The organism is uncultured Oscillibacter sp. (assembly GCF_950073225.1).
In the GTDB taxonomy this organism is placed as follows: domain Bacteria; phylum Bacillota; class Clostridia; order Oscillospirales; family Oscillospiraceae; genus Oscillibacter.
This window is the reverse complement of record NZ_CATMPS010000017.1, coordinates 1-54,109: the sequence shown is the minus strand read 5'-3', so window position 1 is coordinate 54,109 and position 54,109 is coordinate 1. Positions and strand designations below refer to the sequence as shown.

The 54,109-nt window shown below is 62.7% G+C and carries 61 protein-coding genes, 1 pseudogene and 1 riboswitch; of the genes and pseudogenes, 38 read left to right on the top strand and 24 right to left on the bottom strand.

Annotated elements, in window-relative coordinates; genetic code table 11:
- Positions 1–194: 194 nt before the first annotated feature.
- On the bottom strand, positions 195–794 hold the full coding sequence (locus Q1M04_RS09830) for a DUF4368 domain-containing protein (protein WP_300447563.1): 600 nt from the start codon (positions 792–794) through the stop codon (positions 195–197).
- Between the two features lie 4 nt (positions 795–798).
- Between Q1M04_RS09830 and Q1M04_RS09825 the strand changes: the two genes are divergently transcribed.
- Both Q1M04_RS09825 and Q1M04_RS09820 read left to right on the top strand, forming a co-directional pair.
- Entirely contained in the window at positions 799–1,491 is a 693-nt protein-coding gene (locus Q1M04_RS09825; protein ID WP_366132217.1) for a DNA cytosine methyltransferase, read from the top strand.
- 75 nt (positions 1,492–1,566) lie between these two features.
- Positions 1,567–1,815, top strand: coding sequence for a DUF6017 domain-containing protein (locus Q1M04_RS09820; RefSeq protein WP_366140821.1), 249 nt, complete (start codon positions 1,567–1,569; stop codon positions 1,813–1,815).
- Here Q1M04_RS09820 and Q1M04_RS09815 read toward each other — a convergent pair.
- Positions 1,797–2,108: pseudogene (locus tag Q1M04_RS09815) on the bottom strand (DNA topoisomerase); the annotation flags it as partial. The gene Q1M04_RS09820 and the pseudogene Q1M04_RS09815 overlap by 19 nt on opposite strands.
- 15 nt (positions 2,109–2,123) lie before the next feature.
- Here Q1M04_RS09815 and Q1M04_RS09810 point away from each other — a divergent pair.
- From Q1M04_RS09810 to Q1M04_RS09780, 7 genes are all read left to right on the top strand, one after another.
- A complete protein-coding gene (locus tag Q1M04_RS09810; protein WP_297999640.1) occupies positions 2,124–2,366 on the top strand; it encodes an ATP-binding cassette domain-containing protein in 243 nt (80 codons plus the stop codon).
- 3 nt (positions 2,367–2,369) lie between these two features.
- The gene (locus tag Q1M04_RS09805; protein ID WP_297999643.1) at positions 2,370–2,804 is read left to right on the top strand and encodes a hypothetical protein; all 435 of its coding nucleotides are present in this window, start codon (positions 2,370–2,372) and stop codon (positions 2,802–2,804) included.
- Complete coding sequence (locus Q1M04_RS09800) at positions 2,801–3,727, top strand: hypothetical protein (protein ID WP_297999645.1); 927 nt, start codon at positions 2,801–2,803, stop codon at positions 3,725–3,727. Before Q1M04_RS09805 ends, Q1M04_RS09800 begins: the two co-directional genes overlap by 4 nt.
- Before the next feature lie 225 nt (positions 3,728–3,952).
- Positions 3,953–4,093, top strand: coding sequence for a hypothetical protein (locus Q1M04_RS09795; RefSeq protein WP_297999647.1), 141 nt, complete (start codon positions 3,953–3,955; stop codon positions 4,091–4,093).
- A 48-nt stretch (positions 4,094–4,141) separates the two neighbouring features.
- Complete coding sequence (locus Q1M04_RS09790; protein WP_297999649.1) at positions 4,142–4,531, top strand: XRE family transcriptional regulator; 390 nt, start codon at positions 4,142–4,144, stop codon at positions 4,529–4,531.
- A 148-nt stretch (positions 4,532–4,679) separates the two neighbouring features.
- On the top strand, positions 4,680–6,518 hold the full coding sequence (locus Q1M04_RS09785; protein WP_297301058.1) for an NAD(P)-binding protein: 1,839 nt from the start codon (positions 4,680–4,682) through the stop codon (positions 6,516–6,518).
- On the top strand, positions 6,512–8,272 hold the full coding sequence (locus Q1M04_RS09780; protein WP_297999651.1) for an NADH-dependent [FeFe] hydrogenase, group A6: 1,761 nt from the start codon (positions 6,512–6,514) through the stop codon (positions 8,270–8,272). The genes Q1M04_RS09785 and Q1M04_RS09780 overlap by 7 nt, the downstream gene beginning before the upstream one ends.
- 100 nt (positions 8,273–8,372) lie before the next feature.
- Here Q1M04_RS09780 and Q1M04_RS09775 read toward each other — a convergent pair whose 3' ends face one another.
- The 5 genes from Q1M04_RS09775 to megL all read right to left on the bottom strand — a co-directional run bounded on the left by Q1M04_RS09775 (position 8,373) and on the right by megL (position 12,725).
- Complete coding sequence (locus Q1M04_RS09775; protein ID WP_297999652.1) at positions 8,373–9,305, bottom strand: thiamine pyrophosphate-dependent enzyme; 933 nt, start codon at positions 9,303–9,305, stop codon at positions 8,373–8,375.
- A 16-nt stretch (positions 9,306–9,321) separates the two neighbouring features.
- The gene (gene porA, locus Q1M04_RS09770; protein WP_297999653.1) at positions 9,322–10,500 is read right to left on the bottom strand and encodes a pyruvate ferredoxin oxidoreductase; all 1,179 of its coding nucleotides are present in this window, start codon (positions 10,498–10,500) and stop codon (positions 9,322–9,324) included.
- A gap of 17 nt (positions 10,501–10,517) precedes the next feature.
- Positions 10,518–10,826 (bottom strand): 4Fe-4S binding protein, encoded by a 309-nt coding sequence (locus tag Q1M04_RS09765; protein WP_297999654.1) that lies wholly within the window; start codon positions 10,824–10,826, stop codon positions 10,518–10,520.
- On the bottom strand, positions 10,823–11,401 hold the full coding sequence (locus tag Q1M04_RS09760; RefSeq protein ID WP_297999656.1) for a 2-oxoacid:acceptor oxidoreductase family protein: 579 nt from the start codon (positions 11,399–11,401) through the stop codon (positions 10,823–10,825). Before Q1M04_RS09760 ends, Q1M04_RS09765 begins: the two co-directional genes overlap by 4 nt.
- A gap of 130 nt (positions 11,402–11,531) precedes the next feature.
- On the bottom strand, positions 11,532–12,725 hold the full coding sequence (gene megL / locus Q1M04_RS09755) for a methionine gamma-lyase (protein ID WP_297999657.1): 1,194 nt from the start codon (positions 12,723–12,725) through the stop codon (positions 11,532–11,534).
- A 350-nt stretch (positions 12,726–13,075) separates the two neighbouring features.
- On the opposite strand from megL, the gene Q1M04_RS09750 reads away from it, so the two are divergent.
- Positions 13,076–14,041 (top strand): LysR family transcriptional regulator, encoded by a 966-nt coding sequence (locus Q1M04_RS09750; RefSeq protein WP_297999658.1) that lies wholly within the window; start codon positions 13,076–13,078, stop codon positions 14,039–14,041.
- 81 nt (positions 14,042–14,122) lie between these two features.
- Here the strand turns inward: Q1M04_RS09750 and Q1M04_RS09745 are convergent, their stop codons facing one another.
- The 3 genes from Q1M04_RS09745 to Q1M04_RS09735 form a co-directional block, all read right to left on the bottom strand.
- The gene (locus tag Q1M04_RS09745) at positions 14,123–15,610 is read right to left on the bottom strand and encodes a Na+/H+ antiporter NhaC family protein (RefSeq protein WP_297999659.1); all 1,488 of its coding nucleotides are present in this window, start codon (positions 15,608–15,610) and stop codon (positions 14,123–14,125) included.
- A 205-nt stretch (positions 15,611–15,815) separates the two neighbouring features.
- Complete coding sequence (locus Q1M04_RS09740) at positions 15,816–16,259, bottom strand: zinc ribbon domain-containing protein (protein ID WP_293280946.1); 444 nt, start codon at positions 16,257–16,259, stop codon at positions 15,816–15,818.
- Positions 16,260–16,330: 71 nt separating this feature from the next.
- Positions 16,331–18,367 carry a glycogen-debranching protein gene (locus Q1M04_RS09735; RefSeq protein ID WP_300346431.1) on the bottom strand — a complete coding sequence of 679 codons (2,037 nt, stop codon included), beginning with the start codon at positions 18,365–18,367 and terminating at the stop codon, positions 16,331–16,333.
- 300 nt (positions 18,368–18,667) lie between these two features.
- On the opposite strand from Q1M04_RS09735, the gene Q1M04_RS09730 reads away from it, so the two are divergent.
- On the top strand, positions 18,668–19,150 hold the full coding sequence (locus Q1M04_RS09730) for an RNA polymerase sigma factor (RefSeq protein ID WP_204789604.1): 483 nt from the start codon (positions 18,668–18,670) through the stop codon (positions 19,148–19,150).
- Positions 19,147–20,049: a hypothetical protein gene (locus tag Q1M04_RS09725; RefSeq protein WP_297998854.1), complete on the top strand. Its 903-nt coding sequence runs from the start codon at positions 19,147–19,149 to the stop codon at positions 20,047–20,049. The genes Q1M04_RS09730 and Q1M04_RS09725 overlap by 4 nt, the downstream gene beginning before the upstream one ends.
- Positions 20,050–20,107: 58 nt before the next feature.
- Here the strand turns inward: Q1M04_RS09725 and asnA are convergent, their stop codons facing one another.
- Both asnA and gltX read right to left on the bottom strand, forming a co-directional pair.
- Complete coding sequence (asnA, locus tag Q1M04_RS09720) at positions 20,108–21,115, bottom strand: aspartate--ammonia ligase (RefSeq protein WP_297998852.1); 1,008 nt, start codon at positions 21,113–21,115, stop codon at positions 20,108–20,110.
- Positions 21,116–21,158: 43 nt separating this feature from the next.
- The gene (gene gltX, locus Q1M04_RS09715) at positions 21,159–22,643 is read right to left on the bottom strand and encodes a glutamate--tRNA ligase (RefSeq protein WP_297998850.1); all 1,485 of its coding nucleotides are present in this window, start codon (positions 22,641–22,643) and stop codon (positions 21,159–21,161) included.
- Positions 22,644–22,924: 281 nt separating this feature from the next.
- Between gltX and Q1M04_RS09710 the strand changes: the two genes are divergently transcribed.
- The gene (locus tag Q1M04_RS09710; protein ID WP_295757959.1) at positions 22,925–23,587 is read left to right on the top strand and encodes an HAD family hydrolase; all 663 of its coding nucleotides are present in this window, start codon (positions 22,925–22,927) and stop codon (positions 23,585–23,587) included.
- On the top strand, positions 23,578–23,967 hold the full coding sequence (locus tag Q1M04_RS09705) for a metallopeptidase family protein (protein WP_297293860.1): 390 nt from the start codon (positions 23,578–23,580) through the stop codon (positions 23,965–23,967). The genes Q1M04_RS09710 and Q1M04_RS09705 overlap by 10 nt, the downstream gene beginning before the upstream one ends.
- Before the next feature lie 38 nt (positions 23,968–24,005).
- Here the strand turns inward: Q1M04_RS09705 and Q1M04_RS09700 are convergent, their stop codons facing one another.
- Genes Q1M04_RS09700 through yedF form a run of 5 tightly spaced genes read right to left on the bottom strand, consistent with a single transcriptional unit; the run spans position 24,006 to position 26,717 of the window.
- Positions 24,006–24,524 carry an NUDIX domain-containing protein gene (locus Q1M04_RS09700; RefSeq protein ID WP_297998848.1) on the bottom strand — a complete coding sequence of 173 codons (519 nt, stop codon included), beginning with the start codon at positions 24,522–24,524 and terminating at the stop codon, positions 24,006–24,008.
- Between the two features lie 11 nt (positions 24,525–24,535).
- Positions 24,536–24,715: a DUF6472 family protein gene (locus Q1M04_RS09695; protein ID WP_204789610.1), complete on the bottom strand. Its 180-nt coding sequence runs from the start codon at positions 24,713–24,715 to the stop codon at positions 24,536–24,538.
- A 6-nt stretch (positions 24,716–24,721) separates the two neighbouring features.
- A complete protein-coding gene (locus Q1M04_RS09690; protein WP_297998847.1) occupies positions 24,722–24,958 on the bottom strand; it encodes a DUF3343 domain-containing protein in 237 nt (78 codons plus the stop codon).
- Complete coding sequence (locus Q1M04_RS09685; RefSeq protein WP_297998845.1) at positions 24,955–26,103, bottom strand: aminotransferase class V-fold PLP-dependent enzyme; 1,149 nt, start codon at positions 26,101–26,103, stop codon at positions 24,955–24,957. The genes Q1M04_RS09690 and Q1M04_RS09685 overlap by 4 nt, the downstream gene beginning before the upstream one ends.
- Positions 26,100–26,717 carry a sulfurtransferase-like selenium metabolism protein YedF gene (gene yedF, locus Q1M04_RS09680; protein ID WP_293280001.1) on the bottom strand — a complete coding sequence of 206 codons (618 nt, stop codon included), beginning with the start codon at positions 26,715–26,717 and terminating at the stop codon, positions 26,100–26,102. Before yedF ends, Q1M04_RS09685 begins: the two co-directional genes overlap by 4 nt.
- A gap of 171 nt (positions 26,718–26,888) precedes the next feature.
- On the opposite strand from yedF, the gene Q1M04_RS09675 reads away from it, so the two are divergent.
- Positions 26,889–28,148, top strand: a complete 1,260-nt coding sequence (locus Q1M04_RS09675; protein WP_297998843.1) for a diaminopimelate decarboxylase — start codon at positions 26,889–26,891, stop codon at positions 28,146–28,148.
- Positions 28,149–28,192: 44 nt separating this feature from the next.
- Here Q1M04_RS09675 and dapD read toward each other — a convergent pair whose 3' ends face one another.
- The 3 genes from dapD to dapA all read right to left on the bottom strand — a co-directional run bounded on the left by dapD (position 28,193) and on the right by dapA (position 30,601).
- Positions 28,193–28,888: a 2,3,4,5-tetrahydropyridine-2,6-dicarboxylate N-acetyltransferase gene (gene dapD, locus Q1M04_RS09670; protein WP_297998841.1), complete on the bottom strand. Its 696-nt coding sequence runs from the start codon at positions 28,886–28,888 to the stop codon at positions 28,193–28,195.
- A 109-nt stretch (positions 28,889–28,997) separates the two neighbouring features.
- Positions 28,998–29,717 carry a 4-hydroxy-tetrahydrodipicolinate reductase gene (gene dapB, locus Q1M04_RS09665; RefSeq protein WP_297998839.1) on the bottom strand — a complete coding sequence of 240 codons (720 nt, stop codon included), beginning with the start codon at positions 29,715–29,717 and terminating at the stop codon, positions 28,998–29,000.
- Positions 29,714–30,601 carry a 4-hydroxy-tetrahydrodipicolinate synthase gene (gene dapA / locus Q1M04_RS09660; protein WP_297998837.1) on the bottom strand — a complete coding sequence of 296 codons (888 nt, stop codon included), beginning with the start codon at positions 30,599–30,601 and terminating at the stop codon, positions 29,714–29,716. Before dapA ends, dapB begins: the two co-directional genes overlap by 4 nt.
- 108 nt (positions 30,602–30,709) lie before the next feature.
- Positions 30,710–30,878: riboswitch (Lysine riboswitch) on the bottom strand.
- Positions 30,879–31,030: 152 nt separating this feature from the next.
- Here dapA and Q1M04_RS09655 point away from each other — a divergent pair.
- The 4 genes from Q1M04_RS09655 (at position 31,031) to Q1M04_RS09640 (ending at position 34,432) form a co-directional block, all read left to right on the top strand.
- Positions 31,031–32,134, top strand: coding sequence for a M20 family metallopeptidase (locus Q1M04_RS09655; RefSeq protein ID WP_297998835.1), 1,104 nt, complete (start codon positions 31,031–31,033; stop codon positions 32,132–32,134).
- A gap of 76 nt (positions 32,135–32,210) precedes the next feature.
- Positions 32,211–33,530 (top strand): TrkH family potassium uptake protein, encoded by a 1,320-nt coding sequence (locus Q1M04_RS09650; RefSeq protein ID WP_297998833.1) that lies wholly within the window; start codon positions 32,211–32,213, stop codon positions 33,528–33,530.
- 15 nt (positions 33,531–33,545) lie between these two features.
- Positions 33,546–34,196 (top strand): TrkA family potassium uptake protein, encoded by a 651-nt coding sequence (locus tag Q1M04_RS09645; RefSeq protein WP_293280008.1) that lies wholly within the window; start codon positions 33,546–33,548, stop codon positions 34,194–34,196.
- A gap of 74 nt (positions 34,197–34,270) precedes the next feature.
- Entirely contained in the window at positions 34,271–34,432 is a 162-nt protein-coding gene (locus Q1M04_RS09640) for a hypothetical protein (protein WP_243413885.1), read from the top strand.
- 52 nt (positions 34,433–34,484) lie between these two features.
- Here the strand turns inward: Q1M04_RS09640 and Q1M04_RS09635 are convergent, their stop codons facing one another.
- A complete protein-coding gene (locus Q1M04_RS09635) occupies positions 34,485–35,501 on the bottom strand; it encodes a low specificity L-threonine aldolase (protein WP_297998830.1) in 1,017 nt (338 codons plus the stop codon).
- Positions 35,502–35,657: 156 nt separating this feature from the next.
- Here Q1M04_RS09635 and Q1M04_RS09630 point away from each other — a divergent pair, with 156 nt between their 5' ends.
- From Q1M04_RS09630 to Q1M04_RS09560, 15 genes are all read left to right on the top strand, one after another.
- Positions 35,658–36,155 (top strand): DUF4358 domain-containing protein, encoded by a 498-nt coding sequence (locus tag Q1M04_RS09630; RefSeq protein WP_297998828.1) that lies wholly within the window; start codon positions 35,658–35,660, stop codon positions 36,153–36,155.
- Between the two features lie 3 nt (positions 36,156–36,158).
- Positions 36,159–37,553: an MBOAT family protein gene (locus tag Q1M04_RS09625; protein WP_297998826.1), complete on the top strand. Its 1,395-nt coding sequence runs from the start codon at positions 36,159–36,161 to the stop codon at positions 37,551–37,553.
- Between the two features lie 12 nt (positions 37,554–37,565).
- Positions 37,566–38,702, top strand: a complete 1,137-nt coding sequence (locus Q1M04_RS09620; protein ID WP_297998824.1) for a DHHW family protein — start codon at positions 37,566–37,568, stop codon at positions 38,700–38,702.
- A gap of 92 nt (positions 38,703–38,794) precedes the next feature.
- Positions 38,795–40,159: a class II fumarate hydratase gene (fumC, locus tag Q1M04_RS09615; protein WP_297998822.1), complete on the top strand. Its 1,365-nt coding sequence runs from the start codon at positions 38,795–38,797 to the stop codon at positions 40,157–40,159.
- Positions 40,160–40,296: 137 nt separating this feature from the next.
- The gene (gene hisG, locus Q1M04_RS09610) at positions 40,297–41,868 is read left to right on the top strand and encodes an ATP phosphoribosyltransferase (RefSeq protein WP_297998820.1); all 1,572 of its coding nucleotides are present in this window, start codon (positions 40,297–40,299) and stop codon (positions 41,866–41,868) included.
- On the top strand, positions 41,865–43,145 hold the full coding sequence (gene hisD / locus Q1M04_RS09605) for a histidinol dehydrogenase (RefSeq protein ID WP_297998818.1): 1,281 nt from the start codon (positions 41,865–41,867) through the stop codon (positions 43,143–43,145). The genes hisG and hisD overlap by 4 nt, the downstream gene beginning before the upstream one ends.
- Positions 43,146–43,158: 13 nt before the next feature.
- Positions 43,159–44,223, top strand: coding sequence for a histidinol-phosphate transaminase (hisC, locus tag Q1M04_RS09600; protein WP_297998816.1), 1,065 nt, complete (start codon positions 43,159–43,161; stop codon positions 44,221–44,223).
- A gap of 13 nt (positions 44,224–44,236) precedes the next feature.
- A complete protein-coding gene (hisB, locus tag Q1M04_RS09595; protein ID WP_297998814.1) occupies positions 44,237–44,824 on the top strand; it encodes an imidazoleglycerol-phosphate dehydratase HisB in 588 nt (195 codons plus the stop codon).
- Complete coding sequence (gene hisH, locus Q1M04_RS09590; RefSeq protein ID WP_297998812.1) at positions 44,824–45,435, top strand: imidazole glycerol phosphate synthase subunit HisH; 612 nt, start codon at positions 44,824–44,826, stop codon at positions 45,433–45,435. Before hisB ends, hisH begins: the two co-directional genes overlap by 1 nt.
- Positions 45,436–45,449: 14 nt before the next feature.
- Positions 45,450–45,920 carry a pyridoxamine 5'-phosphate oxidase family protein gene (locus Q1M04_RS09585; RefSeq protein WP_204789625.1) on the top strand — a complete coding sequence of 157 codons (471 nt, stop codon included), beginning with the start codon at positions 45,450–45,452 and terminating at the stop codon, positions 45,918–45,920.
- Between the two features lie 15 nt (positions 45,921–45,935).
- A complete protein-coding gene (hisA, locus tag Q1M04_RS09580) occupies positions 45,936–46,655 on the top strand; it encodes a 1-(5-phosphoribosyl)-5-[(5-phosphoribosylamino)methylideneamino]imidazole-4-carboxamide isomerase (protein ID WP_204789624.1) in 720 nt (239 codons plus the stop codon).
- Positions 46,649–47,404, top strand: coding sequence for an imidazole glycerol phosphate synthase subunit HisF (gene hisF, locus Q1M04_RS09575; protein WP_297998810.1), 756 nt, complete (start codon positions 46,649–46,651; stop codon positions 47,402–47,404). The genes hisA and hisF overlap by 7 nt, the downstream gene beginning before the upstream one ends.
- 25 nt (positions 47,405–47,429) lie before the next feature.
- Positions 47,430–47,873, top strand: a complete 444-nt coding sequence (locus Q1M04_RS09570; RefSeq protein ID WP_204789622.1) for a hypothetical protein — start codon at positions 47,430–47,432, stop codon at positions 47,871–47,873.
- A 1-nt stretch (position 47,874) separates the two neighbouring features.
- On the top strand, positions 47,875–48,510 hold the full coding sequence (gene hisIE, locus Q1M04_RS09565) for a bifunctional phosphoribosyl-AMP cyclohydrolase/phosphoribosyl-ATP diphosphatase HisIE (protein ID WP_295758005.1): 636 nt from the start codon (positions 47,875–47,877) through the stop codon (positions 48,508–48,510).
- Complete coding sequence (locus Q1M04_RS09560; protein ID WP_297998808.1) at positions 48,507–49,334, top strand: histidinol-phosphatase HisJ family protein; 828 nt, start codon at positions 48,507–48,509, stop codon at positions 49,332–49,334. The genes hisIE and Q1M04_RS09560 overlap by 4 nt, the downstream gene beginning before the upstream one ends.
- Before the next feature lie 214 nt (positions 49,335–49,548).
- Here Q1M04_RS09560 and Q1M04_RS09555 read toward each other — a convergent pair whose 3' ends face one another.
- Positions 49,549–49,800, bottom strand: coding sequence for an AbrB/MazE/SpoVT family DNA-binding domain-containing protein (locus Q1M04_RS09555; RefSeq protein ID WP_204789619.1), 252 nt, complete (start codon positions 49,798–49,800; stop codon positions 49,549–49,551).
- Positions 49,801–49,948: 148 nt separating this feature from the next.
- On the opposite strand from Q1M04_RS09555, the gene Q1M04_RS09550 reads away from it, so the two are divergent.
- Positions 49,949–50,530, top strand: coding sequence for a spore maturation protein A (locus Q1M04_RS09550; protein WP_204789618.1), 582 nt, complete (start codon positions 49,949–49,951; stop codon positions 50,528–50,530).
- Positions 50,527–51,048 carry a spore maturation protein gene (locus Q1M04_RS09545; protein WP_293280146.1) on the top strand — a complete coding sequence of 174 codons (522 nt, stop codon included), beginning with the start codon at positions 50,527–50,529 and terminating at the stop codon, positions 51,046–51,048. The genes Q1M04_RS09550 and Q1M04_RS09545 overlap by 4 nt, the downstream gene beginning before the upstream one ends.
- A gap of 110 nt (positions 51,049–51,158) precedes the next feature.
- Here Q1M04_RS09545 and Q1M04_RS09540 read toward each other — a convergent pair whose 3' ends face one another.
- Positions 51,159–52,055, bottom strand: a complete 897-nt coding sequence (locus Q1M04_RS09540; protein ID WP_297998805.1) for a hypothetical protein — start codon at positions 52,053–52,055, stop codon at positions 51,159–51,161.
- A gap of 105 nt (positions 52,056–52,160) precedes the next feature.
- Here Q1M04_RS09540 and Q1M04_RS09535 point away from each other — a divergent pair, with 105 nt between their 5' ends.
- Entirely contained in the window at positions 52,161–52,472 is a 312-nt protein-coding gene (locus tag Q1M04_RS09535; protein WP_297998803.1) for a hypothetical protein, read from the top strand.
- A gap of 279 nt (positions 52,473–52,751) precedes the next feature.
- Here the strand turns inward: Q1M04_RS09535 and Q1M04_RS09530 are convergent, their stop codons facing one another.
- Entirely contained in the window at positions 52,752–53,117 is a 366-nt protein-coding gene (locus tag Q1M04_RS09530; RefSeq protein ID WP_297998801.1) for a MerR family transcriptional regulator, read from the bottom strand.
- Positions 53,118–53,354: 237 nt separating this feature from the next.
- Here Q1M04_RS09530 and Q1M04_RS09525 point away from each other — a divergent pair, with 237 nt between their 5' ends.
- Positions 53,355–53,948, top strand: coding sequence for a peptidase dimerization domain-containing protein (locus tag Q1M04_RS09525; protein WP_297998799.1), 594 nt, complete (start codon positions 53,355–53,357; stop codon positions 53,946–53,948).
- Positions 53,949–54,109: the final 161 nt, after the last annotated feature.

The following is a 54,109-nucleotide window of genomic DNA, read 5'->3' as shown; positions in this document are numbered from 1 at the left end:
TGAAATGAAAAATTTTTTTTTGCGCATTAAATGATGAATACCCCCCCAGTAAAAGTTGCGGTAAAAGTCTCTATTCGGAAAATCAGGCTCAAGATTATGGAGCCGAAAAATCACATGAGTGCAAAGGTACAAAAATGTTGCTTGTGTGGCGATTGCTTTTCAATTTCAAAGTATAGCATACCAACACAAACAAGTCAACCAACCGGAAATGAAACTTTCTCCGCCACTTTTGCGGCTCGCTGTGCCTCTCTCACCCGGCGCATACGCAGCTTGTTTTGCTCCCGTTCCCGGTTCCTAGCCGCCAATGCTTTTTGTGCTTTCGCTTCTTCCTCGGAGGTTAGAATAACCTCTGGTTTAGGCGGAACAAAACAACCGATGAAATTGAAATATATATCGACCTTCTGCCGCCTGTCCCCGGTGGATTTGTCCGCCTCATGGACAACGACTTTCTCAATAAACTCGTTGAGCATGGGGGCGGTCAGTTCGTCAAAGGTGATCTGATCTTCCGCCGAATAATGGTTGTTATCTCCGGGCTTTGTTACGGTAATGGTCACTTTACCTGTGCCAGTGACAGTGACCTTGCCGGAGCTGTCCACAGTGGCGGCGCCGCTGGCGGACCAACTTACACCGCCTTCGGTATGCAGGGTGAAGCTGTCTCCGTAGGTGATGGTCCCTGTTGGCAGGCCAGAGATACTGGGCGCGGTCTGGCTGGCCTTGGCGATGGTGCCGGTGGCATTTACCGAGCCGTTGGTGAGATTGTAATTGTTCGCCTTGGCGCTGTCCTTGAGGGTCACAGCGATGCTGACGCTCTTCACTGACCCCCGAGGCGCTCTCTTTTTTGAGATTGCCCGGCTGGCTGAAGCAAAGCGGCCTTCGTATCTGCTTCTCGAAAACGTACCCGGACTCCTGTCACACGATCAAGGGCGGACGTTTGCGGCCATCCTCTCCACGCTGGTAAGGGGACCCCGCCGGAGCCCAGCGAAGCGGGTCCGGTGGGGAGAGGAGGAAAGAATGGAGCGGGCAGAGTCCTCGCCCTGTAGGGCGGGGACGGAACAGAGCGGAATTTCTTCCGACGAGGGGTATCATGTCGAATGGTCTGTGCTTAACAGCGCCGCTCATAACGTGCCGCGATCCCGGAGAAGGCTGTTCCTTATCTGCTATCTTGATCCCCGATGCGCCGGAAAAATATTACCTGTCTTCGGAAATGGTGAAAAGGCTCTTATACAGCTCATCGGGGGCCCTCAGGGCTACCGGCTCTACGACGTCGAAGGCGTAGCCTGCACCCAGACCGCCGGTTCCGGCGGCACGGGGGCCAAGACCGGGCTGTATCTCGTGGACCTGAGCAAGGGTGCGCCGGAGCGGACGGAGATCGCCCGCTGCCTCACCGCCCGCTACGGGCAGACCAGTCTGTCCACCCACCCTCGGGAGCGGTCCGGTGTGCTGTTGATTAAAGAAGCTACCAAGCGGGGGTACAAAGAAGAAAGAGACTGAATTAACTGAGACCAATCGTATCCTCCCCCAGCCCCCCGCACCTCTGGAAGCCGTCCACGGTATGGACGGAATCTGATGGATGAGATGCGATGGGTCCGGGAAGAAATCCGGGAAAACATTGACTATGAGGGATTGGTCTGGGACTTCCCCTGTGACAGCGACATTTTTGACGGTTATGTGGAGCTGATGGTAGAAGCCGCATGCTGCTCAAAGGAAACGGTCCATATCTGCGGGCAGGATATCCCGACAGCGGCAGTCCGAAGCCGCTTTCTGAAGCTGGAGCGGGGGCACATTCTCTATGTCCAGGACTTGTTGCTGCAATAAAAATTTTTCTTGCCCTCATAGACGGAAGAGCCGCACCGGGGATACTTGCCGATTTCCTTTCGCTCCGGCGCAAACAGCTTTTTCTTTTCCTCCGGGACGGCGGCATATTCTTTCACAAGCCCCGCCGCCATTGCTTCAATGCCACGCATGAAGCTGTCCGGGTCGGCTTCGCCTTTTGCAATCTCCGTCAGAGCGTTTTCCCATTCAGCGGTCAGCTTCGGGCTTGCGAGGGTGTCGGGCAGGACGGCGACAAGGTTCTTGCCGTCTTTGGTGGGGATACCCTGCTGTTCCCCACCTCCGGGCAGATTTTGTGGGAGGGGGAGGACATTCACGCCCTGGACGAGAGTTACCGGGGCTTACTGGGTTATCTGCCCCAGGAGTTCGGCTACTACCCCGGCTACACCCCCCGGCAGTTTCTGCGTTACGTTGCCGCCCTCCAGTGCATCCCCCGGAAAGAGGCTGACCAACGGATCAGCGAACTGCTGGAGTTGGTAGGGCTGTCCGATGCGGAACACAAGAAAATGCGGCAGTTGTCCGGCGGGATACGGTAGCGGGTGGGCATCGCCCAGGCCATGCTCAACGACCCCAAGCTGCTGATTTTGGACGAGCCCACCGTCGGCTTGGACCCGCGGGAGCGGGTACGGTTCCGCAATCTGATTCACTCTCTGGCAAAGGACCGAATCGTCATCCTCTCCACCCACATTGTCTCCGATGTTGAGACCATCGCCGGGCAGATTGTCATGCTCCGGGACCACAGGCTGTTCTGCTGTGACAGCCCGGCGGGAATCTGCGGCAAAATGAAGGGCCGGGTGTTTGAGGTCCCGGCGGAAACCGCTCTGGCGGAAAATCAGTTTCTCCTCAGCGAGCGGCAGGGGGAACAGGGGACGGTCCTGCGTATCTTCTGCGACACTCCGCTCCGGGGAGCTGTTCCAGTGACGCCCGGCCTGGAGGATGCGTTCCTGGCTATCTACCGGGAGGGGCAGGTATGAGACTGCTGAGATATGAGTGGGGCAAGCTGGCCCGCCTGCCCGCCCTTTGGAGTGCGCTGGTCCTGTGTCTGGCCTTTAACTGCCTGCTCATCGGCAGCGGGGACCGCTGGCGGTGGGAGTGGAACGAGACCGCTGCTATGACCGGCGGGCTGGGCCAGCGGGTAGACGGCGACTTTCTGGACGGGCTGGGGCGGCGTCCCCAGTCAGATTACCGGAACTATCTTCTGTCCGCTGCGGAGGGTATGACGGACATTTATGCGGACTACGACCTGAAATCTCTCTCGGACTTTTACAACAGCTATGTCAAAAGCTCTCCCACGGCGGCAGTCCTGATGGAGTGCAAGTATGAGCGGCTGGCGGAGCGGATCGCCCACCTGTCAGAAACAGGAGCGGCCATGGATTGGTACAGCGGGCCAATTACCCATTACGTCCACCAGTTTCTCTATGGGACCCTGATGCGGGCTGTCCTCACCGAGGGTGCGGTGCTGGGGATGCTGTCCATGTTGTTTCTGCTGGGCTACGAAAATCAGCAGCGGACGGCGGCGGGGGTGTACGCCTCCCGCACCGGGAGAAAGCTGTGCCGCTGGAAGGTGCTGGCCGGAATCACCTGGGCGCTGGCGGTGTATCTGCTGCTGGCGGCCATCTGCGGGACGCTGATGCGAAATGTCTACCTGTCCGCCCTGCTGCTGGCTCTGCTGCTGTGCGGCAGCGCGGCGGCCCAGGCCCTCTGCTCCCAGGCGGGGCTTTGGATGAGGTATGCCCTGCTGACTTTTCAGCGCGTCAGTATCTGGCTAACGATCAACGGCTGGTTTACCGAATTGGGGCTGAACAGCTTTCTGCCCTGGCAGGAGACCATCAGCACAGGGCTTGGGCTGGCGGTCTGCGGCCTGGGGACAGCTTTGGCGTTGAGACACTTTGGGTGAAAGGACGTGATGACATGAGCCTATTGGGGCAGGAACTGAAGAAAATTTGGCGTCCCGGAATTTTGGTGGGCATTGTCCTGCTGGGGCTGATCTACTACTATATGTTCCCCAGTTTTTACATTGAGCATTTTTCCAACGGCCCCTCGGCCAAGGAACAGTTTGACCTTTCGGTGGAGTGGGTCGCCCGATACGGCTCCACCCCCGGAGCCGGAGGAGCGGGCGGAGGTGGACAGCCAACTGGCGGAGGAGATTGCCAAATTCAACCGGCGGCTGGAGAAGTTTCCAGAGGCCGTAGCAGTGGGAATTACAGACTATACCAGCTTTCGTGCCGCCAACCAGTCCGATGAAAATACCCAGTTGATGTAGGATATTCGAGATGGGACAAACTACTATACGATTGAGAATATCCAGCAGATGATAGAACTGTGTGACCTCCAGAGAGGCTATCGCGGACAACCGGACGAGACTCTGCCGGACATCCGACAGTCCAAGCACCTGGCGCTGCTTTACGGCCTGACCCTGGACGAGCTGATCGCCTTCGACCTGGAGGTCCAGGAGATTCAGGAGGTCATTGACCGCACCCGGGAGGAGGTCTCGGACAAAATCGACTGGACCAAGGCGTGGAGCAAAAAGTACCCTGTCCTGGCCCAATACCAGTCCCAGGTGGACGCCGCCCCCTACGCGGCGGAGCTGGAGCGGCTGCTGGAGGAGCTGAAAAGAACCTGCGGCTACAATGAGCTGGACGCGTTTTTGGTGCTGAAAGACATTCTGGCACAGGTTTGGAAGGCCCGGAAGCGCGCCTGAGACGCCATCGCTGAGAAATATTTCACAATAAAGGGAAGCCCTTACAAAAAAAGATTGTCTATTTTATAACTTTGCTTGACTTTTCCAGCCTGTGTCTCCATAATAATATTTAGGAAACCAAAAAAACTTTTAGGAGAGAAGTGAAGTCATGAGCAGACTGGAAGTGAAGACCCCCGGCCAGGCCCAGGCGGTGGTGGAGCAGCTCTACCGGAACATGGAGCGGCGCATCGCGGCCAGCCCGCCGGGCCTCTGCCCCGTGGACATGGCCCTGAATTTCCTGGACCTCTGCCGGGCCCAGACCTGCGGCAAGTGCGTGCCCTGCCGCATCGGATTGACCCAGCTTTCCAACATGATCCGGGAGGTGCTGGACGGGGAGCCGGATCTGGGCATCCTCCGGCGGATTGAGAAAACCGCCCAGGTCATTGTGGACACGGCGGACTGCGCCATCGGCACCGACGCCGCCAGCCTGGTCCTCATGGGCCTCAAGGGCTTCCGGGACGATTACGAGGAGCATATCCTTCACCACCGCTGCCTGGGGAGCCTTAAGAACCCCGTGCCCTGCGTGGCGCTGTGCCCCGCCGGGGTGGATATCCCGGGCTACATCGCCCTCATCGGCGAGGGCCGCTGCGAGGACGCGGTGCGCCTCATCCGCAAGGACAATCCCTTCCCCACGGCCTGCGCCTATATCTGCGAGCACCCCTGCGAGGCCCGCTGCCGGAGGAACATGGTGGACGACGCGCTGAACATCCGGGGGCTGAAGCGCTACGCCGTGGACCAGGCCGGGGACGTGCCCCAGCCCAAGCCCGCCAAGGCCACCGGGAAATCCGTGGCAATTATCGGCGGCGGCCCCGGCGGATTGTCGGCGGCCTACTATCTGGCCCTTATGGGCCACAAGGTTACGGTCTATGAGAAGCAGAAGGCCCTGGGCGGCATGATGCGCTACGGCATCCCCAGCTACCGCTTCCCCCGGGAGAAGCTGGACGGGGAGATCGCCTCCATCCTGTCCCTGGGCATTGAGGTACATACCGGGGTGGACGTGGGCACCGATGTTTCCTTCGACGAATTGAAGCAGGAGTACGACTGCCTCTATCTCTCCATCGGGGCCCATACCGACAAAAAGACGGGCATTGAGGGGGAGGACAGCCTGGGCGTGGTCTCCGCCGTGGAGTTGCTGCGCCACATCGGGGACAACGAGATGCCGGACTTCACGGGGCAGAACGTGGCGGTCATCGGCGGCGGAAATGTGGCCATGGACGTGACCCGCTCCGCCATCCGCCTGGGGGCGGAGAAGGTGACCTGCGTCTACCGCCGCCGTCAGGAGGACATGACCGCCCAGGCCGAAGAGGTGGAGGGCGCGATTGCCGAGGGCGCGGAGGTGCTGACCCTCCAGGCGCCCCTGCGCATTGAGGCCGACGAGAACGGCCATGTGGCGGCCCTTTGGACCCAGCCCCAGATCATCGGTGAGATGGACAAGGCGGGCCGTCCCCGGCCGGGCACCGCCGATGTGGAGCCCCTGCGGATTCCGGCGGATACCATCATCGTGGCCATCGGCCAGGGCATCGAGACCCGGGGGCTGGAGCAGACGGGCATCAAGATTCAGCGGGGCGGGGCCCTGCTGGCGGACTCCAGCACCCAGCTTCCCGACATGGTGGGCGTCTTCGCCGGAGGCGACTGCGTGACGGGCCCGGCCACGGTCATCCGGGCCATTGCCGCCGGAAAGGCCGCCGCCGCCAACATCGACGAGTACTTGGGCTTCAACCACGAGATTGAGTCCGAGGTCAAGGTCCCCACCCCCCGGTGTACGGACCTCCGCCCCCGGGGCCGGGTCAACGCCACCGAGCGGGACGCCTGTGAGCGCAAGGGAGACTTCCAGTGCATCGAATGCGGCATGACGGACCAGGAAGCCGGGCAGGAGTCCTCCCGGTGCCTGCGGTGCGACCACTTCGGCTATGGAATCTTCAAGGGAGGACGTGTGGAGAAATGGTAAACTTTACAATCAACGGCCGGGAGCTGTCCGCCCCCAAGGGGACCACCATCCTGAACGCGGCGGAAAAGGCGGGCATCCCCATTCCCCACCTGTGCTATTTGAAGGAGCTGAACGAGATCGCCGCCTGCCGCATGTGCATGGTGGAGGTGGAGGGCACGGAGCGCCTGGTCCCCGCCTGCAACACGGAAATCCTGGAGGGCATGGTGATTTACACCAACTCCCCGCGAGTGCGTGACGCCCGGAAAACGAACCTCCGGCTGATTCTCTCCCAGCACAATTCCAACTGTACCGTTTGTGTGCGGAGCGGCTACTGTGAGCTCCAGAAGCTCTCCCACGACCTGAACATCCACTACCAGCCCTATAAGGTCCAGCCGGAGCGCTCCAACGTGGACCTGAGCGTCCCCATCGTCCGGGAGGCCGGCAAGTGCATCAAGTGCATGCGCTGCGTCCAGGTCTGCGACAAAATCCAGGGCATGAACATCTGGGACGTGGCGGGCACCGGCTCCCGGACCACCGTGGACGTGAGCTATAACCGCTATCTCAAAAACACGGACTGCGTATTCTGCGGACAGTGCGTCACCCACTGTCCCACCGGGGCCCTGACGGTCCGGGACGACACGACGAAGGTCCTCCGGGCTCTGGCGGACCCGGAAATCACCACCATCATCCAGGTGGCCCCGGCGGTGCGGGTGGCCTGGGCGGAGGTCTTCAACCTCCCGTCGAAACAGGCCGCCACGGGCCGCATGGTAGCGGCGTTGAAACGCATCGGCTTTGACTACGTGTTTGATACCAACTTCGCCGCCGACCTCACCATCATGGAGGAGGGCAGCGAGTTTATCGACCGCTTCACCCACCGGGGGAAGTACCGCTGGCCCATGTTTACCTCCTGCTGTCCCGGCTGGGTGCGGTTCCTCAAGACACAGTACCCCAGTTACACGGACCATTTGTCCACAGCCAAGTCCCCCCAGCAGATGTTCGGCGCGGTGGCAAAGAGCTATTTCGCGGAGAAGATGGGCCTGGACCCGAAGAAGGTCTTTGTGGCCTCCATCATGCCCTGTTCCGTCAAGAAGGCGGAGAGTGAGCTGCCCACCATGAAGGACGCCTGCGGCGACCCGGACGTGGACGTGGTGCTGACCACCCGGGAAATGTGCCGCCTGTTCCGCAGTGACTGCATTGTCCCGGCGGACCTGGAGGAGGCGGAGTTCGACAGCCCCCTGGGCACGGGCACCGGCGCGGCGGTGATTTTCGGAGCCACCGGCGGCGTTATGGACGCGGCCCTGCGGAGCGCTTACTATCTGGCCACCGGGAAGAACCCCGACGCGGACGCGTTTAAGGCCGTCCGGGGGGAAAAGCCCTGGAAGGAAGCAGCTTTCAATATTCCCGGCGCGGGGGATATCCGGGTGGCGGTGGTCAGCGGCCTGGGGAATACCAGGAAGCTGATGGAGGCCATCGAGGAGGGAACAGCCGATTACGACTTTGTGGAGGTCATGGCCTGCCCCGGCGGCTGTGCCGGGGGCGGCGGCCAGCCCATCCACGGCGGCGCGGAGTACGCCGGGCAGCGGGGGGATAAGCTTTGGAAAATGGACGCGGGATCTGAAATCCGCTTCTCCCACGAAAACCCGGATGTACAGGCCCTGTACCGCACCTACCTCAAAAAGCCCTTGGGAGAGCGCTCCCACCATCTGCTGCATACGGACCACGGCGCCTGGTCCGCCGGAGAGAACGGAGGACGGGCGGCGAACCAGGATTTATAACCGAATTTTGGAGGAACGGAAAGAGAAAAAAACCGGAGGAGGCCGTCAAAAGACGGCCTCCTCCGGTTTTGGAGAGTGTATATAGCAGATAAGCGTAAGCTTACAGCTCGCAGAGCTTGAGGAGCTCCTCCCAGTTGCGGTCAACTTCCTTCTGGGTCTGCTCGATCATCCACTCGTTGCCGGGCTTGAACATGTGGGCGAAGCGGCCCTGGGCCTTCAAGTATTCTTCAACCGGCAGCTTGTTCTTGGGCTTGTAGCTTAAGATGTACTTGCCCTCGACCACTTCGTACAGCGGCCACACGCAGGTTTCGACGGCCAGCTTGGTGATCTCCATCAGCTTCTCGCTGGGATACCGCCAGCCCCGGGGGCAGGGAGCCATCACGTTCAGGAACGCCGCGCCGGGGGTGTAAATCGCCTTGTGGGACTTCTCCGTGATGTCCTTGAAGTTCCCGATAAAGGTGGTCTGTGCAACATACGGAATCCCGTGGGCCACCATGATCTTGGTCAGATTCTTCTTCTGCTGGGGCTTGCCGGGGACCACTTTGCCCACCGGAGTGGTGGTGGTGTCGGCGAAGTGGGGCGTGGAGCTGGAGCGTTGGATGCCCGTGTTCATGTACGCCTCGTTGTCGTAGCAGACATACACCAGGTCATGTCCCCGCTCCATGGCCCCGGACAGGCTCTGGAACCCGATATCGTAGGTTCCGCCGTCGCCGCCGAAGGCGATGAATTTGTAGGTCGCGTCAATTTTGCCCCGCTTTTTCATGGCATGATAGGCCGTCTCTACGCCGGAGAGGGTGGCCGCCGCGTTTTCAAAGGCGTTGTGAATGAAGCTGTCCTTATAGGACGTGTAGGGGTACATGAAGGAAGAGACCTCCAGGCAGCAGGTGGCGGAGCAGACCACGGCGTGGTCCTCCGGCTCCAGGGCCCGCAGCACCGTCCGCACGGCGATGGGGCAGCCGCAGCCCGCGCACATTCTGTGGCCGCCGGTGAAGCGGTCTTCCTTCATGACATTTTCTTTCAGATTATAGGCCATGTTGACTCTTCCCTCCTTACTCGCGCACGTCCAGGTAACGGTACGTCTCGCCCACGTCCCCGGTCTCAGCAATCTTCTCCAGGTCCGCAAAGACGTGCTGGATGCTCTCCACCCGCACGTCCCGGCCGCCCAGGCCGTAGATGTAGCTGATGCCCTTGGGGCCGGAGATGCCGTTGGCGTACAGGCCCGCGCAGGTTTCCGCGAAGATGGGTCCGCAGTGGGCGTTGAAGCTGTCGTCCTTGTCCATGGCGGCAAAGGCCTTCACGTTTTTCAGGGCCTCCGCAATTTCTGCGGCGGGGAAGGGACGGAAGGAGCGGATTTTAATCATGCCCGCCTTCCTGCCCTGAGCCCGGAGCTGCTTGATGGCCTCCCGGGCGGTTCCGGCGGAGGAGCCGATGATAATAATCGCTTCCTCGGCGTCGTCCATCTCGTATTTCTCGATGAGGCCGTACTGGCGGCCCGTCCAGGCGGCGAATTCGTCCGCCACGTCCTGGATGACCTTCTTTGCGTCCATCATGGCCTGGGCCTGGGCCCGCTTAGTCTCCATGTAGTAAACCGGGGTAGAATAGGGGCCCACAGCGATGGGCTCGTCCTTGTTCAGGAGGTAGTGCTGGGGCTTGTACTCGCCCACGAACTCCCGAACCTTCTCCGTCTCCTCCAGTTCGATGTTCTCAATGGCGTGGGAGGTGATGAAGCCGTCCTGGCAGATCATGATGGGCAGGGACACCGCCTCGCCGATCCGCATGGCCTGGAGGTAGTTGTCATAAGCCTCCTGGTTCGTCTCGGCAAACAGCATCAGCCAGCCCGCGTCCCGGACACTCATGGCGTCGGAGTGGTCGTTGTTGATGTTGATGGGGCCGGACAAAGCGCGGCAGGAAACCGCCAGGGTGATGGGCAGGCGGTCCGAGGCGGCCACGTACAGCATCTCGGCCATGTAGATCAGGCCGCAGGAACTGGTGGCGGAAATGGCGCGGCATCCGGCGGCTTCCGCGCCGATGCAGGTGGACATGGCGGAGTGCTCGGACTCCACGGCAATGAAGTCCGTGTCCACTTCGCCGTTGTCCACGTAGGCGGAGAAGTACTGGGGAATTTCGGTGCTGGGCGTGATGGGGTAGGCTCCCATCACGTCGGGGTTGATCTGCTTCATCGCGTAGGCAACGGCTTCGTTGCCGGAAAGTCTCTCTCGAATACTCATTTTATCCTGGCCCCTCCTTACTTTTCGTCCTTGACCATGGTGATGGCCCCGAAGGGGCAGACATTGGCGCAGATGCCGCAGCCCTTGCAGAAGAAGTAGTTGAAGTCCTCCCGCTTGCCTTCCTGGTTGACCGGGATGGACATATCCGGGCACACCGGCGCACACAGCAGGCACTGCTTGCACTTCTCCATGTCCAGCACCGGCTTCATGGTCCGCCAGTCGCCGGTCTCCACCACCTGGGACGTGCCGCCCTCGAAGATGGCGCCGCCGGGGGTGATGTCCTTCCATGTGACCTGAGGGGTCATATCCTTCGCTGAATGGCTCATCCTTCCTTGACCTCCTCCATAGAGCGTTTCAGGGCCCGCATGTTGCCCTCAATGACCTGGGGCTTGGTGGCGAACTTGTGCTTGAAGGACGCCTCCATGTCCTGGATGAACTCCTCCGCGTTGACCACGCCGGAGACCTTGACAATTGCCGCCAGCATGGGGGTGTTGGGGAAGTTCTTCCCCAGCTCCTCCTCGGAAATCTTCCCCGCGTCGATGGTGCAGACCCGGCCCTCGTAGCCCTTGAGCAGGGGGCGGAGCTCGTCGGGGGACTTGCCGGAGTTGATGACGATGGCCCCTTCTTTCTTCAATCCCGCCGTCACGTCCACGGCGGAGATCAACGTCTCGTCCACCACCACCACGTAATCCGGCTCATAGATGTTGGAGTGGACCGTGCTCCGCTCCGAGCTGATGCGGTTGTACGCCGTAATGGGTGCGCCCATGCGCTCCGGGCCGTACTCCGGGAAGCCCTGGACGTATTTGCCCGTGTTGAACGCCGCGTCCGCCAGCAGAAGCGAGGCCGTCTTCGCCCCCTGGCCCCCACGGCCGTGCCAGCGGATTTCTACGATGTCTTTCATGCGCTGCTTGCTCCTTTCGTTTCTTTGCTTGGAGGCGGGGAAGGAGGTGAGGCTCCGGCCCGGTCCAAGCTTATTGTACCGCAAACGCGGCGGGCAGTAAAGACCTGCCCGCCGCTGAAATGTAAGAAAATTACACCAGGGGGTCCAGCACGGCCTTGAAGTCGGCAATGATGTCCTCGGCGTCCTCCAGACCCACGCTGACGCGGACCAGGCCCTCGGAGATGCCGGCGGCTTTCAGCTCCTCGGCGGAATAAGTAGAGTGGGTCATGGTGGCGGGATGTTCCACCAGAGTCTCGGCGTCGCCCAGGGACACGGCCACGGTGCACAGCTCCAGCTTGTTCAGGGCGGCGGCGGTGGCGGCCTTGTCGGCCTTCAGCTCCAGGGCGATCATGCCGCCGGGCAGCTTCATCTGCTTCATGGCGGTTTCATGGCCCTCAAAGCTCTCCAGGCCGGGATAGTAGACCTTGGAGACGGCGGGATGGGCCTCAAAGAACTCGGCCAACTTCTTGGCGTTGGCACAGTGGCGCTCCATGCGGATATCCAGGGTCTTCATGCCACGGGCCATCAGGAAGGCGTCGAAGGGACTCATGACCGCGCCGGTCAGGTCCTTCAGGCCGAACATGCGGCACTTGCCCACAAACTCCTTGTCCCCGACAATGACGCCCGCGATGACATCTCCGTGGCCGTTGAGGTATTTGGTGGCGCTGTGAACCACGGTGTTGGCGCCCAGGGCCAGGGGCTGCTGGAGGTAAGGCGTGCAGAAGGTGTTGTCCACGATTACCCGGATGTCGGACTTGAAGTCATGGGCGGTCTTGGCAATCAGGGCGATGTCCAGAATCTTCATGGTGGGGTTGCAGGGAGTCTCGAAATACACCACCTTGGTCTTTTCGGTCATGGCCTTTTTGAGGTTTTCAATGTCGCTCAGGTCGGTGAGGGTGACCTTGACGCCGAACTGGCTCATGCCGTGCTCCAGCAGGGAGTAGGTGCAGCCGTACAGAGTTTCGTCCGCCACGATCTCGTCCCCGGCGGAGACGGAGCTCCAAAGAGCGGTGGAAATAGCGCCCATGCCGGAGGCGGCTGCCAGAGCGTCCTCGCCGCCTTCCAGGTCGGCCATCTTGGCTTCCACCAGGTTGGTGGTGGGGTTGCCCAGGCGGCTGTAGATGTAACCCTCTTCCTTGCCGGCGAAGCGGGCGCCGCCCTGCTCCACAGACGCAAACTCAAAAGTGGAGGTCTGGTAAATCGGGGCGCACAGAGAGCCGGCGGTGTTCTCTACCTTGCCGGCGTGGATCTGGCGGGTGGCGAAGCCCTTGTTCTTACAGTTCATAATTGTTTACCTTCCTTTCTTTTTTGCGCCGGCCGGCGCCGGCTTATGCTGGAAAAAGTTAGAGTTCAATTTTTCTGCTATTGAACGCCCTTCTCTTTCCGGCGCCGGGCGGACCTGTGAGAGTGTATGGAGAGACGGTTATACAGCGGAATTGGGGTAATGTTGACCAGGAAGCGGAGAGCGATCCTCCGGCTTTTTGTCAACTCCTATAGTCATCATACCATTTTTTCCGCAGGGGTGTTAGTATGAGTTTTTTTGAATTTGTTAGCGTTTTGAGTGATAGCGATTTGACATTCCGGGAAAAGTACTCTATAATACCTGAAAGGCTTTTATAGGAGGGGAACGGTGCGATGAACTTTCAGCAGCTGAACTATGTGGTGGAGATATCAAAATGCGGCTCCATCAATAAAGCGGCCAACAAGCTGTTTCTCTCCCAGTCCGGCATCTCCACCGCCATCCGGGAATTGGAAGAGGAGCTGGGCATCCAGTTCTTTGTCCGAAGCAACCGGGGCGTGGAATTCACGCCGGACGGGCGGGAGTTTTTGGGCTACGCCGCCTCCCTGCTGGAGCAGAAGCAGTGGATCGAGACCCGCTATGGAGAGGCGCGGAACGCCGCTCCGGCCACGCATCTGTCCGTTTCCTCCCAGCGCTATCCCTTTACGGAGGACGCCTTCATTGAGCTGCTCCAATCCCCGGAGGCCAACCGCTATCAGTTTTCCATCCGGGAGGTGGACATGGACGCCGTTATCGACGACGTGTATGACCACCGGGCGGATATCGGGGTCATCTGCCTGACGGAGCTGACGGAAAAGATCATTTTCCGTTTTCTGGATTCCCGGGCCCTGGTCTTCCACGAGATTGCGGAGGTGGACCCCTGCGTCTACGTCCGCCGGGGCCACCCCCTGGCGGAACGGCCGGCGGTGAAGGAGGCGGATCTGGCGGGATATCCGTATGTATCCTTTGAGCGGGAACAGGGCGTGGCGGTGGATTTCTCCGAGGAGTACCGGATGCTGTCCTTGAAGAAGCCCGCCCGGCAGATTCGGGTCAACAGCCGCAGCGCCATGCTGCGGGTCCTGTCCTACACCGACGGCTTTACCACCGGAAGCGGCCTGATTACGAAAAGCAGCGGCTACCGGAAGCTCATCACCCTGCCGCTGGCGGAGAAAAGCGGCATCCGCATCGGCTGGATCGCCTTAAGGAGCGTCAAGCTCTCCGCCCAGGCGGAGCGGTTTTTGAAGCTGCTGGAAAAGAATATCCTGGAGTCCATCCAGTTTACAAACGAGGCCCGGCAGTCCCGGAAGGAGGAGACTCTGTAAGGAGAGTGGGACTGCCGGGCGGAAACGGGCCGAGGTTTGAAAAAGGAGCGCGCCGGAAGACCGGCGCGCTTCAAAGCGTCTTTAGACGGAATGCTCCCTCTCAATGGCCTTCTCGGCTTCCAGAAGGGCCTTCTTGGCCGTGACGCCGGACTCGGCCACGTCATACTCCCAGTTCCAGGGGTCCTTCTTGCAGGCGCCGTCGGCGAAGGGGATGAAAATGGAGGCGATGCCCACAATGGCCAGCACCCAGCAGTACCACAGATTGGGGATGATGTCTGTGGGGTTGATGTTTATGCCGCAGGCCACCGTCAGGGACGCGGCGGACAGCAGCTGCGCGCCGTAGGGGATGATGCCCTGGAACACGCAGGAGAACACGTCCAGCAAAGAGGCGGTCCGCCGGGGGTCCACCTTGTATTCGTGGCTGATCTCCTTGGCCATGCTTCCGCTGAGGACGATGGCCACGGTGTTGTTGGCCGTGGCGCAGTCCGCCAGGGACACCAGGGCGGCAACGCCCACCTGGGCGGACTTGTTGCCCTTCATCATGCCCCGGAGGCTGTTGATAAGCCAGTTGATGCCTCCGTTATGGGTGACCATTTCACCCATGCCGCCGCAGAACAGCGTCAGGAAAAAGACCTCGTTCATGCCGGTAAAACCGCTCCAGATGGCCTGGGCAAAGCCGAACAGGTCTATGGAGCCGGTGGCGATGCCCACCAGGCCCGCCGCGAAGATGCCGATGGTCAGCACCAGGAACACGTTCATGCCGATGAGAGCCAAAAGGAGGACCAGCAGATAGGGTATTACCTTGATGATGCTGTATTGGAGTTCGTCCATGGGGACGGCGGTTTCAGGACGGCCCACGATCAGCAGGACCACCAGGGTGATGAGGGCCGCGGGCAGGGCGATAAAGAAGTTCACCCGGAACTTGTCCCGCATCTCGCAGCCCTGGGAGCGGGTGGCGGCGATGGTGGTGTCGGAGATCATGGACAGGTTGTCGCCGAACATGGCGCCGCCCACGCAGGCGCCCACCAGCAGGGGGATGGACAATCCGCCCTTGTCCGCAACGCCCACGGCGATGGGGACGATGGCCCCGATGGTGCCCATGGAGGTGCCGGTGGCCGTGCCCATAAAGGCGGAGATGATGAACACGCCGGCGGCGAGGAACTGCACGGGGACCAGGGAGAGGCCCAGGTTGACGGTGGCGTCCCGGCCGCCCATGGAGGCGGCGACGCTGGAGAACGCGCCCGCCAGCAGATAGATCATCAGCATGGTCAGCACGTCGATATTGGCCGCACCCCGGGCGAAGATGGCGAAGCGCTCGTCAAGGCTGCCCTTGGTGATGGCGAAGGCCACCAGCAGGGCGATGAACATGGCGGTGACAGAGGGGAACTGGTAGAATGCCATTTCAACGCCCTGGGCCTGGAGAATCAGGCCGGCGCCGAGGTAGATCACGACAAAAATCAGAAAGGGGACCAGTGCCAGGGCGCTGCTCTTTTTGTTCAAGTTGTGTTCCATTTCATTTCTCCTTTTCTTTACCGCTTGTGGAATACGCCTTCTTTCCTCTGTTTGCATAGTTTGCATAGTTTTCCGCTGAGAGTCTCCTTCTCTCTTGTGCAAAATTATAACAGATTTTGGCAGAAACCGGTAATAGCTATTTTATGCAATCCGTCCACGGTTTTGCCGATAGTAGACGGATTTCTTCCAGATTCCAAAACTGGAAATCAAAAAAGGAATGAAAATTACCCGCAAAAAGGAGCGCCCGCACCGGGCGCTCCTTTCAAGCTTCCTTCTTTTTCCAGCGGTCCAGGGTGGGCAGCAGCTCCGCCATGTACGTCCGGTTGGCCTCCGGGTCCCCGGGCATGTGGGGGAGGCACTGTTCCACCATCTCCTCCACGGTGCAGTCCCGGAGAAACGCCCCGTTGTTCCAGCACCACTCGCAGTAGTGCTGGTTGAGGGCCCCGTCCTGTTCCCGGCCCATGTGCTCGGGGGTGAGGGGCATGCCGCAGCTCTGACACCTGAGGCCCGAGGGATAGCCGAGAAGGTCGTTGATGGTCACGTTGAAGAGCTTGGAGATGGCTTGCAGGGTCTCGATTTCCGGTACCGTATCGCCCTGCTCCCAGCGGGACACGGCCTGCCGGGTGACGAAGAGCTTTTCGGCGATGTCGTTTTGGGAAAGGCCCGCTTTTTTCCGCAGGTCCGTGAAGATGTCTTTGAATTTCATGGGTCCGCCTCCTTTGTGGTATCAGCTTACCATGGAGGGGACAGGCCGTCAAGCAACCGTCGGTTGCGCTCTTACCGGGGCCGGGCGGCGAAGACCTTCACGCTCCGGGGGCCGATGGAGAACCGGCCGCTGGGGATGTCCGCGGCGGACTGGCCCGCCTCCCAGGTGTCCGCCAGCTGTTCCCAGACCAGACTCCGGGGCAGCTCCGGCAGCTCCACCTCCAGGGGCTTCCAGTAGGCGTTAGAGGCGGTATAGACGATCTGGGGCACTTCTCCCTCCGTCTGCCCGGCGAAGAGCACGCCCACGTAACGTTCGTGGTCCTCGAACTGGGTGTGCCAGGGGGTGACGCCGTGGAAGCTGACGTCGGGGAAGCCGTAGTACCCGTCGGAGAGGTTGGCCCGGAGGATGCGGAAGCGCTTGCGCAGGGCGATCATGAACTGGAAGAAGCGGAACATGTCCTTGTTCTCCTCCAGCATCCGCCAGTCCAGCCAGGAGGTCAGGTTGTCCTGGCAGTAGGCGTTGTTGTTTCCAAACTGGGTGTTGCAGAACTCGTCCCCCGCCAGGAACATGGGGATGCCCCGGCTGCACATCAGCAGGGCGAAGGCGTTGCGTACCATCCGCCGCCGGAGGGTGTTGATCTCCGGGTCGTCCGTCGCCCCTTCGATGCCGCAGTTCCAGCTGTTGTTGTCGTTGGCTCCGTCGGTGCCTCCCCAGCCGTTTTTTTCGTTGTGTTTCACATTGTAGGAGTACAGGTCCCAGAGGGTGAAGCCGTCGTGGCAAGTGATGAAGTTCACGGAGGCGTTCTTCCGCTCCCCGGACTGGTAGATGTCCCGGGAGCCCACCATCCGCAGCGCGGCGGCCTGGGCGCAGCCCGCGTCCCCCTTGAGGTAGCGGCGCATGTCGTCCCGGTAGCGGCCGTTCCACTCCGCCCAGCGGTTCCAGGCGGGGAAGGAGCCCACCTGGTAGAGCCCGCCGGCGTCCCAGGCCTCGGCGATGAGTTTCACGTCCCCCAGAATGGGGTCGAAGGCCATGGCCTGGAGGAGGGGGGGCTTGTTCATGGGGGTGCCGTCCTCGTTCCGCCCCAGGATGGAGGCCAGGTCAAAGCGGAAGCCGCTGATGTGGTAGGTGGTGACCCAGTAGCGGAGGCAGTCCATAATCATCTGGTGGACGATGGGGTGGTTGCAGTTCAGGGTGTTCCCGCAGCCGCTGAAATTGTAGTACTGCCCGCCGGGGGTGAGTAAGTAGTAAATGTTGTTGTCGAAGCCCTTGAAGGAGAAGAAGGGCCCGTCCTCGTTGCCCTCCGCCGTGTGGTTGAAGACCACGTCCAGATAGACCTCGATGCCGTTTTCATTGCAGTCCTGAATCAGGCGCTTGAGCTCGTTGCCCTCCCGGTTGTACTCCAGGCCGGAGGCGTAGCTGGTGTTGGGCGCGAAGAAGCTGACGGTGTTGTAGCCCCAGTAGTTGTAGAGCTGTTCCCCATCCACCTGCCGGGCGTCCTGCATCTCGTCGAACTCGAAAATGGGCATCAGCTCCACGGCGTTGACGCCCAGCTCCTTTAAATAAGGAATCTTTTCCCGCAGCCCCTCGAAGGTCCCGGGAGCGGCCACGGCGGAAGACTCATGGATGGTGAAGCCCCGGACATGAAGCTCGTAAATCACCAGATCCTCCATGGGGATCAGGGGCCGGGACATGTTGCCCCAGTCGAAGTCGTCCTTCACCACCCGGGCCCTGTAGTGCTGGTCCATGACGGACTTCACGCCCCACTGGCTCTGTCCCGTCACCGCCCGGGCGTAAGGGTCCAGGAGGTAGCGGGTCTTGTCGAAAATCAGGCCCTTCTCCACGTCCCGGGGGCCGTCCACCCGGAAGGCGTACTCGAACTCCTCGATGTTCAGCTTGAATACAATCATGGAGTACACGTTTCCGATGCGGTAGCGGTCCGGGAAAGGCAGGACGGCGTAGGGCTCCTCCTCCCCCCGCTGGAAGAGCAGCAGCTCGATGGCGGTGGCTCCGTGGGAATGGACCGTAAAGTTCACGCCGCCGGGGATGGCGGTGGCGCCGTTGATTTCATAAAAGCCCGGCCGCACGTCGAACCCGTTTACGTGGTCCATGGGAACGAGATGGATGGTGCGGGGCAGGGCCACCGCGGGGGTCTCGGAAAGGGCCGCCTGGGCCGGGATATTGTCCTGTGTTTTCACCGGGAACTCCTTCCTAGCCGCTCCGGCGGCTGTAGAATACGGCTTCATTATACAACACCCCCTCAGATTTGTCATAGCTTTTTTCCCTTTTTGTGAGATTTCACAAAGTCTTTGTGGGAAAGTACCATTTATAATAAAGCCGAAGGTTTTTTCCGGCAGGGTGAAAAATTTCCCGCCGCCCAGCCGTGTTGTAAGCAGAAGGGAGTGAGGAACGTGGTTCCATTTGGTACCGATGAAACCATCCGCCGGATTGTCTCGGCCTACAGCGACATGCTGCTGCGGCTGGCGTGCACCCGCCTGGGTTCCTCCGCCGACGCGGAGGACGCCGTGCAGGAGGCGTTTTTGCGCCTGCTTACCGCCCGGCCCGTCTTCCGGGACCCGGAGCACGAAAAGGCCTGGCTGATCCGCACCACCCTTCAGCGCGCCAGCGACATCCGCCGGAAGGCGGAACAGCGCAACGTCCCTCTGGAGGACGTGACGGAGCCCGCGGCCCCGGAGAGCCCCGGGGAGGAGCTTCGCTCCGCCGTCCGGGCCCTGCCGGAGATGTACGGGGCCGTCATCCACCTCCATTACTATGAGGGATATTCCATCAAAGAAATTGCCAAACTGCTGGGCCTGCCCGCCGCCACGGTGGGCACCCGCCTGGCCCGTGGCCGGGAGCGGCTGCGGCAGATGCTGAGGGAGGACGTTGTATGAACGATTACCGAAAGGCTTTCGACGAGCTCTCCTTTTCCGCGGATTTTCAGGAGCGGACGGCGGACCTGCTGCGAAATCGCGCCCGCGAATTGGAAAAGGAGCGTACTGACATGACTATCAGCAAAACCAAAAAAATCGCGGTGCTGGCCGCCGCCTGTATCGCCCTGCTGGCGGTGTCCGTGTCCGCCGCTTACGCTTGGCTCACCCCCGCCCAGGTGGCGGAGGAGCACAACCAGCCCCTGCTGGCGGAGGCCTTTGAGGGCCCCGACGCCATCGAGATCAACGAAACCGTGGAGAGCGGGGACTTCTCCATCACCCTGCTGGGCCTGGTGTCCGGGCGGAACCTGGACGTTTTGAACCAGGACCTGGAAAAGGACCACACCTATTCCGTCCTGGCCCTGCGGCGGCTGGACGGCACGCCGCTGGAGAATGAGACCTTCGATTTCAGCGGCTACACCATGACCCCCCTGGTGGCGGGCTGTTCCCCCGCAGCGGTGAACAACTGGACCCTGAGCGCCTTTGCACAGGGCTTTGCCAAGGACGGCGTGTATTACTACCTGCTGGACACCCAGAGCATCGAGATGTTCGCGGACCGCACGGTCTACATGGCCTTCTATGAGGGATTCGCGCCCAGCAACGACATTTTCACTGTGGCGGAAGACGGGACCATCGCCTTCGCGGACGATTTCACCGGCGTCCACGCCCTCTTCACCCTGCCCCTGGACTCCGCCAAGGCGGACCCCGCAGCGGCGGAGGCGTTCCTGACGGAGAACGACATGGGCTGGACCAACGAACGGACGGAACCGGAGGGGGAATGGGAAATCGAGCGCCATGAGACGGAGGACGGCGAGGAGATTTTCCTCCGGCCCGAGGACGGCGGCACGGACGCGAGCCAGTAAGAAAAAAGAGGACCGGCGGGGACGCTTCCCCTCCGGTCCTTCTCTATATTCACAGGCTTTACAGGAGGGTAATTCCCGCCTTTTCGCAGCCTTCCAGGGTCTCCTTGTCCCAGAGGCTGACCTGGACCTCACCGATGTGGCAGGCCTCCAGCAGCAGCATGCACACACGGGACATGCCGATGCCGCCGCCAATGGACTGGGGCAGTTCCCCGTTCAAAAGCATCTGGTGGAAGGGCAGCTTCCGCCGCTCGTCGCACCCGGCAGCGGTGAGCTGGCGGTCCATGGCCGCCGCGTCCACCCGGATGCCCATGGAGGACACTTCAAAAGAGCGCTGGAGCACCGGGTTCCACATGAGAATGTCCCCGTTCAGCTCCCAGTCGTCGTAGTCCGGGGCCCGGCCGTCGTGGCGGTTCCCGGATTTCAGGGTCTTGCCGATCTGCATGAGGAACACCGTCCGGTGCTTGCGGCAGATCTCCGTCTCCCGCCCGGCGGGGTCCAGGTGCGGGAAGCGGTCCTCCAGCTCCTGGGTGGTGATGAAGTACACGTCCCGGTCGGGCCGGAAGGTCAGGGCGGGGAAGTGGTTGCGCAGAACGGAGGCGGTGTCGCACAGCCCGCCCACGATGTCCCGCACCGTGTCCTTTAGATACTGGAGCTTCCGGTCTTCCTGGCCGATGTGCTTCTCCCAGTCCCACTGGTCCACATAGATGGAATGGAGATTGTCCACCACCTCGTCCCGGCGGATGGCGTTCATGTCGGTGAAAAGACCCATGCCCTGGGGGAACTCATAGCGCTTGAGGGCCAGGCGCTTCCACTTGGCCAGGGAGTGGACCACCTGGCCCTCGGCCCCCACGTCGGGGATGTCGAAGGTCACAGGCCGTTCCACGCCGTTCAGATCGTCGTTCAGGCCGGTGCGCCCGTCCACGAACAGGGGGGCGGAGACCCGGTGAAGGTTCAGCCGGAGGGTGAGGTTGCGCTGGAAGTCCTCGTGGATGAGTTCAATGGCCCGCTGGAGCTCATTGTTGCTCAGGGGCATCCGATAGCCCTGGGGGATGGTGAGCTTGCTCATGTGATAAAACCAGTCCTTCATTCAGATTATGCGGGGGGAGGGATTACAGCTTCCCAAGGCCGAGGCGGAGGCGGCGGAGGGTCTCCTCCCTGCCTAAGATGTGGCAGATTTCCACCGCGCCGCCGGGAGTTACCTGCTTGCCCGCCGCGGCGATGCGGACGGGCCACATCAGCGTGGCGTTCTTGACGCCCAGGGATTCCGCCAGGCCGATGAGGCAGTCGTGGACGGAATCCTGGGTCCAGCTTTCCAGGGCCTCCAGGGCGGGGACGGCGGCTTCCAGCATGTTCCGGGAGACCTCTGCGTCGGTCTTGGATTTTTTGTTGGTGAAGAGGGAAACGTCATACTCCGGCAAAGCGTCGAAGAAGTCCACCTTCTCCGGGATGTCCGTCAGCTTCTCGCACCGGGCCTGGAGCAGGGCGGCCACCGCCGCCGGGTCAACGGCGGGGTTTTTCACCGCCTGCCGGATATAGGGCTCCGCGATTTTGGCGAAGTCCTCCGGGGCCATGGCCCGCAGGTACAGGGCGTTGAAGTAGGTCAGCTTTTCGATGTCAAAGATGGCGGGGGACTTGGAGATGCCCGCGATGTCGAAGGCGTCCACCAGCTCCTCCAGGGAGAAGACCTCCTGCTCGCTGCGCTCCCCCTTGGGGGCCCAGCCCAGCAGGGCCACGTAGTTCAGCACGGCGGGGGTCAGATAGCCCTGGGCAATCAGGTCCTCATAGGAGGGGTCCCCGTGGCGCTTGCTCATCTTGTTGTGCTGGTCCCGCATGACGGGGGAGCAGTGGACGTAGGTGGGAATCTCCCAGCCGAAGGCCTCGTAGAGCAGATTGTATTTCGGGGCGGAGGAGAGGTATTCGCTGCCCCGGACCACATGGGTGATGCCCATGAGGTGGTCGTCCACCACGTTGGCGAAGTTGTAGGTGGGCAGGCCGTCCCGCTTCAAAAGCACCTGGTCGTCCAGGGTCTTGTTTTCCACTGTGATGTCGCCAAAGCTCACGTCGTGGAAGGTGGTGGTCCCCTCCTGGGGGATGCGCTGGCGGATGACGTAGGGCATTCCCGCCAGCAAGTTGGCGTCGATCTCCTCCTGGGAGAGCGCCCGGCAGGGGTCCGCCGCCCGGTCAAAGTTTCCGCTGTCCTCCTCGGACTCGGTTTTCTCGCAGAAGCAGTAGTAGGCCGCGCCCTTTTCCACCAGGAGCTTGGCGTACTTCCCGTAGAGGTCCCGGCGCTCCGACTGGATATAGGGCCCCGTGGGGCCGCCTACGTCGGGGCCCTCGTCATGGGTCAGGCCGCACTCGGCCATGGTGCGGTAGATCACGTCCGTGGCGCCCTCCACCAGGCGGCCCTGGTCCGTGTCCTCAATGCGGAGGATAAAGGTGCCGTGGTGATGCCGGGCGATGAGCCAGGTGTACAGGGCGGTGCGGAGATTGCCCACATGCATGTAGCCCGTGGGGGAAGGGGCGAAGCGGGTGCGGACCGTCCCCTTGGGGATGCGGTCCTCCATGTCCTGGAAAAAGCGGCTGTCGGTCGCCATAGGTAAACCTCCATGTCAAGCCGGGGAAGCCCGGCGGGTTTGGTAATAAGACACTGCCATTATCCACGCTTTGGGAGAAAAAGTCAAGGGCGCCCCTTCCGGTTTCCCGTTCCTTTTTGCCAGATACGCTAAAAAAGCCGCCGCGCAAAGCCTTGGCTTTCAGTCCCTTCGTCACTTGCAAAGGGAAAGGGGGCTTGTTAGAATATTTGAGGGGCGGACAGGCTAAGCGGTCAAGCCCCTTCCCGATATTGAAAACTGATGATACTGATGATGAGGTGCGTATGTATCAAACCGTGATTTTCGACCTGGACGGGACCCTTTTGGACACCATCGAGGACCTGGCCGCCGCGGGGAACTGGGTCTGCCGCCGCAACGGCTGGCCGGAGCACTCCCTGGAGGCGTTCAAGGCCATGGTGGGCCACGGCATCCCCAACCTGGTTTCCAAATTTTCCCCCGAGGGCTGCAAGAGCCCCCTGATTCTGGTGAACACCCTCGCCCAGTTCAGTGAGTACTACGGGGAGCACAACATGGACGCCACCGCGCCCTATCCCGGCGTCCCGGAGCTTTTGGAGCGGCTGAAAGCCGCCGGAGTCCGGATGGCCGTCTACTCCAACAAGGCGGACAGCTTCAGCCGGGAGATCGTGGAGCACTACCTGCCCGGCTTTTTCCGGCTGGTCCGGGGAAAGGTGGACGGCGTGCCTGTGAAGCCGGACCCGGCGGGGCTTCGCGGCGTCATGAAGGAGCTGGGCGCGGAGCCGGAAACCACCCTCTTCGTGGGGGACAGCGCAACAGACATCCACACCGGCCATAACGCGGGATTGAAGGCCTGCGGAGTCACCTGGGGCTTCCGCCCCCGGGCCTCCCTGGAGGAGGCCGGGGCGGACCGTTTGGCGGACACCGTGGAGGAGCTGGAAGCCGCCGTTTTGGAGGGGCCATGGTCCTGAGCTTTGAACAGGCGGGGGACCTGCTGGACACGCTGGCGGAGTCCTTCCCGGAGGCCCTTTTCGACGGGCTCAACGGCGGCGTGAACTTCCAGGAGGAGGCCGTGCCGGACCAGGAGTTTCCCAAGGGGCAGGTATACATCCTGGGGGAGTATTGCGACGATCTGCTGGGACGGTATATCAACCTCTACTATGGCTCCTTCGCCGCCATGGCGGAAAACGAGGACTGGACCGAAGAGGAGTGGGAGCAAGAGCTCCGGCAGACCCTCTCCCACGAGCTGACCCACCACATGGAGGGCCGGAGCGGCCTGCACGCCCTGGACGACAAGGACGAGGCGGAGATGGCCGCCTGGCAGGAGGAATACGGGGAGAGCGATTCCTGAAAAAACCGGAAGGGGAGGCCCCTTCCGGTTTTTTGCCGCTATTTCGTGGGAAAGCCGAACTGCTTTCGCATATCGAAGAGGAACCGCAGGAAGCTCTCCGGGTAGGGAATGAAGGCTCCCCGGCCCAGCATGTCCAAAATTTCCTCCAGAGAGGCCCAGCGGACGGCCTGCACCTCTTCTTCCTGGAGGGTCAGGCCCTCTATGGAGAGGTCCTTTGTGAGGATGTAAAAATCGTCAAAGCCGCCGTCGAAGTTCACCGTCACCGAGGGCCGGAGGCCGCTCAGGTCCAGGGAAACGCCCAGCTCCTCCCGGACTTCCCGCTCCGCCCCCCGGCGGCTGGTCTCCCCGGCGTCCACGCCGCCGCCTACGGACACGTCCCAGAGGTTCGGGAAGATGAATTTTGACCGGGTCCGCTGCTGGATCAGCAGCCGCCCCCGGCGGTCAAAGACGCAGACATGGACCACCAGCCGCAGCTCGCCGGGGCCCTTGGGGACGCTTCGCTCCGCCGTCTTCCCCAGGGGGAGGCGGTTTTCATCGTATAAGTCTACCAGTTCCATAGCGCCCTCCCTTACTGCTTCGCCGCCGTCTTGTAGTCCCCGCCGGGGCGGTAGAAGGGGCAGGCGGTGTTGGTCCCCTTCAAAAAGCGTTCCATCTCGTCCTCGTCCAGGTCCATGGTGCAGACGAAGGCTTCCAGCTCCTCGTCGTAGTCATAGCAGACACAGTCCTCGCAGATACTGCTCACGCGCATCACCTCTTAGAGGATGATAGCATAAATCCCGTCCACATCCAAGCGTTTTTTTATGACCAGCTCCTCCAAGACCTCCCGGCTCTCCGGCGGCGCGGCCCAGCACAGGCCGCATCCGGCGGTGACGCTCCTAGGCACGGGAATCAGCCGCCCGGGAAGGCCCTCCGCGCTGCAGGCGGCCTCCATGGCCATGGCCCCCGCCGTGGTGCGGAAGGTCACCACGCACTTCTCGGTTTTTTGCCTCATCCTTCCAGCGCCTCCCGGGCCAGGACCCGGACCGCCTCCGCGGCGGCGGCGGTCTCCTCCTCCGTGTTGAAGTACGACCAGGAGAACCGGACGGCCCCCTGCTCCTCCGTCCCCAGGGTACGGTGGAGCCGGGGGGCGCAGTGGGCCCCGGGGCGGGTGGCAATGCCAAAGCGCTCCGCCAGCTCGTCGGAGACTTCGGCGGAATCAAAATCCCCGATGTTCAGCGTCACGACAGGGGCCCGGACCGGGGCGGAGAAATCCCCGTAGACCGTTACCCCCGGCAGATCCCGGACCGCCTTATAAAACCGGCGGGCCAGGGCGTCCTCATGGGCGTGGATGCGCGCAATGCCGGTTTCCGACAGGAAGTCCAAAGCGGCGCTCAGCCCCGCCAGGCCGTGGCCGTTGAGGGTCCCGGCCTCTAATCGGGTGGGATACTCGCCGGGCTGGGCCTCGGAGTAGCTCTGTACCCCGGTGCCCCCCACGGTGAAGGGGCGGACCTCCAGCCCCTCCCGGAGGCACAGCCCCCCGGTGCCCTGAGGGCCCATCAGGCTCTTGTGGCCGGTGAAGCACACCACGTCGATGCCCATTGCCGACATGTCGATGGGGAGGACTCCCGCCGTCTGGGAGGCGTCCAGGATAAAAAGGAGGCCGTGCTTCCGGGCGAAGCGGCCCACCCGGGCGATATCCACCGCGTCCCCCGTCAGGTTGGAGGCGTGGGTGCAGACGATGGCCTTTGTTTCCGGACGGAGAAGGCGTTCAAACCCGCAGTAGTCCAGCCGCCCCCGGCTGTCCGCCGGGACGAAATCCACCGCCGCCCCCGCGTCCCGGAGGCGGTACAGGGGCCGGAGGACGGAATTGTGTTCCAGGTCCGTGGAAATCACATGGTCCCCCGGCCTCAGCAGGCCGCAGACGGCGATGTTCAGCGCCTGGGTAGAATTCTGGGTGAAGCAGACATGGTCCGCCCGGGGACAGCCCAGCAGGGCGGCGATTTTTTCCCGGGTTTCGTAGATGGCCCGGGCGGCGGACAAGGCCCCCTGGTGCCCCCCCCGGCCGCAGTTTCCGTAGGAGGACAGGGCTTCCAGCACGGCTTGGGCCACGGCGGGGGGCTTGGTCCGGGTGGTGGCGGCGTTGTCCAGGTAGATCACGGCTTGACCACCTGGCCCGCCCCCGCCAGCTTCTCCACGATGGAGTACATATTGGTCACGCTCCCCACGGCCAGCTCCTCCGTCAGTCCATAGTGGTTCAGGCAGGTGCCGCAGGTAAGAATTTCCACTCCCTGGGCCTCCAGGCTTTTCAGGTCCTCCAGAGAGCTGGAGCCCTTACAGGTGAGACGGGCTCCGCCGTTGTAGAAGAGCATGGTCTTCGGCAGCGCGGGAAGCTGGCCCACGGCGAAGAGGAAGCCCTTCATCAGCACCGCGCCCAGCTCGTCGCTGCCATGGCCCATGACGGCGCTGTCCACCGCCACCACCAGATCCCCCCTCTGGTCCGGGGCGCAGGACAGGGGCGGCTCCTCCAGGGGGGCCTCTCCGGCGGGGGCCGTCACCTCCATGGAGACTACAAATTCCTTCGCGCCCAGCTTCTCGGATTTGGCTTCCAGCTTGTGCCCGGCGGCCATCCGGGTCAGGTTCTGCACGGCGATTTCATTGTCCACATGGACCTCCAAAATCCCGGGCTCGGTCATCCCCCGCAGGGCCCGGGTGGCTTTTACCACTGGAATGGGGCACTGCTCGCCCACGGCGTTCACAACGATTTTTCCCATAGAGATACCTCCGTATGATGGTTGTCCCCTCCATTGTACCGCCGGAGGCGGCGGAAGGCAAGGGCTGTTTTTTAGAAAGAATATCGCGGGATTTGGGGAAACTTCTTGACAGGGCGGGAAGGGGACGGATACAATAGAAAAATCAGATTTTAAAAGATGCGAGGTCGTTTTATGAAAACACCCTTTGTCACAAAGGACCGGCTGGAGTCCATTGCCGCCCAATATCCCACGCCCTTCCACATCTACGACGAGAAGGGCATCCGGGAGAACGCCCGGCGGCTAAAGGCCGCTTTCGCCTGGAATCCCGGCTTCCGGGAGTACTTCGCCGTGAAGGCCACGCCGACCCCCGCCATTTTAAAAATCCTTCATGAGGAGGGCTGCGGCTGCGACTGCTCGTCCCTGGCGGAGCTGGCCCTGGCGGAGCGCTGCGGCGTCACCGGGGAGGCGGGGATTATGTTTTCCTCCAACAACACCACGGAAGAGGAGTTCCAAGCCGCCTGCCGCCTGGGGGGCGTTGTCAACCTGGACGACATCACCCTCATCGACACCCTGACGAAGGCTGTGGGGAAGGTGCCGGAGAAGATTTGCTGCCGCTATAACCCCGGCGGGGTCTTCACCCTGGGGGAGAGCCGGGACGGCGTGCAGGTGATGGACACCCCCGGCGACGCGAAGTACGGCATGACCCGGCCCCAGCTGGCGGAGGCGTTCCGGCGGCTGAGGGAGCTGGGGGCCAAGGAGTTCGGCATTCACGCCTTCCTGGCCTCCAACACACTGTCCAACGACTATTACCCCGCCCTGGCCCGCATCCTCTTCCAATTGGCGGCGGAGCTCCAGGCGGAGACGGGGTGCCGGGTCACCTTCATCAACCTCTCCGGCGGCGTGGGGGTGCCCTACCGCCCGGAGGAGCCGGAAAACGACATTGCCGTTATTGGAGAGGGCGTGCGCAAGGCTTACGAGGAGATTCTGGTCCCCGCCGGGATGGACGGCGTGGCCCTGTATACGGAGCTGGGCCGCTACATGCTGGCCCCTTACGGGCACCTGGTCACCCGGGCCATTCATGAAAAGCACATTTACAAGGAGTATATCGGGGTGGACGCCTGTGCCTGCAACCTGATGCGCCCGGCCATGTACGGGGCCTACCACCATATCACGGTGATGGGGAAGGAGAACGCCCCCTGCGACCACAAATACGACGTGGCGGGAAGCCTCTGCGAGAACAACGACAAGTTTGCCGTGGACCGGATGCTGCCCAAGGTGGACCGGGGAGATCTGCTGGTGATCCACGACGCGGGGGCCCACGGGTTTTCCATGGGCTACAACTACAACGGCAAGCTCCGCTCGGCGGAGCTGCTCCTCCGGGAGGACGGCGGCGTGGACCTCATCCGCCGGGCGGAGACGCTGGAGGACTATTTCGCGACCTTGATTTGGTGAGAAAAACCGCCTGGGAAGCAGCTTCCCAGGCGGTTTCTTTGGCTTTAGAGTTTTCGGAGCGCGTCCACCAGGGCCGTCTTGCCCTCGGTTTTCTCGTCCTTCATCTTGATAACCCGGGCGGGGCTTCCCGCCACCACGGCGTTTTCCGGCACGTCCTCAATGACCACGGCCCCGGCGGCCACCACGGCGTTTTTGCCGATGCGGACCCCCTCAATAACCACGGCGTTCGCCCCTACCAGCACGCCGTCCTCCACGACGACGGGGGTGGCGGAAGCGGGCTCCACCACGCCGGCCAGCACGGCCCCCGCGCCGATGTGGCAGCGGGCCCCCACCGTGGCCCGTCCGCCCAGCACGGCCCCCATGTCGATCATGGTGCCCGGGCCCACCACCGCGCCGATGTTGATAACGGCCCCCATCATAATGACGGCCCCTTCGCCGATTTCCACCTTCTCCCGGATGACGGCGCCGGGCTCGATACGGGCTTTTACCCCCTTCAAATCCAGCAGGGGCACGCCGGAGTTCCGGCGGTCGTTCTCAATGACAAGGTCGGCGATCTTCTCCCGGCTGGCCTCCAGAATGGGGCCCAGCTCCGCCCAGTCGCCGAAGACGGTGAAGCTGTTTTGACCGCCGAAGACCTTGGCAGATCCAAAGTCCACGGGAGCGGTGGTGTTCACATAGAGCTTGACCGGGGTCTTCTTTTCCGAGTTCGCGATATAGTCGATGATCTCCTGTGCGTTCATAAAGAATCCTCCATAAAGATGCGGCTGCGCTGCCGTCGCAGGGGCTGGGTTAACCACTGCATGACGCAGCAAGATAACGTTTTTTTACGTTTCTTTCAAGAAAAGTAACTCACTCTCCAAACAGGATTTTTTGCAGGTCGTATACCCCGTTGGGCTTCCCCGGCAGCAGCCGGGCCATGTGCAGCGCGCCGTTGACGAAGATTTGACGGCTGGCGGCCCGGTGGGTGAACTCCAGCTCCTCGTCGGGGCCGAAGAAGTGGACGGTATGGGTCCCCGCCACGGTGCCGCCCCGGAGGGCGTGGACGCCGATTTCCTCCTTCCGCCGCTGGCCGGTGTTTCCCTCCCGGCCATAGACCGGGGTCAGGGCGCGGGCGGGGTCGATGGCCTCCAGCAGCAGCTTGGCGGTGCCGCTGGGAGCGTCGGCCTTCTGGTTGTGGTGGGTTTCCGTCAGCTCGATGTCAAAGTCCGGCCTCAACACCCCGGAGACTGCCGCCAGGGCCCGGTAGAGGACGGCCACGCCCAGGGAGTAGTTGGCGGACCAGAGCACCGGGGCAAACGCGCCCAGGCTCTCCAGCAGGGCGTGGTCCGTCTGGGAGAGGCCGGTGGTGCCGGAGAGCAGGGGCGTGCCGGTCCGGCGGACATAGGACGCCACCTCCGGCAGGGAGCCGGGCCGGGAGAAGTCGATGACCACGTCGGCCGCTTTTCCGAGCTTGCCCAGCTGGTCGATGTCGTTGATGTCAAAGGCGGCCTGAATCTCGTCTCCGGCGGCCTGGGCCGTCTCCCGGATGAGGGAGCCCATTTTCCCCCGGCCGATCAAAATATAGTTCACAGCAGACCCGCCTCCTCCAGCATGGCCCGGAGGGCCGCCTGATGCTCGCCGCTCATCTCGCACAAGGGAAGGCGCATGGGCCCCGCGTTCAGGCCCATCATGTTCATGGCGGACTTGACGGGGATGGGGTTGACCTCCATGAAGAGGCCGTTCATCAGCTTCAGGTATTTCAGGTGGTTTTCCAGGGCCCGGGCCTGGTTTCCCCCGGCGTAGTCCGCCACAATCTGGCGGCACATGCCGGGCATCACGTTGGCGAAGACGGAGATGACGCCGCTTCCGCCGATGCTCATCAGGGGCAGGGTGATGTCGTCGTTGCCGGAGTAGAGGGCAAAGTCCGGCCCCACGCAGTGGGCGATTTTCATGGCGTAGGACATATCCCCGCTGGCCTCCTTGATGCCGCAGATCTGGGGGTGCCTGCTGAGCGTTTCCACCACGGAGACGGGGATGGAGCAGCCTGTGCGGCCGGGCACGTTGTACAGAAGGCAGGGAATCTTTACCTTATCCGCCGTCTCGGCGAAGTGGCGGACCATGCCTTCGGGGTTGGCCTTGTTGTAGTAGGGGGCGATGAGCAGCAGGGCGTCGGCCCCCATGTCCTGGTACTCCACGCTCTTTTCGATTTGAGTGGCGGTGCAGTTGGAGCCGCTGCCCACGATGACGGGTACCCGGCCGTTTACCACCTTGACGGTGTGGGCCACCACGGAGGCGTCCTCCTCATGGCTCATGGTGGGGTACTCGCCGGTGGTGCCCAGGGTGAGGATGCCGTCGGTCCCGGCGGCGATCTGCCGCTCCAAAAGGCCGGTGAGCACGTCGAAGTTGACGCTTCCGTCCTGGCGGAAGGGGGTAATCATGGCGACGATGGAGCCGGTGGGGTTGTTGAATTTCATTTGAATGCCCTCCAGTTTTGTATAGAGTCGGGGATGGGAAATCGTATAAAAAAGCCGGTAGAGGCCGCGCTCCTACCGACAGGCTCCACGCCGAAAACGGCGGTTCTGTAAGCGGATAGCGCCCCCGCGGCTTTGAGCCGCGGACAGTCCCGGAGGTTTTTCCCCCGGGCCCATCCTCCGCCCACGCCTGGGCGGAAGATTCGGCGGAGCTGCCTCCCTCGCGTTCCCAGCCTGCCGGCTCCCGCGACCTCATCGTCTCCGCGCCTCTATCTCATTTTTGGCTATCATATCATCTTCCAAACCCGGTTGCAAGGGGGAAGGCGCAAAAAGTCCTTGTGGAAACCGACGAAAACGCCGCCGCCCCTTGCCGGGAAGCGCCGGAACGTGCTATATTGTGGTTTGCTGAATAAAACGCAAGGAGGCCCCGCTATGCAGCCTGTAGTTGAATACCGCCGCGCCCTGCACCGCATCCCCGAGCTGGACGACCGTCTGCCGGAGACCTGCGCCTACGTTCATTCTGCCCTGGCCAGCTTTGAGATGGAGGCGTTTTCTCCCATTCCCTCCAGCGTCTGCGCCTATCTGGACGCCGGGAAGGCCGAAACCGTGGCCTTCCGGGCGGACATGGACGCCCTGCCCGTTGAGGAGGCCACCGGCCTGGATTTCTCCTCTGAAAACTCCGGGGCCATGCACGCCTGCGGCCATGATGGGAACACCGCCATGGCCCTGGCCCTGGCGGAGTACGCCGCCGCCCGCCGGGCGGAGCTGCCCCGGAACGTCCTCTTTCTCTTCCAGCCCTCCGAGGAGACCACCGGTGGGGCGGAAAAGCTCTGTGATACCGGAATCCTGGAACGGTACCGTGCCGCCCGGGTCTTCGCCATGCACCTGTGGCCCAAGCTGGAGCAGGGACGGGTTTACTGCCGCCCCGGCCCCATCATGGCCCGGTCCAACGAGGTGACGGTGCGCCTCACCGGGAAGAGCGTCCACATCGGCAAGGCGGCGGAGGGCGTCGACGCCCTGGCGGCGGGGGCGGAGTACCTCCTGCGGGCCTATGAGATGGCAAAGGCCCTGCCGGGGGAGGAGCCGGTGGTGCTGCGCTTTGGAAAGATGGTCTCCGGCACGGTCCGCAACGCCGTCAGCGGCAGGACGGTGCTGGAGGGGAGCCTGCGCACCTTCCGGGACGAGGCCCAGGCCCTCTGCCGCCAAAGGCTGGAGGAGATCGGCCGGGAGGTCGCGGCGGAAACCGGCTGCGGCGTAGAGGTTCATCTAAGCCAGGGCTACCCCGCCGTCTGGAACCACGAGGGGCTTTACGAGATGGTCCGCGCCGGGCTGGGGGAGCACGCCCCCTTGCCGCTGGCGGCCCCCACGCTGACGGCGGAGGACTTCTCCTTCTACCAGCGGCGGGTTCCGGGCCTGTTCTTCCTGCTGGGCGTGGGGGATACGCCGGAGCTCCACTCCCCCGAGTTCTGCTTCGACGATGAGACGGTCCTGCCCCAGGGCGTGGAGTTCCTGAAGCGGCTGCTCCTGCTGGAATGACGCAGGGGCCACTTGCAAATGGGAAAAAACGGGGTATAATAGAAAGGGAAACCATATTTTAGGAGGAACGCTCCTTATGCGAAGACCAAATGCCGTGCAGACCCTCGCCCTGGGCTTCGCCCTCCTGATTTTGACGGGGGCGTGCCTGCTGTCCCTGCCCATCGCCTCCCGAAGCGGGGAGGGCATTCCCTGGACCAGCGCCGTGTTTACCGCCGCGTCGGCCTCCTGCGTCACGGGACTGACGGTGTACGACACCGCCACTCAGTTCAGCGCCTTCGGCCAGGCGGTCCTGCTGCTGCTCATCCAAATCGGGGGCCTGGGCTTTGTGACGGCCTCCCTCCCGGCGGCGCTGCTGGCCCGGCGGCGGGTGGGACTGCGGCAGCGGGCCCTGCTCCAGGACAGCGTGGGGGCCTTGCAGTTGGGGGGCGTTGTCCGCCTGGCCCGGCGGGCCCTGCTGGTGACGGTTATGTGCGAGGGCCTGGGAGCCCTATTGCTGGCCCTCTGGTTCTGCCCCCGGTACGGCTTGGGAAAGGGGCTGTGGATGGCGGTGTTTCACGCCGTCTCCGCCTTTTGCAACGCGGGCTTTGACCTTCTGGGCACCGGCGCGTCCATCACCACGGAGGCGGGAGAGCCCCTTTTAAACCTCGTGCTGATGGCTTTGATCATCTGCGGGGGCCTGGGCTTTTTGGTGTGGGACGACATCCTGACCCACGGGCGGCGTTTCCGCTGCTGGCGGCTTCACTCCAAAATCGCCTTTACGGTGACGCTGCTCCTCTTTGCCGGGGGCGGGATTGCCTTTTGGTTTTTGGAGGCGGACCACGCCTTCGCCGGGGCGGACGGCCCCACCCGGGCGCTGATGGCGGCGTTCCAGTCGGTGACGGCCCGGACGGCGGGCTTCGCCTCGGTGGACCAGTCCTCCCTGAGCCAGGGGGGCGTGCTTTTGATGCTGGCTTTGATGTTTGTGGGCGCGGCCTCCGGCTCTACGGGAGGTGGCGTAAAGGTGAACACCTTCGCGGTGCTGGCCCTGGGGGTCCGGGCCCGGATCTGGCGGCAGGGCGACGTGAACGTCTTCCGCCGCCGCCTGGACGAGGGGGACATCCACAAGGCCTACTCCACCGCCGGCATCTACCTTTTCGGGGCCCTGTGCGGCTGCATGGTGCTGTGCGTCCAGGGCGCGGGCCTGGTGGACGCGCTGTACGAGACTTTTTCCGCCATGAGCACCGTGGGCCTCAGCCGGAACCTGACGGGCTCGCTGCCGCTTCTTTCCAAGTGGACGGTGATTTTGATGATGTTCGCCGGACGGGTGGGCAGCATGTCCGTTGCCATGGCGGTGACAAAGGGGCGGGACGCCGGGAACGGCCTGCGCTATGTGCCGGAGAAGATTTTGATTGGTTGAGAGGGAGGACGGAGCATGAAATCCTTTTTGGTCATCGGCCTGGGCCGCTTCGGGCGGCACCTGACCCGGTATCTGCTGGAGCTGGGGAATGAGGTTATGGTGCTGGACAAGGACGAGGAGAAGGTGGCGAAGGTGGCGGGCATGGCCACCGCCGCCTGTGTGGGGGACTGCCAGGACGAGCAGGTGCTGGAGTCCCTGGGCGTGCGGAATTTCGACATCTGCTTCGTCTGCGTCCGGGACGATTTCCAGTGCTCGCTGGAGGCCACGGCGGCCCTGAAGGAGCTGGGGGCCCGGTTCGTGGTGGCCCGGGCGGACCAGGAGCGGCAGATTAAATTCCTGCGGAAGATCGGGGCGGACCATGTGGTCCACACGGAGATGGACATGGCCCGCCGGGCCGCCATCCGCTTCTCCGCCGAAAATGTCTTCGACTACTTTGAGCTGACGCCGAAATTCGCCATCTTCGAGCTGGAGATCCCCGAGGAGTGGGAGGGCCACACGGTAATGGAGCTGGAGGTCCGCCGGAAATACAACGTCAACATCCTGGGCGTGAAGAGCGGCGACGTGGTGGTCCCCCTGGTGGACCCCAACTACCGCTTCCGGGACGACGTCCACATCATTGTGGCCGGGGACAAGGAGGCGGGCATCCGCCTGATGAATTTACATTAAATTTCAACATAGAATTCGAGGTTTTGCGCATGCTGTTTCTGAGGTGATGTTTCATGTCAGAGGACAGGCGCGCAGTGAATAACCTTGACGATGGCAAGCCCTTTCTCCGGCTGGAGCCGGAAAAGAGGATCTGCCCCATTCAAGACCCGGATTCCATCTACAAGTACCCCTTGGCGACGTCCGAGGAGATGGGCTTCCGGGTGCTGGACAATTTTCCTGAGGAGCACATTCAGTAGCCGCGAAAAACGCGCCCCCTCCGGCCAACCCGGAGGGGGCGCGTTGGGAGCGTTACTTGCAGGAGGCCAGGTCCCGGAGGAAGTCCTCCGCCGCCTGTTCCGGCGTGGCCCAGCTGGCTACCAGGCGGATCATGGTGTGCCCCGCGTCCACGGCGTGGTCCACCTCGAACTCATAGCCCATATCCTGGAGCTTCGTGACCGCTTCGTTGGGCAGGACGGGAAACTGCTGGTTGGAGGGGGACTCCACCGGCAGGGGATAGCCCAGGGCGGCCACCCCGTCCCGGAGGCGGAGGGCCAGGGCGTTGGCATGGCGGGCGGCCTCCAGATAGGTTTCATCCTCCAGCAGGGCCTGGAACTGGACCCCCAGCAAACGGCCCTTGGCCAGCATAGCCCCCCGGCGCTTCATGTGCCAGCGGAAGTCCGGACGGGGCTTGGCGAAGACCAGGGCCTCGCCGAAGAGGGCGCCGTTTTTGGTGCCGCCGATGTAAAACGCGTCGGTGAGGGCCGCGTAGTCCGGCAGGGTCAGGTCCCCGCAGGCCAGGGCGGGCCCCAGCCGGGCCCCGTCCAGGAAGAGGAGGAGGCCGTGCTTGCCGCAGCACTGCCGGAGGGCCTGGAGCTCCGCCTTGGAGTAGACGGTTCCGATCTCCGTGGTGTTGGAGACATAGACCATGGCGGGCTTTACCTGGTGCTCGTCGCTGTGGAGCTCCGGCACGGACTCGATCATGGCGGGGGTCAGCTTCCCGTCGGGGCCGGGGACGGCGATGACCTTGTGGCCCGTGCCCTCGATGGCCCCGGTTTCATGGACGTTGACGTGGCCCGTGTGGGCGGAGATCACCGCCTCATAGGGCTTCAGCATGGACTCAATCACCAGCAGGTTTGTCTGGGTGCCCCCCACCAGGAAGTGGACGTCCGCGTCCGGCGCGGCGCAGAGGGAGCGGATGAGGTCCCGCGTTTTTTGGCAGAGGGGGTCCAGGCCGTAGCCCCGGGTCTGCTGGAAATTGGTCTCGGTGAGGGCCTTTAACACCTTGGGGTGGGCCCCCTCGCTGTAGTCGTTTCGGAAACTGTACATGGCGAACCTCCAGAAAGTAACAACCGCAGGGAAGAACTGTTACGGAATGTTACAGATTTGATGTTGAAATTATAGCGCGAATCCTGTATAAAAACAAGGAACAGAACGAGAAAATTTTCCCGGCAGTCCGGGAACTGGGAGCGGGAGGAGATTCGTTTGAAGAAGAGAGCGGTATGGATTCTGGCGGCTCTGCTGCTGCTGGCTTCCGGCTGCGGCAGGCAGCGGGAAGAAGGCGGGACGGAGGAGCCGGATGTTGCCCTGAACACCCTGTACGCCGGGATGGAGGAGTCCTGCGGCTGGGAAGAGGGTTACATGGCGGACGTGGAGGGGGAGCTGCTGGAGGGCTATTACCCCGGCCTTTCCGAAATCCCCGCGAAGCAGCTGGTTGTCAAGATCCCGGCCATGAGCTCCGACGTGAATGAGATTGTGCTGATGCAGGGGGAGACGGAGGAGGACGCGGAGTCCGCCGCCGCCATCCTCCAGGCCCGAATCGACGCCCAGGCGGAGGGCGGGGCCTGGTATCCCGAGAGCCTGGAGGCCTGGAAGGCGGCCAAGGTGCTGCGGGAGGGGGCCTACGTGGCCCTGATTGCCTCCGGGGCGCATCAGGAGGTTTTAGAGGAGCAGTTCCGCCTCCAATTCCAATCCAAGGAGTAGGCCATGGTTTTCAGCAGCCTGACGTTTTTGTTCGGATATCTGCCGCTGACGCTGGCGCTGTACTTTCTTACGCCGCTTCGGCGGCGTAATTTTGTGCTGCTTTTGGCCAGCCTTTTTTTCTACGGCTGGGGAGAGCCGGTGTACGTGGGGGTTATGCTCCTCTCCATCTTCATCGACTACACCCACGGCCTCCTGGTGGAGCGGTTCCGGCAGCAGGACCGGCTGGCCCGTTGGTTCGTGGGGCAGTCGGTGGTGTTCAACCTTCTGCTCCTGGGCTTTTTCAAGTACTGGGACTTCCTGGCGGCGAATCTGTCCCTGCTTCCGGGGATAACGGTTCCCCAGCTGGGACTGCCCCTGCCCCTGGGCATTTCCTTCTTCACCTTCCAGACCATGAGCTACACCATCGACGTCTACCGCCGGGACGCGCCGGTCCAGCGGAACATCATCGGCTTCGGGGCCTACGTGACGCTGTTTCCCCAGCTCATCGCCGGGCCCATCGTGAAGTACAAGACCGTGGCGGCGGAGCTGGTTCACCGGACCGTCACGTCCCGGGACTTTGCCGAAGGAGCCTGCCGCTTTACCGCGGGCCTTGCCAAGAAGGTGCTGCTGGCCAACGCCGCCGGGGCCCTGTGGGAGATCTGCCAGGCCTCTCAAAACGCCGGGGCGCTGACGGTTGCAGGGGGCTGGACGGGGCTGTTCGCCTTCGGCCTTCAGATTTACTTTGACTTTTCCGGCTACTCCGACATGGCCATCGGCCTGGGGCGGATTCTGGGCTTCCGGTTTGACGAGAACTTTGACCACCCCTATCTCTCCACCTCTGTGGGGGAGTTCTGGCGGCGTTGGCACATGTCCCTGACCTCCTGGTTTCGGGAGTACCTGTACTTCCCCCTGGGGGGCAGCCGGGCGGGGAGCGCCAAGACCCTTCGGAACCTGCTCATTGTCTGGTTCTGCACCGGCTTCTGGCACGGGGCCAGCTGGAACTTTGTCCTGTGGGGCTTGTATTTCGGCCTGTGGCTGATTCTGGAGCGGTTCGTCTTCCGGGACCTCCTCGCCCGGACGCCGGTTCTGGTGAAGCGGTTCTATACGCTGCTGGTGGTCTTCGTGGGCTGGGGCATCTTCGCCATGGAGGACCTGGGAGTCTGCGGACGGTATCTGGCGGTGTGCTTTGGGGGAGGGCCCCTCTGGTCCGCCCCGGACGGGTACCGTTTGCGGAGCTGGGCGCTGATTCTGCTCCTGCTGGCCCTGGGCTCCACCACCCTGGCGGCGGACCTTTGGAAGAAGATACCGGAGCGGGGGAGGAAGGTCCTGGCCCCGGTGCTGATGGCCCTGGGGCTGGTTGTCTCCACCGCTTATCTGGTGGACGGCAGCTACAATCCCTTCTTGTATTTCCGGTTTTAAGGAGGCGGTGAGATGACAACAAGATACAGCCGCTTCCTGTCGGCCTTTTTCTGCGTGTTTCTGGGGGGGCTGCTTGTCTGGCACCTCCTCCTGCCGGACCGGGACCGCTCCGACGTGGAGAACCGGATCCTGGCCCAGTTCCCGGAATTCTCCTGGGAGGACTTGAAGGACGGCAGCTTTACCAAGGGCGTGGAGGAGTACTTCGCGGACCAGTTCCCCCTCCGGGACCAATGGACGGGTCTCAAGGCCCGGACGGAGCAAGTCCTGGGCAAGCGGGAGTTCAACGGAGTCTACCTCTGCGGCGATGCCCTGATCGCCAAGGTGGAGCCGCCCAAGGACGGCCTGGAGGAGAAGAACCTGAGCTACGTTTCCCGCCTGGCGGAGCGGACGGAGCTTCCGGTGTACCTGGGCCTGATCCCCTCGGCGGCGGAAATCTGGCGGGACCGCCTGCCCAGGGGGGCGGAGAGCTGGGACCAGGCGGCTTTCATCGCGCGGGCGGCGGAGCTGGAGGGCGTGGAGCCTATTGATTTCCTGACGGCCCTCCGGGACCATGCCGGGGAGAGGACCTGGGAGGGGATTTTCTACCGCACGGACCATCACTGGACCACCCTGGGGGCCTACTACGGCTATGCCGCGTTGATGGAGGCCCTGGGCCGGGGGGAAGAGGTCCCGGAGCCGGAGGCGGTGAAGGCGCGGGACCTCCCGGTTTCCAACGGGTTCCAGGGGACCCTGTATTCCCAGTCCGGCATTCACTGGCTGGAGCCGGACAGCATTGAGTTCTGGGTGGAGGAAAGCGGCCTGACGGTCACCTCCTGGCGGGACGGCACGCCGAAGGAGGCGGGGCTGTATGACTGGGACTATCTGGGGAAGAAGGATAAATACTCCGCCTTTCTGGGGGGCAACCAGCCGCTTTGCGTCATTCAGAACCCGGAAGGGGAGGGGAAGCTGCTGGTGATCCGGGATTCCTACGCGGATTCCCTGGCCCCCTTCCTGGCCCTGCGCTTTGAGGAGGTCCACCTGCTGGACCCCCGGTATTACCGCTATTCCGCCGCGAAGTACGCGGAGGATAACGGGCTGGACGCCATTGCCGTGGTTTACAGCGTGCCCAACTTCATCACGGACCGGAACCTGGTTCTGCTGACACAGTGAGGGACCGCCCGCCGAAAGTCTTTTCGGCGGGCTTGCTTTTGCCCGCCTCTGCGGGTATAATAAACGCCATAAAAATGAAAAGGGGAAGCGCTATGAATACTGCCACCCGCATCGAGCACGACACTATGGGGGAAATCGCCGTCCCGGCGGAGCGCCATTGGGGCGCTCAGACCCAGCGAAGCCTGGAGAATTTCAAAATCGGCGGCCAGCGCCAGCCGCGGGAGATCATCGCCGCTTTCGCCTGCTTAAAGGAGGCCTGCGCCAAGGCCAACGCCGCCGTGGGCAAGCTGACGGCGGAACAGGCCGCCGCCATTGCCGCCGCCTGTGAGGAGATCCGGGCAGGGAAGTGGGACGGGGAGTTCCCCCTTGTCGTCTGGCAGACGGGCAGCGGCACCCAGACAAATATGAACGTCAACGAGGTCATCGCCCACCTGGCGGCGGACCGGGGCGTAAAGCTCCACCCCAACGACCATGTGAACGCCTCCCAGTCCTCCAACGACACCTATCCCTCCGCCCTCCACATCGCGGCGGCGCTGTCTGTTGCGAACCAGGTCCTCCCGGCGGCGGAGCGGCTGGCGGGGGCCTTCGGCAGGCTGGAAACGGCTTACCCGGACCTGATCCGCATTGGCCGGACCCACCTCCAGGACGCCACGCCCCTGCGCTTCGCCCAGGAGGTTTCCGGCTGGCGGGAGCTGGTGGAGGCCCCCTGCCGGATGCTCCGGGCGGCCCTGGAGGAGCTGAGCCGCCTGGCCATCGGCGGCACCGCCGTGGGCACCGGGCTCAACGCCCCCAAGAACTACGACGAGCTGGTCTGTAAAGAGCTGCGGGCCCTGACGGGCCTGGACTTCCGGCCGGACCCGAATAAATTCCACGCGCTTACCAGCAAGGACGCCCTGGTCTTTGCCCACGGGGCCTTAAAAGCCCTGGCGGCGAATCTGATGAAGATTGCCAACGACATCCGCTGGCAGTCCAGCGGGCCCCGCTGCGGCATGGGAGAGCTCCACATCCCGGAGAACGAGCCCGGCAGCTCCATCATGCCCGGCAAGGTGAACCCCACCCAGTGCGAGGCGGTCACCATGGCGGCGGTGCAGGTGATGGGGAACGACGCGGCCATCGGCTTTGCCGCCAGCCAGGGGAATTTCCAGCTGAACGTCTTTCTGCCCGTGTCGGCCTATAACTTCCAGCTCTCCGCCCGGCTGCTGGCGGACGCCATGGAGTCCTTCCGGGTCCACTGCGTAGAGGGGATCACCCCCAACGTGGAGCGGATGGAGGAGAACCTGAACAACTCGCTGATGCTGGTCACCTGCCTGACGCCGGAAATCGGCTATGAAAAGGCGGCGGAGTGCGCCAAGAAAGCCCTTCACGACGGCACGACTCTGAAAGAGGCGGTCCTCTCCCTGGGCCTTTTGACGGCGGAGGCGTTCGACGAGACGGTGAAGCCGGAAAAGATGGTATAAACAATCCGCCGGGCGGCGGGGCATGTTTGTGTAAATTGGAGAATCTATCATACTACCGAATTAGCGCTTTACTATGCTAAAAAATCGGAGTATACTGTAATCCATCACCGGGGCCCTGCCCCGCAAGGAGGAACCCCATGGAATTGGATTTGAATATGCTGCGGCCCCAGGAGCGGCTGTCCCTCCGGCTCCGCCTGCTCTATGAGGAGGCGGGCTTCCGCCAGTACCGCATGGGCCGCTTTGAGGAGTACGGCCTCTACCAGCAGAACCGCCGCTTCCTGGCCTCGGATCAGGTGATCACCTTTACAGACCTGGACGGGCGGCTGCTGGCGCTGAAGCCGGACGTCACCCTCTCCATCGCCAAGAACGCCCAGTTTGAGGAAGGGGGCTGCGGGCGGTTCTATTACTCCGAAAACGTCTACCGCCCCAGCCAGGAGAGCCACACCTTCCAGGAGATCAGCCAGATGGGCCTGGAGTGCATCGGCGCGGTGGACGACAGCATCACCGCCCAGGCGGTGTCCCTGGCGGGGAAGAGCCTGGCCCTGACGGGCCGGGACTTCGTGCTGGAGGCCAGCCACATGGGCTTTGTGGCGGGGCTGCTGGACGCGGTGGGCGCGCCGGAGGCCGCCCGGCCCCGGCTGCTCAGCTGTATCCGGGACCGGAACCTCCACGAGCTGCGCTCCGCCGCGGAGGAAGCGGGCCTTTCCCGCCAGGGGACCGACGCCCTCTGCCGCCTGGACGCGCTGGCGGGAGACTGGGAGGCGGTGCTGGCCCAGGCGGAGCCTATCGCCCTCAACGCCGGAATGGGAGCGGCCCTGGCGGAGCTGCGGACCCTGTGCGCCGCCCTGGAGGCCCAGGGGCAGAGCCTGAGGCTGGACCTGTCCCTGGTGAACGACATGGAGTATTATAACGGCCTGGTGCTTCAAGGCTACGTGGCGGGCCTGCCCCGGGCGGTGCTCAAGGGCGGGCGCTACGACCCCCTGGCGGAGCAGTTCCGCCCCGGAGCCAAGGCGGTGGGCTTCGCCCTGTACCTGGACGAGCTGGAACGGCTGAGCGAAGCCGCCCCCCCGGAGGGGGAGAAAACCATGCTGAACATCGCCCTGCCCAAGGGCCGTCTGGGGGACAAGGTTTACAACCTCCTGGCGGGGGTGGGTTACGGCTGCCCCGAGGACTACAACGAGAGCCGGAAGCTGGTGGTGGAAAACCGGGAGGCGGGCATCCGCTACTTCCTGGTAAAGCCCAGCGACGTGGCCATCTACGTGGAGCACGGCGCGGCGGACGCCGGCATCGTGGGCAAGGACATCCTGGCCGAGTCCGGGGCGGACGTGTACGAGCTGCTGGACACGGGCCTTGGGAAGTGCCGCATGTGCGTGGCGGGGCCGGAGGACTTCACCGACGACCCGGGCCGGACCCTCCGGGTGGCGACGAAGTTCGTGAACATCGCGAAAGCCTACTACGCCGCCCAGGGCCGGGATATTGATATCATCAAGCTGAACGGCTCCATTGAGCTGGCCCCGCTTCTGGGCCTCAGCGACGTGATTGTGGACATCGTGGAGACGGGGACCACCCTGCGGGAGAACCATTTGAAGGTGCTGACGGAGTTTATGCCCATCTCCGCCCGGTTTGTGGCCAACCGGGCCGGCTTCCAGTTCAAGCGCCGGGAGATCGAAACTTTGCTGGCGAAGCTGACGGAGGTGACGGGGGCATGATGCGGATTCTGGATTTCGACAGCCTCTCGCCGGAGGAGTTTTTGAACCGGGACATCCAGGCGGAGGAGGATGTGTCCGCCGCCGTGGACGAAATCATCCGGGAGGTCCGCCGCCGGGGCGACGAGGCCCTGCGGGACTACACCCGCCGTTTTGACGGCGCGGAGATCCAGGACCTGTGGGTGAGCGCGGAGGAGTTCGACGCCGCCCGGAGAGCCGTGGACCCCTATTTTCTGGAGACGCTGAAGGAGGCGGCGGAAAACATCCGGCGCTTCCATGAGCGGCAGAGGCACAACGACTTCGTTCTCACGGACCGGAGCGGGATCGTCATGGGCCAGCGGTGGACGCCCATTGAACGGGTGGGCGTCTGCGTGCCCCGGAGCCCGGAGGCCTTTCCCTCCACCATTTTGATGAATGTCATTCCCGCCCAGATCGCCGGGGTGCAGGACATTGTCCTGGTAACGCCTCCCCGGCGGGATGGCAGCGTCAGCCCGGAGGCCCTGATGGCGGCGGAGCTGGCGGAGGTGACGGAGGTCTTCAAAATCGGCGGGGCCCAGGCGGTGGCGGCCCTGGCCTATGGGACGGAAACCGTGCCCCAGGTGGACAAGATCGTGGGCCCCGGCGGCGTGTTCGTGGCCACGGCGAAACGGAAGGTCTTCGGCCGGGTGGCCATCGACATGATTGCCGGGCCCAGCGAGATTCTGGTGCTGGCGGACGGGAAGTCGAACCCCAAATGGGTCGCGGCGGACCTGCTGAGCCAGGCGGAGCACGACGTGCTGTCCTCCGCCGTGCTGGTGACGGACAGCCGGGAGCTGGCAATAAGCGTACAGGCCGAGGTGGAGGCCCAGCTGGAGTCCCTGCCCCGGAAGGACATTGCCCGCCGGTCCATTGCGGACAACGGAAAAATCATCGTCACGGACAGCCTGGACAAGGCCGTGGAGGCGGCGAACCGCATTGCCCCGGAGCACCTGGAGCTCTGCGTGGACGAGCCCTTCGCCCTGCTGCCCCGGATCAAAAACGCCGGGAGCGTCTTCCTGGGCCGCTCCACGCCGGAGGCCCTGGGGGACTATTTCGCGGGGCCGAACCACACCCTGCCCACCTCCGGCACCGCCCGGTTTTCCAGCCCCCTGGGGGTGGACGACTTCATGAAGCGCTCCAGCTTCCTCAGCTATGACCAGGCGGCGCTGAACGCCTGCGGGGACAGGATTGCGGATTTCGCCCGGCGGGAGGGCCTGGAGGGGCACGCCCGTTCGGCGGAGAGCCGGAAAAAATCTGAATGAAAGCGGTGGTTTTATGAGCCGGTTTTTATCTCCCGAGGCCCTGCGCTGCGCCCCCTACACCCCCGGCGAGCAGCCCCGGGATCAAACATACATCAAGCTGAACACCAACGAGAGCCCCTTTCCGCCCTCGCCCAAGGTCCTGGAGGCCTTGAGCCGGGCGGAGGCGGAAAAGCTCTATCTCTACTCCGACCCCACCTGCGCCGCTCTGAACGCCGCCATTGCCCGGCGGTATGGCCTGTCCCCGGAAAACGTGATTTCCGGCAACGGTTCCGACGAGATTCTGGCCTTTGCCTTCCGGGCCTTCTGCGGGGAGGGGAAGGGAGCGGCCTTCGCCGACATTACCTACGGCTTTTATGAGGCTCAGGCGGCCCTGTTCGACCTGGAGGCCCGGCGGGTTCCCCTGCGGGAGGATTTTTCCTTGAATGTGGAGGACTACCTGGATTTCCCCGGCACGGTGGTCCTCGCCAACCCCAACGCCCCCACGGGTATGACGGTCCCGGTCTCCGATATCCGGCGGTTGCTGGAAAAGGACCCGGACCGGGTGGTCGTGGTGGACGAGGCGTATGTAGACTTCGGGGCGGAGAGCTGCGTGCCTCTGGTCCGGGAGTACGAAAACCTCCTGGTGACCCAAACCATGTCCAAGAGCCGCTCCCTGGCGGGGGGCCGGATTGGCTTTGCCCTGGGCTCTCCGGAGCTTATCGCGGATCTGAACCGGGTGAAGTACAGCTTCAACCCCTACAACGTCAATCGCTTGTCCCTGCTGGCGGGAGCCGCCGCCATGGAGGACGAGGACTATTTCCAATCCTGCTGCCGGGCCGTCCGGGAAAACCGGGCCTGGACCGCCGGGGCGCTGGAGGAGCGGGGCTTCACGGTTCTGCCCTCCTCCGCAAACTTTCTCTTCGCCAAATCGGGCCGCCTCCCCGGCGGGGAGCTGTACCGGAGATTAAAGGAAGCCGGCATTCTGGTCCGCTGGTTTGACAAGGACCGCATCCGGGACTTTGTCCGCGTCACCATCGGCTCCCGGGAGCAGATGGAGGCGCTGATAGAGCAAATCGACCGGCTGCCGGCCGGAGGATAAGGAGGGAAGCGCTATGCGCACCGCAAGCATTCAACGGGACACCCGGGAGACTCAAATCAGGCTCTCCTTGAACCTGGACGGCACAGGGAAGGCGGAAATTTCCACCGGCTGCGGCTTTCTGGACCACATGCTGGAGCTTTTCGCCCGGCACGGAGACTTCGACCTTTCCGTTGCCTGCCGCGGAGACACCCGGGTGGATTACCACCACTCCGTGGAGGACGTGGGCATCTGCCTGGGCAGGGCGTTTCAGGAGGCTTTGGGGGACAAGCGGGGCATTGTCCGCTACGGACAGTTTTTGCTTCCCATGGACGAGACTCTGGTTCTCTGCGCCTGTGACCTCAGCGGCCGGGATTACCTGGGCTGGGCGGTGGATCTGCCCGCCGCCAAGGTGGGGGACTTCGATACGGAGCTGGCTCAGGAGTTTTGGCTGGGCTTTGTGCGGAACTGCCCCGGCTCCCTCCACATCCGCCGGATGGCGGGGGAGAATACCCACCACATCCTGGAGGCCGTCTTCAAGGGCATGGGCCGGACGCTGAAAGGGGCCGTGTCCCTGGACCCCAAGCACATGGACGAGATTCCCAGCACGAAAGGGGTGCTGTGATGACCGCCATCGTGGACTACGGCGTGGGAAATCTCTTCTCCCTGCAATCCAGCCTCCGCTCCCTGGGGGTGGAAGCGGAGGTCACCGGCGAAGCGGAGCGCCTCCGGGCGGCGGACCGGATTATCCTGCCCGGCGTGGGGGCCTTTGGGGACGCCCGGGCCAAGCTGGATGAGACGGGGCTGGTTCCGGTTCTTCTGGAGGAGGCGGGACGCAAGCCCCTGCTTGGCATCTGCCTGGGGATGCAGCTCCTTTTTGACCGGGGCTTTGAGTACGGCGAGCACCCCGGCCTGGGCCTGGTCCCCGGCGAGGTGGCCTTTCTGGGGGAGGACCTGGCGGACAAGTCGCTGAAGGTCCCTCACATGGGCTGGAACAGCCTGGAAATTGTAAAAGACGACCCGCTGTTCAAGTATTTCGAGAATGGTGAATATGTTTACTATGTCCACAGCTTCTACGCCCGCGGCTGCCGGGAGAGCACCCTGGGGGCCTCCCGATACGGAAACGTGGCCGTCACTGGCGCGGTCCGCCGGGGGAACGTCTGGGGGACCCAGTTCCACCCGGAGAAGTCCGGAGACGCGGGGCTGCGGCTGCTGCGGGCCTTTGCCGAGCTGTGAAAGGGGGGAATGGTATGCGAAGAGCGGACCGGGAGGTTACGGATCCTGTAAAAATCCGGGAAATTATAACCTCTTGTGATTGCTGCCGCCTGGGGCTGTGTGACGGGGAACGGGCCTACGTGGTCCCCCTGGACTTCGGCCTGGAGGAGCGAGACGGGCGGTATGCCTTCTATTTCCACGGCGCGAAAGAGGGCCGGAAGATGGACCTTATCCGCCGGACCGGCTGGGCCGCCTTTGAAATGGACACGGGACACGAGTGGGTCATAAGCGAGCGGGCCCAGGAGACCACCTCCCGCTTCCGGTGCGTCATGGGCGGCGGCCCGGTGACGGTGCTGGAAACGGCGGAGGAAAAACGGGCGGGCCTCCTGGCCATTTTGGCCCATGTCACCGGGCGGGAGCAATGGGACATCGGCGCGGCGGCCCTGGAAAACACCCAGGTGTTCCGCCTGGACGCGGAGGAGCTGACCTGCAAGGTCCACCCGTGAGAAAGGAGCAAAACCATGCAGATTTTTCCAGCTATTGACCTCCGGGGCGGGCAGGTGGTCCGCCTCTGCCAGGGGGATTACGACCGGGAGACCGTCTACGGCACAGACCCCTGCGCCCAGGCCCGGGAATTCATTTCCGCCGGGGCCCGATACCTCCATGTGGTGGATTTGGACGGCGCCCGGGACGGGACCCTGGCCAACTTCGACAGCATCGCCGCCATCGCGAAGCAGGGCGGGCTGACCATCGAGGTGGGCGGCGGCATCCGCACGGAGGAGCGCGTCCGCCGGTATCTGGACCTGGGGGTGGGCCGCTGCATTTTGGGCACCATCGCCGTGAAGGACTTTGACTTTACCGCCCGCATGGCTCAAACCTATGGGGACCAAATTGCCGTCGGCGTGGACGCCCGGGACGGCTATGTGGCCGTCAACGGCTGGAAGGAACTTTCCCGGGAAAAGGGGGTGGACTTCTGCCGCCGCCTCCGGGACGCGGGGGTGCGGACCGTTATCTACACCGACATCAGCCGGGACGGCGCGGGCCGGGGGACCAACCTGGAGCTCTACGAGGAGCTGGTCCAAATCGAGGGCCTGGATGTCACCGCCTCCGGCGGCGTCGGCACCCTGGAGGAGCTGCGGCGGCTGGAGGAAATGGGAATCCGCGCGGCCATCCTGGGCAAGGCCCTGTACGACGGGCGGCTGGACCTGCGGACCGTCGTGGAGGAGGTGGGGGCGTGTTAGCCAAGCGGATCATCCCCTGCCTGGACGTGCGGGACGGACGGGTGGTGAAGGGGACCAACTTCGAGGGGCTCCGGGACATGGCGGACCCGGTGGAGCTGGCCCGGTTCTACAACGACTCCGGGGCCGACGAGCTGGTGTTCTATGACATCACCGCCTCCGCCGAGGGGCGGGGGCTGTTTACGGACATCCTCCGCCGGGTGGCCTCCGAGATCTTCATTCCCCTCACCGTGGGGGGCGGCATCCGGGGGCTGGAGGATTTCGACCGGGTGCTGAAATGCGGCGCGGACAAGGTCAGCGTCAACTCCGGGGCCATCGCGGACCCCTCCATCATCGCCGCGGCGGCGAAACGCTACGGGGACCAGTGCGTGGTCCTCAGCATGGACGTGAAGCGGGTGGACGGGACCTTCCGCCTCTTCGCCAAAGGGGGCCGGGAGGATACCGGCATCGACGCCATGGAATGGGCTGTCCGGGGCGTGGGAGACGGCGCGGGGGAAATCGTGCTGAACTCCATCGACACCGACGGGGTGAAGGGCGGCTTTGACCTGGAGATGCTGGACGCCCTGGCGGCCCGGGTGCATGTGCCCATCATCGCCAGCGGCGGGGCGGGGAGCAGGGAGCACTTCGCGGAGCTCTTCACCCATTCCGGCGTGGACGCGGGGCTGGCGGCTTCCATTTTTCACACAAAGCAAGTGGACATCAAGGACCTGAAACGCTTTCTCCGCGGCAGAGGCGTGGAGATGCGGCTATAAAAATTTGGGGAAGGAGCTTTATAAAATGGACAGTGAGATTCGCTGGTGGTTTCCAGGGTTCGAGGCGGGGCTGGCGGCCCTGCCGAAGGAGGAGCGGGGAACGCTGCTTCGCAGCTGTGCGGAAAACTGCCTTCAGATGGGGATGCTGGATTTTTACCGAGGGGTGCATGAGCGCACCGGTGGGGAGATTGACGCGTTTTTCCAGGCCCTGGGAGAGATGGGGGGCCTGGGTACGGAGATCGTACGGCCGGGGAAGGAGTTCTGGCTGATTTTCCACCAGTGCACCTGCTCCCTCCACACTCAGGGCTACATCAATTCCTGTCTGCTGTGCGAGTGCTCCCGTCAGAGCGTGCTGCACATTCTCCGGGAGCTGTGGCCGGAGCGGAGCTTTATTGTGGACCCGGAGGGCACCATTCTGAACGGCGCCCAGGACTGCCGGTTCCACATCATAGAGCGGGAGGAGGCGTGACTTGGATTTGAAGTTCGACGAGCGGGGCCTGATTCCCGCCATTGTCCAGGACCACTACACCAAGGAGGTCCTGACCCTGGCCTACATGAACGCCGAGAGCCTGGCCATCACCATTGACGAGCGGCGCACCTGTTTCTGGAGCCGGAGCCGCCGGGAGCTCTGGCGGAAGGGGGAGACCAGCGGGAACCGCCAGCATGTGGTCTCCATCACCGCCGACTGCGACGGCGACGCCCTGGTGGTGGAGGTGGTGAAGGACGGCCCCGCCTGCCACACCGGGGCGGAGAGCTGCTTTTTCAACGAGCTCTACCTCTCCGACGAGCTGAAGCGGTTCAGCTATGAGGGCCTGTACCGCCTCATTGCCGGGCGGAAGACCAGCCCCAAGGAGGGAAGCTACACCACCTATCTGTTTGAAAAGGGCTTGGATAAGATCCTCAAGAAGGTGGGAGAGGAGTGTACCGAGGTCATCATCGCCGGGCGGAAGGAGGACAGAGAGGAGACGGTCTATGAGATCGCCGATCTCTGCTACCATGTGATGGTGCTGATGGTCCAGATGGGCATTACCGTGGAGGATGTCACCCGGGAGCTGGAAAAGCGCCATGTGGTGGACCACAAGGTGAAGCAGGAACGGATGCAATGAGGGGGGCGTTCTGTTCGGTGCACACCCACTCCAGAATGTGCGACGGAAAGAACACCCTGGCGGAGATGGCCCGGGCGGCGTTTGAGGCCGGGGCGGTCTCCTTCGGGGCCTCGGGCCACAGCCACACGCCCCTGCCGGAGGACGAGGGCGAGGTCCTCCCGGCGGACATGACGGCCTACCGGGCGGAAGTCCTCCGCCTCCGGGAGGAATATGCCGGGCGGATGGACGTGCTGCTGGGCATTGAGCTGGATAACCTGGCCGATGTGACGGCGGAGGGCTTTGACTACTGGATCGGCAGCGCCCACCATATGCGGGATCGGGAGGGCGGCTGGCACGCGGTGGACTGGGACCGGGAGACGCTGGAGCGGTGCTTCCGGGAGGACTTTTCGGGTCGGTTCCGGATGATGGCGGAGTCTTATTATGACGAGGTCCGCCGCATGGCGGAGCGGAAGCCCGACATCCTGGGCCATGTGGACCTGATTGCCAAGTTCAACGAGGCCGGGCGCTTTTTCGATGAGACGGACCCCGCCTATCAAGCCGCCGCCTTGGAGGCCCTCCACGCCGCGGACCCAAAAGAGACGCTGCTGGAGATCAACACCGGGGCCATGTCCCGGGGCTATCGGAGCGTCCCCTATCCGGCCCTGTTTCTTTTAAAGGAATGGCGGGCCATGGGCGGAAAAATCATCCTCACCGCCGACGCACACAGCGCGGACGCCATCGTCTATGGCTACGCCCAGGCGGCGGAGCTTGGAAGGGCGGCGGGCTTTGCGCGCTCCGTGCTGCCGGTTCTGGCGGGCCGGGAGGAGCGGCCGCTGGATATTTGAGACAAGAAAACGACGCGAAACTGCCGTTTGGCGGTTTCCGCGTCGTTTTTGTGCGTTTAAACAAGGACTCCCCCCCGCCGTCTTCCACCACGGCGAGGAGAAAGTCCCTGTTGTGCTATTATGCGTTAGGTTTGGTCTTCCCCGCCCGGCGCATACCCGATGGGGCGGGTCGGAGTTTGTGCCCCGGCCCTGGTCCGCTGAAAAGGGCAACGCCTCAGGAGGCGTTCACACGGGACAGCTCCTTCATACATCTGGGGCAGACGCTCTTGCCTTTGAAGAGCGTAATGTCCTTGGTGGCGTCGCAAAAAATACAGCTGGGTTTGTACTTTTTGAGTATAACGGACGAGCCTTCCACATAGATTTCCAATGCGTCGCGCTCGGCGATGTCCAAGGTGCGCCGCATCTCAATGGGAAGCACAATCCTGCCCAACTCATCCACCTTTCTTACGATTCCAGTCGATTTCACAGCTCTCCTCCTTTCCCTATGTCCGCGGTATCTTCCAACAGGTGGTGTAACCTTATCACACATGTGTGGAGTTTGTCAATTCTTTCCTGGAAAAAATTAAGAAGATATTCATAATTTGGAGAAAAAAGTAATAATTTGGAGGGAAAATATGGAAATGGCATGGGTCTGGACAGGGATGGTCACGCTGTCATTAGCCTTTGGGCTCCTCACGGGGAACCTGGACGCGGTGGCGAACGCGGCGCTGGAGGGGGCCCGGTCCGCCGTGGAGCTGAGCCTGGCCATGGCGGGGGTGCTGTGCCTGTGGAGCGGCGTCATGGAGATCATGAACGCCTGCGGCCTCTCGGCGGGGCTGGCGCGGCTGTTCCGGCCTCTTCTGCGGAGGCTCCTGCCCAAAGCCAGCAGGGACCCGGAGACCCTGGCGGCGGTGTCCGCCAACGTCTCGGCGAATCTGCTGGGCTTGGGCAACGCCGCCACGCCCCTGGGAATACGGGCGGCCCGGAGGATGGCCAGGGGCTGCGGCGGCATAGCGAGCGACGAGCTGTGCCGTCTGGTGGTGCTGAACACCGCTTCCATTCAACTGATTCCGGCCACCATCGCCTCGGTCCGGGCCGCCGCCGGATGTGAAACGCCCTTCGACATCCTGCCGGCGGTGTGGCTGGCCTCCGTCCTGTCGGTGGCGGCGGGATTGACGGCGGAAAGGCTGCTGTCTCACGGGAGGCGGCGCGTATGAGCCTCAGCTCGCTGGTGATTCCCGTGCTGCTGGCCGGAGTAGCGGTATACGGCCTGGGCAAGCGGGTGGACGTGTATGCCGCCCTGACCCATGGGGCGGAGGAGGGCTTGTCCGTGCTGCTGCGCATCGTCCCGGCGCTGGTGGGCCTGCTGACGGCGGTGAGCATGTTCCGGGCCTCCGGGGCCATGGAGTGGCTGTCCGGGCTGTTCGCCCCGGCGCTGGACCTGCTGGGCATTCCGCCGGAGACCGCGCCGCTGATGCTGGTGCGGCCGGTGTCCGGGAACGGGGCCCTGGCGGTGGCCAGCGATCTGATGGCTGTCCACGGGCCGGACAGCTACGTGGGCCGGGTGGCGGCGGTGATGCTGGGCAGCACGGAGACCACCTTTTACACCATCGCGGTCTATTTCGGCTCCGCCGGGATTACCAAGACAAGGCACACCGTCCCCGCCGCCCTGGCGGCGGACCTGACGGGCTTCGCGGCGGCGGCGCTGGCGGTGCGGCTGTTTTTCGGGAGCTGAGGCCGGTGTTCTCTATTATTCATAATTATTCATAGGATGCCGTCAGGCGGGTGAAAGCCGCGGCGTGGACCGGAAACGGCGGAGGGCCCAGCCCTCCGCCGTTTCTGGCCTTATGACAGAATGTCCAGTTCTTTATAGTTGGCTGTCCGCTCAGCCACGGCCTCCCAGGAGGGACCGGAGCAGACGAATTCGTAATCGCTCCAAATGCGCTCCAGCTCCGCCTTGATCGGAGGGACCTCCTCCAGCTGCTCCGCGCCGGTGCGGACGTAGTAATCCGGCAGCAGGGCCCCCGTGATGATTCCCGTCTCCGGGGCTGGAGGCTCCTGCCCCTGGAGCCGAGCACAGGCCATGTCCAGAATCCCGCTGAGAAAGGCGTCTATTTCCAGATGAACGCCCATCATGCCGTTCAGGTCAAAGACTTGGAAGGGCATGCCGCCGGGGACGGCAATTTCACTCCCCATCCCCCAGAACGCCGGATCGTCCCCAAGCTCATAGAGCGCGCCGCTGAGGTCCTTTAGGCTGTTGAAAACATCTTCCGGCGGAGGAGCCTGGAAGGCGTTCAGTACAGTGTCCACAGCCCAGTCCAGCCGCGCCAAAGACCCGCAGCCGGGAAGAACGGACAGCCGGTTCCCCAGCTTTGCCAGCCGGGCCAGGGAAAGCAGCCCCCAGACTCGGACCCGGATATCCCCCAGGCCTTCCGCCTTTTCCTCCACTTGCGCGGGAATGTCGTTATAAAGGATATGCGTATCTTCCAGCTGCCCAATGCGGCTGGAGCAGTCGTCCGCAAGCTGCTCTCCTACCTTGTCATAAACCTCATCCCGGGCGCTGTAAATGGTGTCCGCCCGGTGGAGCCAGAGCTGCGCATGGTTCCGGTCCCCGCGGTCCATAGCGGCGGTTCCCAAGGCGTAGTAGGCCCTGCACAAGCCGGCCCAATCCCGCTTTTTTTGGCACTCCGCCAGCTGTTCCGCAGGGGCGGCGCCTCCCTTTTTTCCAAATAGCTTGAACATGTAAACCGCATCCTCCCGTATTTAATTAGCTGCCACAAATATAGTACCTTCAAGTCCGAAAGTCAAGGCTGCTTTTCGCCGGAAATAACCTGGGCAAGTTGTATATTGAAAATGGACAGTCGAACAAAGCGGTTTGAATCAAATTCATTATTTCCGAGCTTTGAGCTCGAAAATAATAACTTCCGGCATCGTATTACAGAGGAAACAATAGAGGCGGTATTTCGGTGGATTTTAGATGAGGCAGAGAGCGCGGGAGCGCTGTCCCTGGCGGAAGTGAACGCAGACCGGGAAGCGTATGGGAAGAAGCTGCTTGATGAGGGGGACGGACCTCCAAAGACTGGCGGAAAGAAGCGGGACAACACCTCGAAAAAGAAACTGGCGCGGCGGAAGAAAGCGGCGAAAGGGCAAAAACGGTGACGGTATCTACCACAGACCCGGAGTGTGGGCTGTTTCACAAAGGAGAGCATAAGCGGTGCTCTGCCTACGAATCTCACAGTGCCTGCGACAAGAACGGCTGTGTACTGGAGGCTGTGGTTACCCCCCCGGCAATGTCTACAACGGCGTGGCGTTTGATGATGTCTACAACAAATTGACCCAGGCCTTTCCCGAGGCAGAGACCGTGGTGGCAGACGCTGCCTGCAAGACCCCGCACATCTGCAGGAAAGTGTTTGATGATGGCCGGGTGCTGTCCACTGCTTACAAGCGTCCCATGACCCGAAAGGGCGGACATGCCAGTTTCTTTTCTGTCAACGCCAAAGCACTTTGTAAATTTGTCATTTGGTTATGGAGATCGTCAATGTATTCTTGCACCATGAAACGGCGTTGTAAAATTGTCTTTCCACCCTGCGTCAGCAATAGGATATACTCACGAATGGACCGGATAGGCACATTAGCCATGCGCAAGCACTGTACCATCTTTATCCACTCAATATCCGTATCAGAGTATTGCCTATATTTCTGCTCTGTTCTTTTAATCGCTGGAAGCAGCTGTTCCTTTTCATAGTAATGCAGGGTTGCTGTGGTAAGTCCTGTCATTTTTGCCGCCTCTTTTGCTGAGTACATCTCAAATCCGCCTTTCATCATTTAGGATAAACTATGAAGTGCGCTTCAAAGCACGATAAAATTATACCATCAGGGCAAAATTTTTTGAAGGGACAAAATGTGAATAAAGAGAAAAATCCCGACGCTACCAAAGCGCCGGGATTGTCAGCAGTCCGTTTCGTATTATGATTTTGTGGTCTTGTCCATATCAGGTACTCCTCCGGCCCGACCGGGCGTATTATCAACGCCGCTCCCGGCATGTATTTCCTGGGAGCCGACCTTATCGGTCTTCCCGCTCATGCGGGCAACGAGCCGGAAAAGGGCATTGACGCCGCAAAGATCATGTGCGACATGCTGTCCTCCCTCCGGCAGGGGCGGCTGGATGAGCTGACCACCGCTAATTTCCCCATTCTATCCACCAGCTCCCGCACCCGTAACGTGGTGTGTGACCACGCCTCTTTCCGGGGCGAGGCCCGCAGCCGGGAGTTCCGGTGCTTGGAGGAGTACGTGTCCTACTTCAAGGATCACTGCCTTCGCATGGCGGCGGAGAAGGGTGCGAAAATCTGCGTGGAAATCGAGGAAGTTTTCCGTCCCTTCCATATCGGCGAGGAACAGGAGGTCCTCCGCTTGGCTCGGCGAGCCTGCGGGGCTGTGGGACTGGAATGCCTGGTGGAGCCCGGAGGAGGCGGCATGGACGCAAATGTCTTTAATGCTAAAGGCATTTCCTCTGTGGGCGTCGCCACCGGATATTATAAAAACCATACAAAAGAAGAATACCTGGTGCTGGAAGACTTTTACCGCGCCGGTGAGCTGGCTGCGGCAATGATTCAACTCTATGGGGAGGCGGACTGAGGTTCCTTCCCCGCAGTCAAAACTGGGAAACACCGTCCGCCAGCCGTGTACTCTCTCCGCGGCGACCGGGGTTTCCAATATATACTGGCGAAAGCCAAACTTGGAGGTAACTCAAAATGGACAAGAACGCGAAGCACTATCCCCTGAATGTGACCATGCCC

Coding starts and splice junctions, on each gene's coding strand:
- hisB (WP_297998814.1), top strand. CDS start 44,237: ATGCGCACCGCAAGCATTCAACGGGACACCCGGGAGACTCAAATCAGG.
- Q1M04_RS09800 (WP_297999645.1), top strand. CDS start 2,801: ATGAGACTGCTGAGATATGAGTGGGGCAAGCTGGCCCGCCTGCCCGCC.
- megL (WP_297999657.1), bottom strand. CDS start 12,725: ATGAACTGTAAGAACAAGGGCTTCGCCACCCGCCAGATCCACGCCGGC.
- Q1M04_RS09750 (WP_297999658.1), top strand. CDS start 13,076: ATGAACTTTCAGCAGCTGAACTATGTGGTGGAGATATCAAAATGCGGC.
- Q1M04_RS09825 (WP_366132217.1), top strand. CDS start 799: ATGCTGACGCTCTTCACTGACCCCCGAGGCGCTCTCTTTTTTGAGATT.
- Q1M04_RS09695 (WP_204789610.1), bottom strand. CDS start 24,715: ATGCGCGTGAGCAGTATCTGCGAGGACTGTGTCTGCTATGACTACGAC.
- Q1M04_RS09765 (WP_297999654.1), bottom strand. CDS start 10,826: ATGAGCCATTCAGCGAAGGATATGACCCCTCAGGTCACATGGAAGGAC.
- Q1M04_RS09760 (WP_297999656.1), bottom strand. CDS start 11,401: ATGAAAGACATCGTAGAAATCCGCTGGCACGGCCGTGGGGGCCAGGGG.
- Q1M04_RS09725 (WP_297998854.1), top strand. CDS start 19,147: ATGAACGATTACCGAAAGGCTTTCGACGAGCTCTCCTTTTCCGCGGAT.
- Q1M04_RS09690 (WP_297998847.1), bottom strand. CDS start 24,958: ATGAGGCAAAAAACCGAGAAGTGCGTGGTGACCTTCCGCACCACGGCG.
- Q1M04_RS09635 (WP_297998830.1), bottom strand. CDS start 35,501: ATGTACAGTTTCCGAAACGACTACAGCGAGGGGGCCCACCCCAAGGTG.
- Q1M04_RS09525 (WP_297998799.1), top strand. CDS start 53,355: ATGTATTTCCTGGGAGCCGACCTTATCGGTCTTCCCGCTCATGCGGGC.
- Q1M04_RS09785 (WP_297301058.1), top strand. CDS start 4,680: ATGAGCAGACTGGAAGTGAAGACCCCCGGCCAGGCCCAGGCGGTGGTG.
- hisG (WP_297998820.1), top strand. CDS start 40,297: ATGGAATTGGATTTGAATATGCTGCGGCCCCAGGAGCGGCTGTCCCTC.
- Q1M04_RS09740 (WP_293280946.1), bottom strand. CDS start 16,259: ATGAAATTCAAAGACATCTTCACGGACCTGCGGAAAAAAGCGGGCCTT.
- Q1M04_RS09820 (WP_366140821.1), top strand. CDS start 1,567: ATGGATGAGATGCGATGGGTCCGGGAAGAAATCCGGGAAAACATTGAC.
- Q1M04_RS09745 (WP_297999659.1), bottom strand. CDS start 15,610: ATGCAAACAGAGGAAAGAAGGCGTATTCCACAAGCGGTAAAGAAAAGG.
- asnA (WP_297998852.1), bottom strand. CDS start 21,115: ATGAGCAAGCTCACCATCCCCCAGGGCTATCGGATGCCCCTGAGCAAC.
- Q1M04_RS09650 (WP_297998833.1), top strand. CDS start 32,211: ATGCGAAGACCAAATGCCGTGCAGACCCTCGCCCTGGGCTTCGCCCTC.
- Q1M04_RS09550 (WP_204789618.1), top strand. CDS start 49,949: ATGGAAATGGCATGGGTCTGGACAGGGATGGTCACGCTGTCATTAGCC.
- Q1M04_RS09540 (WP_297998805.1), bottom strand. CDS start 52,055: ATGTTCAAGCTATTTGGAAAAAAGGGAGGCGCCGCCCCTGCGGAACAG.
- hisH (WP_297998812.1), top strand. CDS start 44,824: ATGACCGCCATCGTGGACTACGGCGTGGGAAATCTCTTCTCCCTGCAA.
- hisD (WP_297998818.1), top strand. CDS start 41,865: ATGATGCGGATTCTGGATTTCGACAGCCTCTCGCCGGAGGAGTTTTTG.
- Q1M04_RS09775 (WP_297999652.1), bottom strand. CDS start 9,305: ATGGCCTATAATCTGAAAGAAAATGTCATGAAGGAAGACCGCTTCACC.
- Q1M04_RS09560 (WP_297998808.1), top strand. CDS start 48,507: ATGAGGGGGGCGTTCTGTTCGGTGCACACCCACTCCAGAATGTGCGAC.
- Q1M04_RS09625 (WP_297998826.1), top strand. CDS start 36,159: ATGGTTTTCAGCAGCCTGACGTTTTTGTTCGGATATCTGCCGCTGACG.
- Q1M04_RS09530 (WP_297998801.1), bottom strand. CDS start 53,117: ATGTACTCAGCAAAAGAGGCGGCAAAAATGACAGGACTTACCACAGCA.
- Q1M04_RS09645 (WP_293280008.1), top strand. CDS start 33,546: ATGAAATCCTTTTTGGTCATCGGCCTGGGCCGCTTCGGGCGGCACCTG.
- Q1M04_RS09655 (WP_297998835.1), top strand. CDS start 31,031: ATGCAGCCTGTAGTTGAATACCGCCGCGCCCTGCACCGCATCCCCGAG.
- porA (WP_297999653.1), bottom strand. CDS start 10,500: ATGAGTATTCGAGAGAGACTTTCCGGCAACGAAGCCGTTGCCTACGCG.
- Q1M04_RS09705 (WP_297293860.1), top strand. CDS start 23,578: ATGGTCCTGAGCTTTGAACAGGCGGGGGACCTGCTGGACACGCTGGCG.
- Q1M04_RS09790 (WP_297999649.1), top strand. CDS start 4,142: ATGATAGAACTGTGTGACCTCCAGAGAGGCTATCGCGGACAACCGGAC.
- hisC (WP_297998816.1), top strand. CDS start 43,159: ATGAGCCGGTTTTTATCTCCCGAGGCCCTGCGCTGCGCCCCCTACACC.
- fumC (WP_297998822.1), top strand. CDS start 38,795: ATGAATACTGCCACCCGCATCGAGCACGACACTATGGGGGAAATCGCC.
- Q1M04_RS09675 (WP_297998843.1), top strand. CDS start 26,889: ATGAAAACACCCTTTGTCACAAAGGACCGGCTGGAGTCCATTGCCGCC.
- Q1M04_RS09620 (WP_297998824.1), top strand. CDS start 37,566: ATGACAACAAGATACAGCCGCTTCCTGTCGGCCTTTTTCTGCGTGTTT.
- Q1M04_RS09545 (WP_293280146.1), top strand. CDS start 50,527: ATGAGCCTCAGCTCGCTGGTGATTCCCGTGCTGCTGGCCGGAGTAGCG.
- Q1M04_RS09585 (WP_204789625.1), top strand. CDS start 45,450: ATGCGAAGAGCGGACCGGGAGGTTACGGATCCTGTAAAAATCCGGGAA.
- Q1M04_RS09710 (WP_295757959.1), top strand. CDS start 22,925: ATGTATCAAACCGTGATTTTCGACCTGGACGGGACCCTTTTGGACACC.
- hisA (WP_204789624.1), top strand. CDS start 45,936: ATGCAGATTTTTCCAGCTATTGACCTCCGGGGCGGGCAGGTGGTCCGC.
- Q1M04_RS09780 (WP_297999651.1), top strand. CDS start 6,512: ATGGTAAACTTTACAATCAACGGCCGGGAGCTGTCCGCCCCCAAGGGG.
- Q1M04_RS09735 (WP_300346431.1), bottom strand. CDS start 18,367: ATGGACCACGTAAACGGGTTCGACGTGCGGCCGGGCTTTTATGAAATC.
- Q1M04_RS09700 (WP_297998848.1), bottom strand. CDS start 24,524: ATGGAACTGGTAGACTTATACGATGAAAACCGCCTCCCCCTGGGGAAG.
- Q1M04_RS09570 (WP_204789622.1), top strand. CDS start 47,430: ATGGACAGTGAGATTCGCTGGTGGTTTCCAGGGTTCGAGGCGGGGCTG.
- dapA (WP_297998837.1), bottom strand. CDS start 30,601: ATGAAATTCAACAACCCCACCGGCTCCATCGTCGCCATGATTACCCCC.
- gltX (WP_297998850.1), bottom strand. CDS start 22,643: ATGGCGACCGACAGCCGCTTTTTCCAGGACATGGAGGACCGCATCCCC.
- dapD (WP_297998841.1), bottom strand. CDS start 28,888: ATGAACGCACAGGAGATCATCGACTATATCGCGAACTCGGAAAAGAAG.
- yedF (WP_293280001.1), bottom strand. CDS start 26,717: ATGGGAAAAATCGTTGTGAACGCCGTGGGCGAGCAGTGCCCCATTCCA.